Origin of the sequence: Geomonas subterranea (assembly GCF_019063845.1) — a bacterium.
GTDB lineage: Bacteria > Desulfobacterota > Desulfuromonadia > Geobacterales > Geobacteraceae > Geomonas > Geomonas subterranea.
On record NZ_CP077683.1, the window covers coordinates 2,897,843 to 2,955,513 of the forward strand.

Annotated in this window: 45 protein-coding genes (2 of these 45 running past the window's edge); 22 read left to right on the top strand and 23 right to left on the bottom strand. The window is 63.3% G+C overall.

Annotation, left to right across the window (positions count from 1 at the left end; genetic code table 11):
• Both KP001_RS12595 and KP001_RS12600 read left to right on the top strand, forming a co-directional pair.
• On the top strand, window positions 1-114 hold the end of the coding sequence (locus tag KP001_RS12595) for a chemotaxis protein CheV (RefSeq protein WP_217285984.1). It extends 828 nt beyond the left edge of the window; 114 of the gene's 942 nt are visible here — the last part of the coding sequence; its start codon lies off the left edge, out of view; it ends in the stop codon at window positions 112-114.
• The gene (locus tag KP001_RS12600) at window positions 104-1,162 is read left to right on the top strand and encodes a TIGR04283 family arsenosugar biosynthesis glycosyltransferase (RefSeq protein ID WP_217285985.1); all 1,059 of its coding nucleotides are present in this window, start codon (window positions 104-106) and stop codon (window positions 1,160-1,162) included. The genes KP001_RS12595 and KP001_RS12600 overlap by 11 nt, the downstream gene beginning before the upstream one ends.
• On the opposite strand, the gene KP001_RS12605 is transcribed toward KP001_RS12600, so the two are convergent.
• From KP001_RS12605 to KP001_RS12655, 11 genes are all read right to left on the bottom strand, one after another.
• Window positions 1,159-1,866: a response regulator gene (locus tag KP001_RS12605; RefSeq protein WP_217285986.1), complete on the bottom strand. Its 708-nt coding sequence runs from the start codon at window positions 1,864-1,866 to the stop codon at window positions 1,159-1,161. The genes KP001_RS12600 and KP001_RS12605 overlap by 4 nt on opposite strands.
• 116 nt (window positions 1,867-1,982) lie before the next feature.
• Window positions 1,983-2,852 carry a diacylglycerol/lipid kinase family protein gene (locus tag KP001_RS12610; RefSeq protein ID WP_217285987.1) on the bottom strand — a complete coding sequence of 290 codons (870 nt, stop codon included), beginning with the start codon at window positions 2,850-2,852 and terminating at the stop codon, window positions 1,983-1,985.
• A 196-nt stretch (window positions 2,853-3,048) separates the two neighbouring features.
• Window positions 3,049-5,493, bottom strand: a complete 2,445-nt coding sequence (locus tag KP001_RS12615) for a Lon protease family protein (protein ID WP_217285988.1) — start codon at window positions 5,491-5,493, stop codon at window positions 3,049-3,051.
• 29 nt (window positions 5,494-5,522) lie between these two features.
• Window positions 5,523-6,140: a lipoyl(octanoyl) transferase LipB gene (gene lipB, locus KP001_RS12620; RefSeq protein WP_217285989.1), complete on the bottom strand. Its 618-nt coding sequence runs from the start codon at window positions 6,138-6,140 to the stop codon at window positions 5,523-5,525.
• 1 nt (window position 6,141) lies between these two features.
• Window positions 6,142-7,548, bottom strand: a complete 1,407-nt coding sequence (lpdA, locus tag KP001_RS12625; RefSeq protein ID WP_217285990.1) for a dihydrolipoyl dehydrogenase — start codon at window positions 7,546-7,548, stop codon at window positions 6,142-6,144.
• A 161-nt stretch (window positions 7,549-7,709) separates the two neighbouring features.
• Window positions 7,710-8,972 (bottom strand): 2-oxoglutarate dehydrogenase complex dihydrolipoyllysine-residue succinyltransferase, encoded by a 1,263-nt coding sequence (gene odhB / locus KP001_RS12630; RefSeq protein WP_217285991.1) that lies wholly within the window; start codon window positions 8,970-8,972, stop codon window positions 7,710-7,712.
• A gap of 202 nt (window positions 8,973-9,174) precedes the next feature.
• On the bottom strand, window positions 9,175-11,862 hold the full coding sequence (locus KP001_RS12635) for a 2-oxoglutarate dehydrogenase E1 component (protein WP_217285992.1): 2,688 nt from the start codon (window positions 11,860-11,862) through the stop codon (window positions 9,175-9,177).
• A gap of 53 nt (window positions 11,863-11,915) precedes the next feature.
• The gene (locus KP001_RS12640; protein ID WP_217285993.1) at window positions 11,916-12,293 is read right to left on the bottom strand and encodes a DUF190 domain-containing protein; all 378 of its coding nucleotides are present in this window, start codon (window positions 12,291-12,293) and stop codon (window positions 11,916-11,918) included.
• A gap of 136 nt (window positions 12,294-12,429) precedes the next feature.
• Complete coding sequence (crcB, locus tag KP001_RS12645; RefSeq protein ID WP_217285994.1) at window positions 12,430-12,804, bottom strand: fluoride efflux transporter CrcB; 375 nt, start codon at window positions 12,802-12,804, stop codon at window positions 12,430-12,432.
• Between the two features lie 41 nt (window positions 12,805-12,845).
• Window positions 12,846-13,607 (bottom strand): hypothetical protein, encoded by a 762-nt coding sequence (locus KP001_RS12650; RefSeq protein ID WP_239027772.1) that lies wholly within the window; start codon window positions 13,605-13,607, stop codon window positions 12,846-12,848.
• A gap of 14 nt (window positions 13,608-13,621) precedes the next feature.
• Window positions 13,622-16,459, bottom strand: a complete 2,838-nt coding sequence (locus KP001_RS12655; RefSeq protein WP_217285995.1) for a ribonuclease E/G — start codon at window positions 16,457-16,459, stop codon at window positions 13,622-13,624.
• A gap of 835 nt (window positions 16,460-17,294) precedes the next feature.
• Between KP001_RS12655 and KP001_RS12660 the strand changes: the two genes are divergently transcribed.
• The 5 genes from KP001_RS12660 (at window position 17,295) to KP001_RS12680 (ending at window position 22,288) form a co-directional block, all read left to right on the top strand.
• Window positions 17,295-17,783: a hypothetical protein gene (locus tag KP001_RS12660; RefSeq protein ID WP_217285996.1), complete on the top strand. Its 489-nt coding sequence runs from the start codon at window positions 17,295-17,297 to the stop codon at window positions 17,781-17,783.
• Window positions 17,784-17,810: 27 nt separating this feature from the next.
• Window positions 17,811-18,275 (top strand): DUF2721 domain-containing protein, encoded by a 465-nt coding sequence (locus KP001_RS12665; protein ID WP_217285997.1) that lies wholly within the window; start codon window positions 17,811-17,813, stop codon window positions 18,273-18,275.
• 14 nt (window positions 18,276-18,289) lie between these two features.
• Window positions 18,290-19,090 (top strand): amidohydrolase family protein, encoded by an 801-nt coding sequence (locus tag KP001_RS12670; RefSeq protein ID WP_217285998.1) that lies wholly within the window; start codon window positions 18,290-18,292, stop codon window positions 19,088-19,090.
• Window positions 19,091-19,223: 133 nt separating this feature from the next.
• Complete coding sequence (locus KP001_RS12675) at window positions 19,224-20,675, top strand: hypothetical protein (RefSeq protein ID WP_217285999.1); 1,452 nt, start codon at window positions 19,224-19,226, stop codon at window positions 20,673-20,675.
• Between the two features lie 83 nt (window positions 20,676-20,758).
• Window positions 20,759-22,288 (top strand): LysM peptidoglycan-binding domain-containing protein, encoded by a 1,530-nt coding sequence (locus KP001_RS12680; protein ID WP_217286000.1) that lies wholly within the window; start codon window positions 20,759-20,761, stop codon window positions 22,286-22,288.
• A 43-nt stretch (window positions 22,289-22,331) separates the two neighbouring features.
• Here the strand turns inward: KP001_RS12680 and KP001_RS12685 are convergent, their stop codons facing one another.
• The 3 genes from KP001_RS12685 to KP001_RS12695 form a co-directional block, all read right to left on the bottom strand.
• A complete protein-coding gene (locus KP001_RS12685; protein ID WP_217286001.1) occupies window positions 22,332-22,814 on the bottom strand; it encodes a rubrerythrin in 483 nt (160 codons plus the stop codon).
• Window positions 22,815-22,997: 183 nt separating this feature from the next.
• Entirely contained in the window at window positions 22,998-23,564 is a 567-nt protein-coding gene (locus KP001_RS12690) for a LysM peptidoglycan-binding domain-containing protein (RefSeq protein ID WP_217286002.1), read from the bottom strand.
• Between the two features lies 1 nt (window position 23,565).
• The gene (locus KP001_RS12695; RefSeq protein ID WP_217289604.1) at window positions 23,566-25,965 is read right to left on the bottom strand and encodes a tetratricopeptide repeat protein; all 2,400 of its coding nucleotides are present in this window, start codon (window positions 25,963-25,965) and stop codon (window positions 23,566-23,568) included.
• Window positions 25,966-26,198: 233 nt separating this feature from the next.
• On the opposite strand from KP001_RS12695, the gene KP001_RS12700 reads away from it, so the two are divergent.
• The 9 genes from KP001_RS12700 (at window position 26,199) to KP001_RS12740 (ending at window position 36,729) form a co-directional block, all read left to right on the top strand.
• On the top strand, window positions 26,199-27,140 hold the full coding sequence (locus KP001_RS12700; protein WP_217286003.1) for a DMT family transporter: 942 nt from the start codon (window positions 26,199-26,201) through the stop codon (window positions 27,138-27,140).
• A 50-nt stretch (window positions 27,141-27,190) separates the two neighbouring features.
• Entirely contained in the window at window positions 27,191-27,691 is a 501-nt protein-coding gene (locus KP001_RS12705) for a MaoC family dehydratase (RefSeq protein ID WP_217286004.1), read from the top strand.
• Between the two features lie 65 nt (window positions 27,692-27,756).
• Window positions 27,757-28,332: an HDIG domain-containing metalloprotein gene (locus KP001_RS12710; protein WP_217286005.1), complete on the top strand. Its 576-nt coding sequence runs from the start codon at window positions 27,757-27,759 to the stop codon at window positions 28,330-28,332.
• Window positions 28,333-28,569: 237 nt separating this feature from the next.
• Window positions 28,570-28,902, top strand: coding sequence for a YajD family HNH nuclease (locus tag KP001_RS12715; protein ID WP_217286006.1), 333 nt, complete (start codon window positions 28,570-28,572; stop codon window positions 28,900-28,902).
• A gap of 214 nt (window positions 28,903-29,116) precedes the next feature.
• Window positions 29,117-31,060, top strand: a complete 1,944-nt coding sequence (locus KP001_RS12720) for an ABC-F family ATP-binding cassette domain-containing protein (protein ID WP_217286007.1) — start codon at window positions 29,117-29,119, stop codon at window positions 31,058-31,060.
• Between the two features lie 85 nt (window positions 31,061-31,145).
• Window positions 31,146-33,464, top strand: coding sequence for an endopeptidase La (lon, locus tag KP001_RS12725; protein ID WP_217286008.1), 2,319 nt, complete (start codon window positions 31,146-31,148; stop codon window positions 33,462-33,464).
• Between the two features lie 143 nt (window positions 33,465-33,607).
• Window positions 33,608-35,104 (top strand): M16 family metallopeptidase, encoded by a 1,497-nt coding sequence (locus tag KP001_RS12730; RefSeq protein WP_217286009.1) that lies wholly within the window; start codon window positions 33,608-33,610, stop codon window positions 35,102-35,104.
• Window positions 35,104-36,609, top strand: coding sequence for a M16 family metallopeptidase (locus KP001_RS12735; protein WP_217286010.1), 1,506 nt, complete (start codon window positions 35,104-35,106; stop codon window positions 36,607-36,609). Before KP001_RS12730 ends, KP001_RS12735 begins: the two co-directional genes overlap by 1 nt.
• A gap of 9 nt (window positions 36,610-36,618) precedes the next feature.
• The gene (locus KP001_RS12740; protein WP_217286011.1) at window positions 36,619-36,729 is read left to right on the top strand and encodes an RCKP-type rubredoxin-like domain-containing protein; all 111 of its coding nucleotides are present in this window, start codon (window positions 36,619-36,621) and stop codon (window positions 36,727-36,729) included.
• Between the two features lie 234 nt (window positions 36,730-36,963).
• On the opposite strand, the gene scpB is transcribed toward KP001_RS12740, so the two are convergent.
• Both scpB and KP001_RS12750 read right to left on the bottom strand, forming a co-directional pair.
• Window positions 36,964-37,743: a methylmalonyl-CoA decarboxylase gene (scpB, locus tag KP001_RS12745; RefSeq protein WP_217286012.1), complete on the bottom strand. Its 780-nt coding sequence runs from the start codon at window positions 37,741-37,743 to the stop codon at window positions 36,964-36,966.
• An 88-nt stretch (window positions 37,744-37,831) separates the two neighbouring features.
• Entirely contained in the window at window positions 37,832-41,230 is a 3,399-nt protein-coding gene (locus tag KP001_RS12750) for an alpha-amylase family glycosyl hydrolase (RefSeq protein WP_217286013.1), read from the bottom strand.
• A gap of 296 nt (window positions 41,231-41,526) precedes the next feature.
• On the opposite strand from KP001_RS12750, the gene mltG reads away from it, so the two are divergent.
• The 6 genes from mltG (at window position 41,527) to KP001_RS12780 (ending at window position 51,573) form a co-directional block, all read left to right on the top strand.
• Entirely contained in the window at window positions 41,527-42,507 is a 981-nt protein-coding gene (mltG, locus tag KP001_RS12755; RefSeq protein ID WP_224961778.1) for an endolytic transglycosylase MltG, read from the top strand.
• Complete coding sequence (locus KP001_RS12760; protein ID WP_217286014.1) at window positions 42,508-44,424, top strand: response regulator; 1,917 nt, start codon at window positions 42,508-42,510, stop codon at window positions 44,422-44,424.
• Between the two features lie 316 nt (window positions 44,425-44,740).
• The gene (locus tag KP001_RS12765; protein ID WP_217286015.1) at window positions 44,741-45,874 is read left to right on the top strand and encodes an ABC transporter substrate-binding protein; all 1,134 of its coding nucleotides are present in this window, start codon (window positions 44,741-44,743) and stop codon (window positions 45,872-45,874) included.
• 87 nt (window positions 45,875-45,961) lie between these two features.
• A complete protein-coding gene (locus KP001_RS12770) occupies window positions 45,962-48,445 on the top strand; it encodes a HAMP domain-containing methyl-accepting chemotaxis protein (RefSeq protein WP_217286016.1) in 2,484 nt (827 codons plus the stop codon).
• A gap of 57 nt (window positions 48,446-48,502) precedes the next feature.
• Window positions 48,503-50,149, top strand: a complete 1,647-nt coding sequence (locus tag KP001_RS12775; RefSeq protein WP_217286017.1) for an aspartate:alanine exchanger family transporter — start codon at window positions 48,503-48,505, stop codon at window positions 50,147-50,149.
• A gap of 431 nt (window positions 50,150-50,580) precedes the next feature.
• Complete coding sequence (locus KP001_RS12780; RefSeq protein ID WP_217286018.1) at window positions 50,581-51,573, top strand: cytochrome c3 family protein; 993 nt, start codon at window positions 50,581-50,583, stop codon at window positions 51,571-51,573.
• A 90-nt stretch (window positions 51,574-51,663) separates the two neighbouring features.
• On the opposite strand, the gene KP001_RS12785 is transcribed toward KP001_RS12780, so the two are convergent.
• The 7 genes from KP001_RS12785 to KP001_RS12815 all read right to left on the bottom strand — a co-directional run.
• Complete coding sequence (locus KP001_RS12785; RefSeq protein WP_217286019.1) at window positions 51,664-52,209, bottom strand: hypothetical protein; 546 nt, start codon at window positions 52,207-52,209, stop codon at window positions 51,664-51,666.
• Between the two features lie 38 nt (window positions 52,210-52,247).
• Window positions 52,248-52,970: a cytochrome b/b6 domain-containing protein gene (locus tag KP001_RS12790; protein WP_217286020.1), complete on the bottom strand. Its 723-nt coding sequence runs from the start codon at window positions 52,968-52,970 to the stop codon at window positions 52,248-52,250.
• Window positions 52,967-54,055: a multiheme c-type cytochrome gene (locus KP001_RS12795; protein WP_224961371.1), complete on the bottom strand. Its 1,089-nt coding sequence runs from the start codon at window positions 54,053-54,055 to the stop codon at window positions 52,967-52,969. The genes KP001_RS12790 and KP001_RS12795 overlap by 4 nt, the downstream gene beginning before the upstream one ends.
• 28 nt (window positions 54,056-54,083) lie before the next feature.
• Entirely contained in the window at window positions 54,084-54,797 is a 714-nt protein-coding gene (locus KP001_RS12800) for a DNA-binding transcriptional response regulator (RefSeq protein ID WP_217286021.1), read from the bottom strand.
• 25 nt (window positions 54,798-54,822) lie between these two features.
• Window positions 54,823-55,092 carry a hypothetical protein gene (locus tag KP001_RS12805; protein ID WP_217286022.1) on the bottom strand — a complete coding sequence of 90 codons (270 nt, stop codon included), beginning with the start codon at window positions 55,090-55,092 and terminating at the stop codon, window positions 54,823-54,825.
• A gap of 311 nt (window positions 55,093-55,403) precedes the next feature.
• Window positions 55,404-56,819, bottom strand: coding sequence for a sigma-54-dependent transcriptional regulator (locus tag KP001_RS12810; protein WP_217286023.1), 1,416 nt, complete (start codon window positions 56,817-56,819; stop codon window positions 55,404-55,406).
• Window positions 56,820-56,825: 6 nt separating this feature from the next.
• On the bottom strand, window positions 56,826-57,671 hold the final stretch of the coding sequence (locus tag KP001_RS12815; RefSeq protein WP_217286024.1) for a hybrid sensor histidine kinase/response regulator. It continues 1,467 nt past the right edge of the window; the window shows 846 of its 2,313 coding nt (coding positions 1,468-2,313); the start codon falls outside the window, past its right edge; its stop codon occupies window positions 56,826-56,828.

A 57,671-nucleotide genomic window follows, 5' to 3' on the forward strand; every position in this document is an offset into this window, starting at 1 on the left:
TCTTTGGCCAGCGACGACAACAAGATGAAGTGGCGCAACCTGGGCGCGAGCGACATCCTCACCAAGCCGGACCTCCCCAACCTGGTGCAAAAGGCGGACACTCTTGCCCTTTGACGTAAGCCCCGAGCTGTCGGTCGTGGTGCCGGTCTACAACGAGGAGGGGAACGTGGCTCCCTTCCTTGCGGCGCTCTCCCGGCAGCAGGGGGTATCCCTGGAGGTGATCCTCTCCGACGGCGCCTCCAGCGACCGCACCGTGCATATCGCCCGGGAAGAATGCGGCAAACTCCCCTTCCCGCTCACGGTCATCGAGGGGGCCAAGGGACGGGGGGGACAGTTGAACCGGGGGGTGGAAGCGGCCCGCGCCGCGACCCTTCTCTTCCTGCACATCGATTCCGCTTTCGAGGACCCGCTTGCCCTGCGCAAAGGGGTGGATGCCCTCGAAGAGGCGCTCCCGGCCGGGGAACGGGTGGCCGGCCGCTTCGCCCTTCGCTTCGGCTTCCCCGGCTCCGCCCCGCTCCCCTACCGCTTCTACGGCGCCAAGGCCGCCCTGGACCGCCCCGGATGCACGCACGGCGACCAGGGCTTTTTGATCCGGCGCGACTTCTTCGCGCAGATCGGCCCCTACGACACGTCGCTGCCGCTCATGGAAGACACCTTCCTGGCCGAGCGGGTGCGGCGCGAGGGACGCTGGCTCCTCCTTCCGGCTTCCATCACCACCTCCCCGCGGCGCTTCCTGGCCGAGGGACTCCTCCCCAGGCAGACGCTGAACGCCATCCTGATGAACCTGGCCCACATCCGGCAGCTTTCCCTGATCCGTGGCCTGCAGGCGAGTTATCGCAGCCAGGACGCCACCGCGAGGCTAAAGCTCAAACCGTTCCTGGTGGCGCTGCATCAGGCCATAGGCGGCCTCGACGCCGGGGAGCGGCGCCGGCTCTGGTGGCGCACCGGCGCCTACGTGAGGGGAAATGCCTGGCAGATCGCTTTCTTTCTGGACGTGGTGACCGGCGGGATACGGGAAGAAGGGAGGGGGGGGAGGGTTCTGCATCTTTACGACCGCTTCCTGGCGCGGCTCATCGACAACAGGGGGGGCGACCTGGCGGCCGCCCTCCTGACCTGGCTCTGGTTCCGGCTGACGCTTCTGGTCGCGCGAGATCGAGGTTAAGGTAGAGGTTGGGCCTCGACATACCTCTTCAGCTCGTCCTTTTGCCACTGCGCGGCGTCGACGAACTCGACCCCGAAGCCGGTAGGCAGGCCGGCGTGCACGCGTTTCCCCTCCTGGTTCACCCAGGCCACCCTCCCCTTCATCTCCAACAACGGCACCTCTCCCGTCTCCAGGAAGAAGGCGATTCTCAGCTCCTCGTTGAGAACGACCTCCTCGCGGCTGGCGAGGAACGCCCCCCCGTCGCCGATGTCGAGGGCATGGGCGCCCACGGGGCTTTGCTGCAGAAGGAACAGTACCGGGATCTGGCAGGGGATGCGAGCCTCGCGCCGGTCCACGGCATCGGTGTACTTGCGTGCCATATCGAGGAAGAGGCGGCGGTCGATGGGCTTGGTCAGGAAGTTGTCGCATCCCGCCTGCTGCGCCCGCACGCGGTCCTGGTCGTTGCCGGCGGTGGTGATCATGACCACGGGGATGCTGCTGAGGAAGGGATCGGACTTGAGCAGGGTGCAGCAGGAGATGCCGTCCATGACCGGCATGTTCAGATCCATGAAGATCAGGTCGGGGGGGTCCTTCCGGACCAGTTCCAGCGCCTCGGCGCCGTTGCCGGCGGTGATGACGTCGACATGGGACATCTTGAGAAAGCTCTTCTCCAGCTCCAGGATGAGTCTGGTATCGTCCACCAACAGGATCTTAGATTTAGCCACGCCACTTCCCCCACTCAGGTAGTAAAAGATGGTTCACGCGGGATGATGCCGAACGGGTCACACCCGCACATTAATCAATATCACCCCAGCTTTGTCAACCGAAAAACTCAGGTACGTCAGACCACCAGCCGGACCAGGTCCGGGACGGTCCGGATGGAAACCGGAGTGGGGCAGACGTAGTCCCCGTCCAGCTGAACCGCCTTGTCGCCGGAGATCTCCAAGGCGGCGGCGCTGAAGGAGTTGACGTGGCTGCTGAAGACGGCGGTGCCGTTCAAAAGGCCCAGGGCGAGCCCAAGGTAGGCCAGCCGCCCGCCGGAGATGCAGAGCACCTGGAAGCCGGGGGCGAAGAGGTCGGCCTCCGGCGCCAGGATGAAATTGCCGCCGTACTTCGAGGCGTTGCAGACGATGACGCCGTGGCAGGAGACGCTCCTCCCCCCTCCCGCCACCGTGAGCCGGGAGGCGTCCCAGTTCCACAGGGTACGCAGCGCGGAGAGGACATAGGCGCCTTTCCCCAGCGTCCTCTTCTCGCAGAGGCGCACGTCGCGCACCACGGCCCCGTCGAAGCCGGCCCCCGCCATGAGCACGAAGCGCCTATGCTCCCCGCCGGCCACGATCTCGCCCACGGATACGGGGCGGGTCTCGCCGCGTGCCAGGCGGTCCAGGGCGTCGTCCACGGAGGCGATTTCAAGCTCGCGCGCGAGCACGTTGGAGGTGCCCAAGGGTACCACGCCCAGGGTGGCCGCCCCGGGAACCAGGCCGTTCAGCACGCCGTTGATGGTGCCGTCCCCCCCGGCCACCACGATGAGCGGATCGCTCTCCTCCGCGCAGATGCGGGCGGCGAAGCGGGCCGGGTCGGCGGCGCTTTGGGTGGGGAGGAGCTCCGGCGCGAGGCCGCGCCCGGTGAGCCCCGCCATGATGCCTGCGACTTTTTGTTGCGAGTAGGTACCCGAGGTCGGGTTCACGATCAGGAAACAGCGTCTGGTCAAGCGGTCACCTCTTTGCTGCGAACTGGAAAAGCGAAATGGCAAGGGCCGCGATCGCGGCCCCCGGAAGGTAGCAAAAAGAGGAGAAGGTTACAAACAGTTTTAGGCGCTGCGGTAAAGGCGCCACTGTGCCAGTTCCATCGCCGCCTCGTCCCCTCCTCCCTCCTCCGGGGGGAGGAGCGGCAACCGGCCGCGCTGGCTACTCCAGGAGCTTCACCGGCTCGTCCTTCCCCTCCTTCCCCTCCTTATCCTGCAACTGCAGCTTGCGCATGTTATCCAGCATGGTCTTGAGCTTCTTCTGCACCAGGAAGTTCACGCTCCCCTCCGGGTAGCGACCATCGTCGCCCACTTTCCCGGCCGGCACTCCGGTGAGGATCTCGATCCCCTCCTCGACCTCGGACACGCTCCAGATGTGGAACATCCCGTCGGAAACCGCCTGCACCACCTCGTCGCTCAGCATCAGGTTGTGCTCGTTGATCTTGGGGATCATCACCCCTTGCTCGCCGGTCAGCCCCTTGGCCTTGCAGACGGCGAAGAACCCCTCGATCTTGTAGTTCACCCCGCCGATGGGCTGGATTTGCCCGTGCTGGTTGACGCTGCCGGTCACGGCGATCCCCTGCCTGACGGGAAGCCCGGAAAAGGCGGAGAGAAGTCCGTAGAGCTCGGCCGAGGAGGCGCTGTCCCCCTCGACCCCCTCGTAGGACTGCTCGAAGCAGATATGGGCGGAGAAGGAGAGCGGCTGCTCCTGCCCGAACTTCCCCGCCAGGTAGCCGGTCAGGATCAGAACCCCCTTGTCGTGGATCGGGCCGGAGAGCTTCACCTCGCGCTCGATGTTGACCATGCCGGCGCGCCCCTGGGAGACGCGAATGGTGAGGCGCGAGGGCCTGCCGAAGGTGTAGTCACCCATGGTGATCACGGAAAGCCCGTTGATCTGCCCCACGACGCTCCCCTTGGTGTCGCACAGGATCACCCCCCGGGCCAGGTACTCGTGGATCCGCTCCTCGATACGGTTGGAACGGTAGGTCTTCTCCTGGATCGCCCTCTTGACCCAGCTGCGGTCCACAATCTGCGCTCCGTCACGCTTGGCCCAGTAGCTCGACTCGCGGATCAGGTCCGAGAGCTCCATGAACTGCGAGGAGAGCCGCTCCTGGTCCTCCACCAGGCGCGAGGCGTGCTCCAGGAGCGCCGCGACGCCGGTGGGGTCGAAGGGGAGCAGCCCCTCCTTGCAGCAATGCGCCGCGACGAAGAGGGCGTAGTCCTGCATCACCGCGGGGGTCCGGTTGACCTGGCTGTCGAAGTCGGCCTTCACCTTGAAGAACTTGCGGTAGTCGGGCTCCAGGTAGTAGAGCAGGTAGTAGATCCAGAGCGAGCCGATCATGATGATCTTGGCGTTGAGCGGGATCGGCTCCGGTTTTAGAGAAACCACCGTCATGAAGCGGTACTGCTCCAGGACGTCCTCGATCTTGATCTCCATGTTCCTGATGCAGCGCTTGAGCGATTCCCACGCGAACGGGTTGATCATCACCTCGCGCGCATCCAGGATGAGATAGCCGCCGTTGGCGCGGTGCAGCGCGCCCGGCTTGATCAGCGTGAAGTTGGTGGTGGCGACGCCACCCATCTGCATGATGTTCTCGATGCGCCCGAAGAGGTTGTTGTAGGTGGGGTTGGACTCGAAGACGATGGGGGCGCCGTTGTCGGGGTTGTTCTCCACGAGGACGTTCACCTCGTAACGCTCGAAGGTCGGCTCCTGCTTGGGGATCTTGAGTCCCGGGATCTGCGGCGGGGCGACCTGGGGCTTGAAGTCCTCGAGGTTCAGCAGGAGGTCCTCCTGGACGTCTTCCAGGTACTGCTGGACCTTGGCGAACCCCTGGTATTTCTCCCTGAGCGGGTTCAAGTGGTGCCCTACCGCCGACAGCCCCAGTTCACGGTCCAGCAGCGCCAGCGCGTCCCGGAGCGCCTTCTCGTTCTCGCGCACCTGGCGCAGCGCGTCGTTGAGCTTCTCGGTCAGCTCGCGCCCCACCGTGTCCAGCTTTTCCCGCTCATCCTTCTCGAGCGCCTCGTATTCCTCCTGGGTGAAGTTCCGCCCCTCCTTCTGTGGCACGATAACCAGGCCCGAAACGGTCCGCTGCAGCGCGAATCCCTTCTCACCGGCCTCCTGCTCCAGGTCGGAGAAGATCTCCCCGTTTTTCTCCTGGAACTGCTCGATGATGGTGACGCGATTGGTCTCGTACTCCTTGCTTTCGAGCGCCGTCGGGATGTTGCCGCGCACGTAGTCCAGGAGTTCGCGCATGTCCGCCGCGAACCCCCGCCCCATGCCCGCCGGCAGCGCGATGGCCAGTGGTGCGTCCGGCATCCGGAAGTTGTTGACGTAGCACCAGTCGCTGGGGGGACAGGTGCCCTTGACGAACTTCTTCAACATCTGCCGGATCGTGGAGGTCCGGCCGGTGCCGGATTCGCCGGCCAGGTAGATGTTGAAGCCGTTGTTGGACATTCCGAGACCGAACTCGATGGCGGCGAGGGCCCGGTCCTGCCTGATGTTTCCCTCCAGGCCGGCTATGTCTTCGGTGGTCTTGAAATTGAAGAGGGCGGGATCACAGATCCAGCGGAGCTTGTCAACGGGGACTCGGCAATCGGTTTCGGACATGTGAGCCTCCTTGCGAGCAACAACGAGGGTTAACTGCGCGGCAGGTTCGATTCGAGCAGCGCTTCGAACCGTTGCCCGGCCAAGGCTTTGAGGTCTGGTACGGTGGTCTGCTGACGGCGCTCGAGAGTGAGCGAGGTGATGCGGCACTCTGGCATGCCGCAGGGGTTGATGCTGCCAAAGGGTGACACGTCGGCTGCCGCGTTCATCGAGAATCCGTGCATGGTGACCCAGCTCCTGACGCCGACGCCGATGGCGGCGAGCTTGCCGCGGCAGGTCCAGACGCCGGTCTTCCCCGGGACGGTGAAGCCCTCCACGCCGAGGCAGCCGCAGAGGTCGATCAAAAAGCACTCCAGAAAACGAAGGTAGCGGTGCAGGTCGCGCCCGCGCCGCCCCAGGTCGAGTATCGGGTACCCGACCAGCTGTCCCGGGCCGTGGTAGGTGACGTCGCCGCCGCGGTTGACGCGCACGGCCTCGATGGCCGGGTCGAGCAGGTTGCCGAGGTTACCCCCGGCGCCGATGGTGTACACCGGGTGGTGTTCCAGAAGAAGCAGCGTCTCCGCCCCCCCCTCCCGCACCTGGGCCACCAGGCTCTCCTGCAGCTCAAACGCTTCCTGGTAACCGATCAGGCCGACATCGCGGACGACCATGTCAGCCGTGGATGGCGCGCTTGTCCAGGTCGAGCGCCGCCTCCTTCATCACCTCGGAGAGGGTGGGATGGCCGTGCACGGTGAGGGCAATGTCTTCGCCGCTGCCGCCGAAAGCCATCACGGTGACTGCCTCGGCGATCATGTCAGAGGCGCGCGGCCCGAGGATATGCACACCGAGCAGCCGCCCCCCCTCCGCTTCGGTGAGAAGCTTGACGAACCCCTCGGTCTCGTCCATGCACTTGGCGCGCCCGTTGGCGATGAAGCTGAACTTGCCGACCTTGTAGGCGATTCCCTCTTCCTTGAGCGCCTCCTCGGTCTTACCCACCGAGGCCGCCTCGGGCCAGGTGTAGCAGACACCGGGGATGCAGCCGTAATCGACCTGGCTCGGCTCGCCGTGCATCCTTTCCACGCAGACGGCCCCCTCCTCCATCGCCTTGTGCGCCAGCATGGGGCCCGCGATGAGGTCGCCGAGGGCGTAGATCCCGGGGACGCTGGTGGCGTAGTCGGCGTCGACGCTGATGCGGCTGCCGTCCATGCGGACCCCGATCCCTTCGAGATTTAGCCCCGCGGTGAGCGGCCTGCGCCCCACCGCGACGAGAACCTTGTCGCACGCAATCTCCGCGGTCTCCCCCTCGGCCTCGACGCGCGCCAGGAGCTTGCCGTCCTTCTTTTCCGCCCCGGCGACCTTGGCCCCCAGCATGAAGGTCATCCCCTGCTTTTTCAGGGATCGCAGCAGGGCTTCGGCCACCTGGCCGTCGCTCCCGGCGACCAGCCTGGGGAGCAGTTCCACCACGGTCACCTTCGCGCCCAGCCGGAGCCACACGGACCCCAGCTCGAGGCCGATGTAGCCGCCGCCGACCACCAGGAGGTGCTCGGGGACCGCCGGGAACGAAAGCGCCTCGCGGGCGCTCACCACCGATTCGCCGTCAAACGGAAGCGTCGGGACCTGCACCGCTTCGCTGCCGGTGGCGATGATCACCTTCCTCCCCGTGACCACCCTGGTCTCCTCGCCCTTCACTTCGACCCGGTGCGCGCCGTTCTCAGGCGAGAGCATCGAGGCGGTACCTAAGAAGCTGACGATCTTGTTTTTCTTGAAGAGGAACGCGATGCCGTCGGTGAGCTTCTTGACCACGTCATCCTTGCGGGCCATCATCTGCCCGAGGTTGAGGGTCGGGGGCTGCACCTCGATGCCGTGGACGGCGAAGCGGTCCCTGGCGAGGTGGTACAGTTCGCTGGAGTCGAGAAGCGCCTTGCTGGGGATGCATCCCTCGTTCAGGCAGACGCCACCCATGGAGCCGCGTTTTTCCACCACGGCCACCTTCATGCCGAGTTGGGCGCCCCTGATGGCGGCGACGTATCCGCCGGGGCCGGCGCCGATGACTATGAGATCGAAAATTTCTTCGGACATGTTTCCCTCCACAGCAATTGGTGCAGCGTTAACGTCGCTAAAGCGTCCCCCCTCCCGGCCTCCCCCTCCGGGGGGAGGAGAAAGTGCTCCCACCGGAAGAGGAGAGAGTGCTCCCGCCCCCGGAGGGGGAGGGTTGGGGAGGGGGAACCGGTGCCGCCACTTCAACATTCCAGCAGCATCTCCTCCGGATCCTCGATGTATTCCTTGACCCGCTTCAGAAAGCCGACGGCCCCTTTGCCGTCCACGATGCGGTGGTCGTAGGAGAGCGCCAGGTACATCATGGGACGGACCACGACCTGCCCATCCACCACCACCGCGCGCTCCTGGATGTTGTGCATGCCGAGCACCCCGGACTGGGGCGGGTTCAGAATCGGGGTGGAGAGCATGGAGCCGTAGATGCCGCCGTTGGAGATGGTGAACGTCCCCCCCTCGAGGTCGGAGAGGGCGATCCGGTTGCCGCGCACCTTCTCAGCGAACTCCGCGATGCCCTGCTCGATCTGCGCGAGGCTCAGCTTTTCCGCGCCCCGCAATACCGGCACCACCAGGCCGCGCTCGCTCCCCACCGCGATGCCGATGTCACAGTAGTTGTGGTAGACGATGTCGCCCCCGTCGATGCTGCCGTTCACGTCCGGGAACTCCTGCAACGCGGCGCAGCAGGCCCTCACGAAGAGGGACATGAAGCCGAGCTTCACGCCGTGGCGCTTCTGGAAGTGCTCGCCGTGCTTTTTCCTGAGTTTGAGGACCTCGCTCATGTCCACCTCGTTGAAGGTGGTGAGCATGGCGGTGTTCTGGCGGACGGAGACCAGGCGTTCGGCGATGCGTTTTCTTATCTGCGACATGGGCTTGCGCAGCACACGTCCCTCCAGGTCTGCCGGGGTGGCGGATTTGGGGGACGCGGCGGGTGCGGCCGATGGAACCGGTGCCGTCGGGGGAACTGGTGCCGCCGGAGCTTTCGGGGGGGGCTCGGCGACCTCGGCCTCGGCCTTTGTCCCCTGCGCCTTCATGAGGTCGGCGTTGGTGATGCGGCCGCCGCGCCCGCTTCCCTGGACGTCTCCGGGCTCGACGCCAAGTTCGCGCGCCAGCTTTCTTCCCGAGGGTGACATGGGAGCGGCCGTTACCGGCTTCGCCTCCGGACTGGCGGCGGGCTTGCCGGCGGCTACGGTCCCGGCACCTTCCTTGGCCTCAGCACCGGGGCCGCGCGCGTCGATGCTGCCGATGACGGCACCGATCTTGACGGTCTCGCCCTCAGCCGCGGTGATGCTCAGGACGCCGTCCGCCTCGGAGGTGACCTCGAGGGTAATCTTGTCGGTCTCTATCTCACACAGCGGCTCGTCCTTCGCGACGACATCCCCCGTCTTCTTGAGCCACCTGGCGATGACCGCTTCGTAGACCGACTCGCCAACCGCCGGAACCTTGATATCCATTCGCTTCTCCCCTTAACTGCTGTTCTGCGTTCTACGTTCCTAACTGCTATTCTACGTTCTATGTTCTACGTTAACGGCCTTCACACTACTCGTTCCACGCGTTCTGTCTCTACGTTGACGGGAATGCTGCGTTTCGAAGCAATTATCGTAAGGGGCTTGCGGGGTGAACGTAGAACGTAGAACACAGGCCGTAGACCCTGTTTCAGATTTTCAGCGCTTCATCAACGATGCGCTCTTGCTCCACGCGGTCCAGGCGGTGCGAGCCGGAGGCGGGTGCTGCGGCATCGGGACGGCCGACGTACCTCGGCACGCCCCCCAAAAGCTCGATGAGAGACTCGTGAATGAAGCGCCACGCCCCCATGTTGCGCGGCTCCTCCTGCACCCAGGTGAAACGGGCGCCGGCAGGATAACGCTGCAACTCGTCCCGCAACTGCTCGACCGGAAGCGGGTAGAGCTGCTCGATACGCAACAGCGCATGTCCCTGCAACTGGTCCTTCCTGATGCGCCCCAGGAGATCGTAGTAGATCTTGCCGCTGCAGATCAGTACCTGGCGCACCGACTCCCCCACGGCGGGCTCCGCGATCACTTCGCGGAAACTGCCGGAGCTGAGCTCCTCCAGCCGGGAGACGCAGTCCGGATGGCGCAGCAGGCTCTTCGGCGTGAAAAGGATCAGCGGCTTGCGGAAGGGTTGCAGCATCTGGCGCCGCAGCACGTGGAAGAGCTGGGCCGGGGTGGTGGGATAGACCGCCTGGATGTTTCCCGCAGCGGCAAGTTCCAGGAAACGCTCGATGCGGGCGCTGGAGTGTTCCGCCCCCTGCCCCTCGTACCCGTGCGGCAGCATCAGCACCAGGCCGCTTGAGCGTTCCCACTTCGCCTCGCCACTCACAAGGAACTGGTCGATGATGACCTGCGCGCCGTTGACGAAATCGCCGTACTGGGCTTCCCAGATGGTGAGCGCGTCCGGGGCCTCGAGTGAATAGCCGTACTCGAAGCCGAGCACCGAGAACTCCGCCAGCATGCTGTCAAAGGCGCAAAAGCGCGCACCCTTGTCCAGCACGCTGCAATGCGGCAGGTAGGTCTCGCCGGTCTGCTGATCGAAAAGCGTGGAGTGCCGATGGCTGAAGGTGCCCCGGCGGACGTCCTGGCCGGAAAGCCGGACCGAAACGCCCGAGGAAAGGAGCGAGGCATAGGCGAGGCTCTCAACGTTTCCCCAGTCCAGCGGTCCCCCCTTGGTGATGGCGTCGTGGCGCTTTTGAAGCACCCCGACCACCTTGGGGTGCGGCTGGAATCCCTCGGGAATGCGGGACAGTCGCCCGGAGAGGTCGAGCAGAGTGTCGGCGGCGACCGAGGTGGGTACCGCGACCTTGGCCACACCGGGTTTCATGCCGCTCCAGCGTGCCAGGAAAGCGGATTCCACCGGTGCGGCCTGGCGCTCGCCCGCCTGCGACAGGCGCTGCGCGACCTCGTTCTCGATCGCCTTCAGCTCTTCTTCCGGGAATCCTTCACCCAAAAGCTCCATCTCGTAGAGCGAGTGGAGTTGCGGACGAAGCTTGATCTGCTGGTACATGAGGGGCTGGGTGAAGTAAGGCTCGTCACCTTCGTTATGCCCGTGCCTGCGGTAGCAGATCACCTCGACCACCACGTCCTTGCGGTAGCGGTCCCGGTAGGCGACGGCAAGCTCGGTTACGTGGATCACCGCCTCGGCGTCGTCGCCGTAGACGTGGAAGACCGGGGCCTGGACCATCTTGGCGACGTCGGTCGCGTAGTGGCTGGAGCGGGCATCGGCGGCGCTGGTGGTGAAGCCGATCTGGTTGTTGAGCACGATGTGAAGGGTGCCCCCGGTCCGGTAGCCGGCCAGCTGCGACAGGTTCAGCGTCTCGGCGACCACTCCCTGGCCGGAGAAGGCGGCATCCCCGTGGATGAGCAGCGGCAGCACCCGGGTCTCCCCGGCCTCGCCGATCCGGTCCTGCCGGGCGCGGCATTTCCCCTGCACCACCGGGTCGATCGCTTCCAGGTGGCTGGGATTGGAGGTGAGGGTGAGATGCACGGAACCGCCCTCCCCGACGGGAAGGTCGACCGAGAATCCCTTGTGGTACTTCACGTCACCCTCGCCCACCACGCCGTACTCCGCGTTGTCGGCGAACTCGGCGAACATGTTCTCGTAGGGCATCCCGAAGATGTTGCAAAGGACGTTGAGGCGGCCGCGGTGCGGCATCCCGAAGACGACGTCGGTTACGCCGAGCGAGGCGGCCTTGGCGACGGCGGCATCGAGCAGGGGAATGAGGATATCTCCCCCCTCGAGGGAGAACCTGGTCTGCCCGGGGAACCTCTTGTGCAGCTCGCGCTCGAACAGCGCGGCTTCCTTGAGCTTCTTGAGCAGCATAAGGCGCTGCTCCGGCGTGAAGAACCCGCGGTTTCCGCCTGGCTCCATGCGGTCGATGAGCCATTGGCGCTCGTCCGGGTCCTGCAGGTGCATGAACTCGACGCCGACCGAACCGCAGTAGGTGCTGCGCAGCACCTGCAGGATCTCCTTTAGCTTGGCGCTCCTTCTCATGAAGCGCCTGGTGACGAAGGTCTGCTCGAGGTCGGACGGCTCCAGCCCGAAGGCGGAAAGGGAGAGCAGGGGATGCTCTATCTTGCATGGGGAAAGGGGATCGGTGCAGGCGAGGAGGTGCCCGATGTCCCGGTACCGGTAGATGAGTGATTGTACTGCGGATTGTTTAAGTGCCTCGTCTCCCGTGGGGGGCGCGGCGCCGGCGGACCGTGCATCCGCCAGCTCGAAACCGGTGAAGAAGGCACGCCACTCCTCGGAGAGTTGCTGGGGGTTCTGCTTCCAGAGCTCGTACTGGCTCTCGATCCACTGGGGGGTCAGATTTTCTAATATACCCATCTATCCACTCCTTTTCATGAACAGGTGAGAGTGTAGCAGATGGGTTCATCGTTTCAAGCGGAGCGTTTCTTGGCGTAGCGCCACACCTGCACCTTTTCCAGGGTGATCATGCCGCCGTCCATCATCTCCTCCACGGTGGGAAGAACGGCCTCCACCCGCGACCTCTCGTCAACCACCTCGATCACCATGGGGAGGTCGGTGGAGAGCCGCAGCAGGCGGTCGGTGTGGTACATGCTGTGCGCACCGAACCCGGCCACGCCGCGCAGCACGGTGGCGCCGGCGAAGCCCTTGGTGCGGAACAGTTCCACCAGCGCCTCGTACAGCGGGATGTGCTTGTGCTTGTCCCGCTCTCCAATGAAGATCCTGAGCAGCACCTGCTCGCCCAGCATCCCTTTCCTGTCACTCTCCAAGGTCATGTCCCTGTCCTTCATATGTGGCTCCTTCTGGGTAGTTTGCGCCCTCCCAACCTTCCAGCCTCCCACTCCGGGGGGAGGGGGTCACGCGCCCGCGTGAGAATCACGGAGAGCGCGAAAGCGGGATGCATCCGCCACGTCTTTCGGCCTTTGGCTACAGCCAGCGCGCCACCATGATGCCGAGCCAGGTGCAGGCAAGGCAGGAGACGACGCTCAGCATGATGTTGGCGAAGGCGAGCAGCAGCGCCCCCTCCTCGATCAGACGGAAGGTTTCGAGGCTGAAGGTGGAAAAGGTGGTAAGCCCGCCGAGGAAGCCTACGGTGAGGGCGAAGCGCAGTGTGGGGGGGACGAGGGCGCTCCTGATCGAGAACTCCATGATGAGCCCGATCAGGAATGCCCCGATTACGTTGACGGCAAGGGTGCCATAGGGAAACGCGTTGCCGCAGACCCGGTACACGAAACCGGAGAGAAAATAGCGTGACAAGCAGCCGAGGGCGCCCAAGAGGGCTATGTAGATTGCCTGCTCCATCGAAGACCGTTGTGCCGGAAGTTAGAAAGTCCAGCCAAGCCTCATGCCGAAGATGTCGGACGAGGAATCGGGCTGGAAGTACGCGGTCCCTTGGACCATCTTGAGGTCGGAACGCTGGAAACGAAAGCCTTCGTAGTAGACCGACATGGTGAAGGAGCGGTAACTCCCACCCGCCTCCGCGAAGCCGCTCCACCTACCCTTGGGATGGAAGGTGGTCTCGCCGCTGCCGGCGAAGTCGATGGTATTTCCCACATAGAAGGGGAACTTGGCGCCCCCGCGGCAACGAGATTCATCCCCGCCGCAGTGGTTGCGGCGCGGGCGCCCAGGCGGCAGTACCCCACCATCCATTCCTCGGTATAGCCGGAGACCTGGGTGCCGTCGGAGGTGCGGCTATCCTGCAGGTCCCTGAGCCAGTAGCGGTAGCCGATGCCGCCGAACGGCTCTACGACGATGACCGCGGGACGCAGACGGTAGCCAAGGTCGGCTTCCGCCTCGGTGCCGAGGTAGGTGACCCGGGTGTGCACCGGGGCCGGATTCGGCGCCTGCGTTTCGCCCCGGTAACCGACCTCGGAGCCGAACAACTCCGCCTTCCCCCTCACCGTCAGTGACGAATCGGTGACAGCACCCAGGCGGGCGCCCACCGAGAAGAGGGGTCCCTCTTCCTTCAACAGCCTTCTGCCGTCTATGCGCTCCTGCCAGGTGAAGTACTGCGTGGAGAAATACGGCGTCAGCTCTTCCACCCTACCCGCCGAGGCAGGCATGGCACAGCAAAGGACGATGACGACCGCCAGGAGTGTCCTCATTGCGTCCTCTCGTATCAAGCAGGGGTCTCTTCTTTTTTCTTGCGAGGAGCCCGCGGCTTCTTGGGCTTCTCCTCGGCCGCAGCGGGCTCCGCAGCTTTCCTGGCGCGCTTGGCGGGAGCCTTCTCCTTGGCGGGAGCCTTCTCCTTGGCGGGAGCCTTCTCCTTGGCGGGAGCCTTCTCCTTGGCAGGAGCCTTTCCCGTGGCCGGAGCCGCTTCGGCGGGGTGCGCCTCGACAGTACCGGCGCCTGCGCCGGGTGCCTTGGACGCTTTGGCGGTCTTCGCCTGCTTCGGCTCTTTCTCAGCCTTGGCGCCCCTCACGGGCTTCTCTTGCTTAGGCTCCTGAGCGGCCTTGGGCGCTGTATCCCCCTTCGGCTCATTGGCTGCCTGCGCCGCCTTGGGCTCCGCAACTTTTTTGGCTTCCCGGGGCTTTCTGGCTGCCTTGGCGGCCTTGGGCTTGGCAGATGGCGTTTCGGCGGTCGCTGTGGAAGCTGCTGCAGCCTCTTCCGAAGCCGCGGGTTTCGCAGTTCTGCCCCTTTTTGCCTGAGCCGGCTTCTCCTGCGCGGCGGGCTCGGCCGCCAGTGCGGCGGTTGCTGCAGCGGGTGCAGCTGCAGCTTCGACGACATCCTTCGTTTTACGGGGAGCACGTCCCTTCGTACCGGGCTTGGCCGCCTCGGCAGGCTCGGATTCGCCGGCCGGCCGCTGCTCGGCAGGTGTCTCCGCCGGAGCGCTCGCGGAGGCCACGCTTGCGACAACCGCTTCGGGCGCCCCCTCCGCTGTGGCTCCCTTGCCGCGCCCTCTTCTCTTGCGCGCCGGCTTCTTCTCGGCAGGCTCACCGGCCGGGATAGCGGCCTCGGCGACAGGCACGGCCTCCACGGGCAGGGCGCCCCCCGTCAGCGGGACCTCACCCTGCGCCAGCTCTGCCGCCGGGGATGCCTCGTGGCCACCTTTGCCGCGCCGTCTCTTGCGGCGACGCTTCTTCTTCACCTCTTCAGCGGTTTCAGAGTGCGCCTGCTCCGCGGCGTGCGCCGGGGCTTGCTCCACCACCGCGCCCGGCTCGGAAAGCTCGTCGGGAGTTGCGTCGGCGGCCTCGGCGACTCCCCCCTTGCCCCGCTTGCGCTTGCGCCGGCGCTTCTTCTTGTGCTCCTCCGGCTCCGCTTCCGACATCACCACGTGCTCCGCGCCGCTGGGCTCCTCTACCAACGCGACAGGCACCGCCTCGGCGTGCACCGCGGCCTCCGGTTCCTGCGCCTTCTTCCCTCTCTTCTTTTTCTTGCGCCCTTCGGCGGCAGACTCGGCGGACTCCTCCTTGGCGGGGGCCTTGCCGTGAGCCGGCTTTTCCTGCGGCAACTCCTCCTGCGGCAGCTTCTCCCGCTTGACCAGTTCGAGTTCCATCTGGTTCAGCAGGTAGGAGGGCTTCCCTTTCACCGTGACCTCGATGTCGTAATCGAGCTCGATCTGGGAGAGTTCGTGACGCTTGCGGTTCAAAAGGTAATAGGCGACTTCCAGCGGCAGGCTTCCCACCACCTCGCCGACGGTCCCCTTGGCGGCGGCGGCATGCACCTTCCTCAGGAAGGAAAGCGCCATCGCCTCGACCGACTTCACCTTCCCCCTGCCGTCGCAATGGGGGCACTCGAGCGTGCTCGCCTGGTTCAGGGTCTGGCGGATGCGCTGGCGGGACATCTCCAGGAGCCCGAACTCGGAGATACGCGCCACGTTGACCCGCGCCTTGTCCGCCTTGAGCGCGCTTTTGAGGGTCTTCTCCACCTCGGCGTTGTGCTTTCTGTCGCGCATGTCGATGAAGTCGATGACGATAAGCCCGCCCAGGTCGCGCAGCCTCAACTGGCGCGCCGCCTCCTCGGCGGCCTCCAGGTTGGTCTTGAACGCGGTGTCCTCGACCCCCTTCTCGCCGGTGGACTTGCCTGAGTTGACGTCGATGGAGACCAGCGCCTCGGTCGGCTCGATGAAGATGGAGCCCCCGGATTTGAGCGGCACCTTCTTCTCGTAGATCAGGTCGATCTGCTCTTCCAACTGGTAGCGTGAGAAGATGGGGCGCTTCTCCTGGTGCATCTTGACCAGTTTCTCGAAGGCGGGATCTATCTCCTTCAGCGCGTCGCGCACGTCCTTGAAGACGTCCTTGCTGTCGACCAGGACCTCGTCGATGTCAGCGGAGAAGTAGTCGCGGATGGTCCGGATGATCAGCGCGGACTCCTGGTAGACCATGCCGGCCCCCTTAAGCCCCGCCCCTCTCTCCCTGATCCCCTCGTACAGGGCGACCAGGTTGTCCAGGTCCTTCTGCAGTTCATCGCGGGTGCGCCCCATGGCCTCGGTACGGATGATGTAGCCGTACCCTTCGGGAATGGTCATCTCGGCGATGATTTCCTTGAGCTTCTTGCGCTCACCCTCGGCTTCCACCTTGCGGGAGATGCCGGCGGAGTCGCTCCCCGGCATCAACACCATGTAGCGTCCCGGCAGCGATACGTACGTGGTGAGGGCCGACCCCTTGTTGTCGCGCTCCCCCTTCTCCACCTGGACGATCAGCTCCTGCCCCCTTCTCAGTACTTCCTGAATGCGGGGGCGACGGTGACGCTGCTCCTCGGGGATGTCGTCGCGCCACTTCCAGTTCTCCGGGTGCAATTCCCCCATCTGCAGGAATCCGAGTTTCTTGAGACCGATGTCCACGAAGGCGGCCTGCAGCCCGGGCTCAACGCGGACCACCACCCCCTTGTAGACGTTGCCGCGCGTCTGTTCGTTGCCGGCGATCTCGACATCCAGGTCCACCAGGCGGCCGTCCTCGACGATCGCCACGCGCGCCTCTTCAGCGTGCAGTGCGTTAATCAGCATCTTCTTTGACATAAATACGTTGTTCCCTTTCCTTTGAGGGTCGCGGGAGCCGGTCGCATCAGGACCAAGGCACCGTTCGCGCCCAGTTTGTGGTAACTCCGGCAGGGCCGGTCGTTTCTTCTCTATATGCATCCCCAATAAAGATCCGGGGCTGGCAAGATTAATGAAAACCGAGTGATTATAGCAGAGTTTTTTTCTACCGCACCATAAAAAAGCATAGTGACCACGCGACATTGTGCCGCGCCGATCAGTGCCGCTACCTCTTTTGGCTATGACGCCACCTTCCACATGAGTACACGCCAGCGGCAATGCACATGAAAAATGTTGCCAATTCAAGGAGTTATCGTGGCGCGAGCGTTCGGCGCGCCCGCCCGATCGACCACCGGCCGCAGCCGGACATCTGTTCATCACGCGCGCCGTTAAAAACCCGGCCGCATTGATCCCTCCGACACATAGCGTCACATACCTCTCCCCATGGGCGAGATCCCTCGCCTTCCGTGAGACTACTCACCTTCTGGGGAGATACTCGCCTTATAGAGAGGTCTCGCCTTCTGGGGAAATCCTTGCCTCCAGAGAGGTCCTCGCCCGTCCCCCTCCCGCAGGGGGAGGGGGGATCACGTACAAGATTCCCCGGTATTCTCCGGGGGGAGGTGTCACACCTTTCCGTCCAATAGCCTTTATTTACAAACAGGGCTTGGTGGCGCCCCCCCTTCTGAGGCCCGCGCGATCAACCCGTCACTCCTGTTCCCGCACCATACCTGCAATTACCTGTTTATGGCGGTCAAGAATTGTGTTATGGATTCATCTGCCGGCCGCTTCCGGCCGGACCACGCCAGAAGGTGGTGCCATGCAGGGACCCAGAATCGACGTCACAGCACTCAACCCCATCTATCTCGAGATTGGGGCGGCGGTCCAGGACTGCCAGAGGATCGAGCTGTACATATCCTTCATAGTGACGCTCCTCATTGACCTGAGCGACGGCGACCTGACCGAGGACCAGTTCCGGGGATCGATGGAGTCGCTGGGGGCCCAGACCATGGGGCGCCTCATGGAGGAGATCAAGCAGAAGGTGGGCTTCACAGACGAGTCGGTGCACGCGCTCAGGAAGGCGCTCAAGGCCAGGAACTTCCTGATCCACCGTTTCTACAACGAGCGCTCCGACCTGCTTTTGAGCAACGAGGGGCGTGAAAAGGCGCTGCGGGAGATCCGCGCCAAGAGGACAGCGCTCAACACCGCCAACGCCATGCTCGATCCCGTCATGAAGGACCTGATCAGGCTCAAGGGGATCGACATGGACCAGTTCAGGGCCGAACTCGAACAACAGTTTGAGACCTGAAGAGACACACCAAGGAGAAGAGATCAGATGCTGCGCGATACTCAGACCATCGGCACCATGGCCCACGTCATCCAGCTCTCTGTCGCGCCCGTTTTCCTGCTCACCGCGATCGGCACCATGCTGAGCGTGATGACCAACCGGCTCGCCCGCGTCATCGACCGCGCCCGTTACCACGAGGCCAAACTGGAAGGCGCCGGCCCCGACGCGATCCCCCGGCTGCACCTCGCCCTCGCCGTCCTCAAGCGCCGCGCCGATCTCATCGGTCACGCGATCTTCTTGTGCACCGCCACCGCTGTGCTGGTCTGCACCGTCATCGCCATGCTCTTCATCGGCGATTACCTTCGCTACGACATTTCGCTCCCGGTCGCACTGCTGTTCATCTTCGGGATGATCCTGATGGTGTCGGGGCTGGTCTGCTTCCTGCGCGAGATCTTCATCGCCAAGGCGAGCCTCCAGATCGGCCCCAACCAGGACGTCACCCGGCGCCACTGACAAGGAGGCAGCAGATGGACATCCCGGTCTTCGACAGCCACTTCCACATCATCGACCGCCGGTTTCCGCTGGTGGAGAACCAGGGGTTCCTTCCCGACGACTTCACCTGCGAGGACTACCTGCGGCGCACCGCCAACCTGCACCTCGCCGGGGGGGCCATCGTCTCCGGTTCGTTCCAGGCCATGGACCAGTCCTACCTGGAAGACGCCCTCGCGACGCTTGGGCCCTGTTTCGTCGGGGTGACCCAGCTGCCGGCGGGGGTGAGCGACGAAGAGGTGCTGCGCCTGAACGGGGTGGGGGTGCGCGCGGTGCGCTTCAACATCAAGCGGGGGGGCTCGGAAAAGGTTGAGCACCTGGAGCGGATGGCACGCCGGGTCCACGAACTGGCAGGGTGGCACGTCGAGCTCTACGTCGACTCCCGCGAACTCCCCGCGCTCGCCCCCATACTGTCCCGGCTTCCCGCCGTAAGCATCGACCACCTCGGGCTCTCCGGCAGCGGACTTCCCGCCCTGTTGTCGCTCGTGGAGCGCGGTGTCCGCGTGAAGGCCACCGGCTTTGGCAGGGTCGACTTCGACGTGGCCGGCGCGGTCAGGGATATCTGCCGCGCCAACCCGGATGCCCTCATGTTTGGCACCGACCTCCCCTCTACCCGCGCCCCGCGCCCCTACCACGACCGGGACCTGCGCCTCATACTCGACACGCTCGACCTCGACCTCGCGCGCAAGGTACTTTGCCAGAACGCGATTGACTTTTATCGTCCCGCGTCCAGTCAAAGTCACCAAAGTAATGAGGGTTTATTTGCGGTATTAGTTTAAAATAATTTTGACTTTGCAGGATTTTATATTAAAAACAAACAGCATCTTACACTTCAGATACAGACGGCACGACAACATGTAACCTTTTACAGATACTTTCTATATCCCTCATGCAGATGTAATGGTTATTGCGATGGCTGAAATCTTCTTCATAGCCAGTGATGAACGTGCACTCGATCTTATCGAGAGCCTGCGCATTCAGTCTCCGAAAAGCCTCACCTTCGAGACGGACCTCCCCAGTGCCATGAGGCGTCTGCCCAAGGAACACCCGCACTACGTCTTCATCCAAAGCAGCCTCGACGGGGTACCGGGCGAGGAGATCGCCGCCCAGACCAGGGCGCTGGTCGCCGACCCCTCGGTGCAGTTGGTCCTCCTCGCTGACGGGGAGCCGCCGGGAAGCCCGCCTACTGGCTTTGACCGCGCCTTCAACCTCGCCCTCCCCACCTCGCGCCTGAGCGAAGATGTGATGCAACTGCTGACGGCGGAAGCCGTTTTCGGGGTGCAGCCCAGGACTTCGACCGACTTTTCCGACCTCTCCGACCTTGCCGACCTTCCCGACCTCTTCGTAATAGATGAAAAGGCCGAATTCGAGATTCCCGACTTTGACGACGCAGCCTTCGAGCCGCACCTCGCCACGTTGTGGCCGGACCAGCCAGTGCGCGGTCCCGTCATCGAGGCAACAGCGCCCCCCCCGCCAGTGTTCGAAGCAACCGCGCCCGCGGACGAGATCGTTTTTTTAGCATCCGCACCGGAGCCGTCTCCTGTGCCGCCCCCGCCACTCCCGCCGCTGGAGACCGTGCAGGCGGCGCCCACCCCCCCGGCTCCCGAGCCCCAATCCGAAACGGCCGTGCCGCGCGCCGCCAAACCGTCGAGCCCCCGCAAGTCTCTGTACCCGACTCCGGATCAGATCTACCGCAAGCCGCCGGAGCTGTGCGGCGAGGCGCTGGAAGAAGAAGATGAAACGCCCCTATCCTCCGACACGGAGATCAGCAGGAACCCGCGGAGGCTCACCACCGCTCTTGTGGGTCTCGGCATTCTGGTACTTGCGATGGGGGTCGTGGTCTGGCAGCGGTCAAAGCCGGAACCGGCGCCTCCCGCGCCCCGGAGCGCCCTCCCCCCGGTAGCCGTGGCACCCGCTCCTCCCGCGGCGCATCCCGCCCCGGCCGCAGTCCCACCCGCTCCTCCGGCGGCGCAGCCTGCCCCGGCGGCGCGCAAAGCCAAGGCCGCACTCCCCGGTTTCGTCCCGAAGGTACCCGCCGATGCCGCCTACGCAGCGGCCCATCCCGGATGGGAGCTGTACCGGGGAGGCGGTAAGCAGTTCAGGATCTACCGTGAGCAGGGAACGGTCAGAGCGATCCAGGTACTCGCCGACGGGGAAGGTTCACTCGACGAGACCCTTTTAAAGAGCTACTTCAAGGAGGCAACCGGGGCCGACCTTCCCGGCAAAGGGGAGACAAGAGAAGAGAGAGGTCTCACCGTGGAAACCAGAAAAGCCGGTAACGGCGCCGAAATCGCGATCTACCGCGACGCGGCGGACCGGCTTGTCCGGGGGGTCGTGCTGCAGCTTCCCGGGACCGGGCGCTAAGTAAGGCTCCACGGCGACAATCACCTACACGTAGTTTTGTCATGTCATTGCATTTGGCGTAACCATTTCAATCGGGAGTTTGCATGCTGGTTAGTCTCGACAAGAAGCAGCTGGGCCTGGCCCTGATCCTGCTGGCCGCTTTTCCGTTAACCTCGTATTCCATCGACAAGAAGTTCGAAATCGAACCGGCAGCCCTGGCCAAGAAGTACCCCATGCCGGCTCCCGCCCCGAAAACGAAACCGGCCCCGAAGGGCTCCGGGACGGTCACCTACAAGGTGAAACGGGGCGACTTCCTGTACCGTGTGCTGGCCCGGGAGTACGGCATCACCGGGGACCGGGCCGATGCGGTGGCCCTCAGGGTCCAGGCCGCCAATCACCTCGCGGACATCCGCAGGCTGCAGGTGGGAACCACACTGTTGATCCCGATCGACCCGGCCGGTCACAAGCCAAAGACGCGCCGGACCACCAAGATAGCGGCCGCCAAACCGGGCAGGGGCACCAACGAGGCCCAGGGCGCCACCGTCATGTTCTTCAAGGCACCCGCGACGCAACCGGCGGGCCTGCCGGGTCCGGCAAGCAACCCGGAGGCGGTGCAGGACGCGGCGAAGGTCTGGCCCCAGCTCGTTCCCGACGCGCCGTCGAGCAAGGCCCAGCTCGATTACCTCTCCAGCGCCTTCTCCCTGTCGCTCGACCCGCAGCGTTACCCGGTGCTGGCTGGCCAGGACGGCGGCACCATCCTCGTCGACGCCGGCGGCTCGCTTCCGCCGCTGGTGAAGTCGCTGCTCCAGGAGAAAAACCCGCAGTTGAGCGTTGTGTCGGAGCGCCCTGACAATCCCCGCGCCTTTTACCGCGCCCTCTTGAACGCCGCCCGCTTCTATTCCTTCGAAGAGGACTTCCTGGTCGACTTCGGTACCGACTGCAAGGTCATCGTTCAGGCGGACTTCAAGATAGAGAAGAGCCAGGACAGCCTGCTGCGCCAGGACATCACCCTGCTCAAGGTCCCGGGCAAGCGTCCCGCCACCCCGCAGGCGCTGGTCCGTCTCCTTGCGTCACACGGCTTCAAGCTGGTGGAGACGCCGTCCACCGCCCCCATCATCACCGGGAGGCCGGACGACAGCGTGCTGTACCAGATTCCGGAGAAGGATCCCAGGGGGATAGCGGACGCGCTGCTGGAAGCCCTGGGCATCAGGTTCCAGACTGACAAGAGCATCGACCTCTATGCCGACGACAACAACGGGGTGCGGCTGGAAATCCCCGTGTACCGCTACTTCGAGAAGAACGGCAGGCGTTACGTGCTGGCGCGTTTCCAGGGAGACCCCCTGGGCGATTCGCTCACCAACCTGCTGGAAGCCAAGGGGTATCAAGTAATAGCGATACAGGACCACGACGATCTGCAGAGCCTGTCCGACAAGCTGTTTAACCGGCTGGACGTCGCGGGGCGCTACGGCGAGCAGGACCTGTGGTCGCTGTGGGAAAAGGGATACGGTGTGCGGATGGCAGGCGTGATGCTCAACGACGCCAAAGGGGGGAGGATCTTCATCACGGACCGCAAGGTTGATCCGCTGGTGCGGGAGCTGGCAAAATTGAACGGCTACAAGCAGGAAACGCGGTAGCCGTTCGCGCCCTCAAGACTTTATGCAGATCTCAGCGGCCGGGTCAGTCCCGGCCGTGCTGTTTGTAGGCATTCTGCAAAAGCTCCATCTGATCGCGGTTCATGATGGACAGGAACCACTTCTGGTACGATTCGGTGAACTGCACCACCTTCTCTATCGTGATCCGGTCCAGGGTCCGTTCCAGGTCCATGGCAAGCTGGAGAGCCTCCCGGACCTCGGGGGGCTCTTCTTTTACCACGTCCAGCGAGGCGCGGACCTTGGCAAGGACCTCCTCTGCCTCCGCCAACTCCAGATGCACCCCCGCTATCACATCGTCCAGCGCCAGCTTCCCGACCAGGGTCAGGAGCCTGGCCCGGTTCTCACGCTCCAGGGCGCTCTTCAGCCAGATGTAAAAAATCTCACGATCGTCCTTGAACTGGTTGGCGAAGTGATGGTAAAGCTCGGCGCAGGCGAACTCCGCCTTCTCGCACACTCCTAAAACCTGGCTGGCACCTGCAGCTACCTGGAACGCTATCGCTTTTTCCATTCTGGAATCCTCCATTCGAAAAACACAATAATTACATATCATTACACAGCAATTCCTACCATCCCCCCCAGGTCGCACCTCTGACGGCAGGATCTGTACCGGGCAGAGTGCTTCAGCAACAGGTACTCCCGCGGAGGTTGCGGCATCGGTGTGGGTCTGGAGGCGGGCGGAAGAGGCGGTTACTTACTCCCCGGACAGGTGAAGGAAGCAGTCCGCACGGTACAGGGAGGCATCCGCGGCGAACCTGGAACGAGGAAATGCACGTAAAAAATCGTTGAACCTGGCCAGGGCCTCGCGGTAGTCATGGCCCAGATATGCCCGCTGGCCCATCTGAAAAAGATCCTGTTCGCCCGGCTTGGCGGGGGTTGACTCGCCCGGGGTGGCTTGCTTCGCCGCTGTCCGGCGCCCGGCATGGCTGCTGCGGGTTTTCGTCTTGCCCGGCCGCCCCGGAGGCACCGGGACCAGCAGCTTCTCACCGGGGTGAATCAGGTCCGGGTTCTTGATCCTGTTGAAGACGAGCATCTGGGGGAAGTAGTCAGACACCCCAATGTGCTTTCTGGAGAGCTTGGCGAGCGTGTCTCCGCGTTTGACGGTCACCGTCCGGACCAGGACCCCTTCCCTGGGAGACGCCGGTGCGTCCGCGCCGGTGGTCTCTTTGGGCGTATAGAGCAGCATCTCTTCCGCGTGCCCGGCAGTGCCGCAGGCAAGCGAAAGGAGAGTGCCGAGGGTGACGATGCGGCGGTTTGCCATCTCAGTACCTGTTCCCGAGGAGGTCCTGGTAGGTCAGCGAGTTCTTCATCTGTACGCTGGTGCCGACGGCGATACCCGGTTTGACACGATAGGTTACCTTGATGTTGCGCTTCTCGCCAGCGCCGAGTTCGTCGATGCGCCAGACATATATGCCGTTATCGAACCTGCTGAAGGACGGGTCCGCCGCGACCAGTTCGAGCTGGGGCGGAAGGGCGCTCTGCAGGATGACCTGCTTGGCGAGGTTCGAGCCGCGGTTGACGCAGTTGAGCTCCAGCGAAGAGACCTCGCCCGGCTTGAGCTTGCCGCCACGGGCCGCCAGACTCAATTCCAGCACCGGCCGGGAGTAGGCGAGCTGCAGGTGGACGGCGGCGGAGCGGTCGCCCGCGTTTTCCGATTCGAACCGGACCGAGGCGGAAGCCACAGCCCCGTCGGCCGCGCTTGCCGGTGTCTCGATCTCAAGGACGACATACGCCTCTTCCTTGGGGGACAGGGGGCCGACATGGTTGATGATCGGCTCGCTTGCCTGCCGCTTGCCGTCACGGTTCGCGTCCTCGAAGAAGTTGTAGGTGGCTTGGGCCGGGACGCTCGCCTTGATGGAGAAGACCTCCCTGGCGTTGCCGGTGTTGGTCACGATGAGCGGAACGGATACGGTCTGCCCGGGGATGACCACCAGCTTGCCGGCGCCGGTCCTGGCGGTGACACCGCTCACCCGCTGCACGACCGTCGTGGCGGACACGAAGGATTCCTTCTTGTTCAGGCCGCCGTTGAGGAGGTCCGCCCTGACGAACAACTCCTGGTCCGCCAGCGCCTCTTCCTTCAGCCGGAAGGTGACGTTGAGGTCCTGGCTCTCGCCGGACTTGAGCCGCATGCCGTCCATGACCAGTGCGCCCTCTTCCTGCTTGAATCCGGAGGGCAACGCGACGGCTTCATACTGCGGCGGGTAGTTGAGCCGGAAGGTTACGCCGCGAGCCGCCGCACTACCGATGTTGAGCAGGGAAATGCGGTAAGCAACCTTCTCCCCCGGCAACAGCCTGGTCTTATCCGTCTTCACCACGCCCCTGAGCAGCGGAGCGGAAGTTACCAGGGCGATTTCCCTGGTCTGGGAAGCCTCCCGCGCCAAAGAAGAGGTGACCTTCACGGGGTAGCTGTTCTTCTGCCCGTCGATATTGCCGCGCGGGATGGTGCCGACTCCCAGCGCCCGGAACTTCTCCCCTACGGCGAGAGCCGGTGTCTTGCTGATGGCGGCATCAGGATTGGATGCTGCGGCGAAATGGAAACCGTACTCCGACGGGAACCCCGACTCGAGATTGAAGCTGTCGCTACCGTTGCCGGTGTTGACGATGACCATCGGGATAGCGAATGCCTTGCCTGCCTCCAGCGTCTCGGCGGCAGCTCCGATTTCCACATCGAGATCGGCGAACTGGGCCACTTCGATCTCGAAGACCTGGGTCACCTCGCCCGCAGCGCCTGGTGTTCCGGTCCTCCTGACGGCGGGGTATTCGATCCCCATCTGCAGCAGCTTGGCCGATGCGTTGGACGCGGCAGGAGTGCCGGGATAACGGTCGATGACGTCTTTATAAGCCGCGATGGCCTTCTTGCGCAGAGCTGCCGATTTCCCCTTTTCCGCAGCGGGCTTTTTGGCCTTGGCCATCTTCTTTGTCTCAGTCTTCTGGGCTACCTTCTCAGCGGCAGCTTTCTCAGCGGCAGCTTTCTCAGCGGCAGCTTTCTCAGCGGCAGCTTTCTCAGCGGCAGCTTTCTCAGCGGCAGCCTTCTCGGCGGCAGCCTTCTCGGCGGCGGCTTTCGCAGCGGCGGCGCTCTCAGCCGCAGCCTTGTCAGCAGCTGCTTTCGCGACAGCGGCTTTATCGGCGGCAGCTTTCTCGGCGGCAGCTTTCTCGGCAACGGCCTTCTCGGCGGCCTTGTCTGTGACAGGCTGCGCGGCGGCTTTCGACGTTGCGGCGATCGGCTGACCTTTCTGGTACTTGTCAGCAAGTTGGAGCAGTTCACCCTCGACCGTCGCCTTCAGCGGGCTCTCGGGATAGTCGTGGAGAAACTGCGCCATGTACTTGCCGGCCTCGGCGTTGTTGCCGACCTTGTAGTTGGCCCTGGCAAGCCAGAAGAGCGCCATATCCTTGAGCGGCGTGTCCGGGTACTTCTTGAGCAGCCCTGACATGTTGTCGATCGCGGTCTTATAGTCTCTTTTCTGATAGGCGTTGAACCCGGTGATAAAGATCTGTGAATCGTCAGAATCTAGAGAAAAGGCGGGCGCGGGCAGAAGGAGCGCTATGAGCAGCAGGACGGCTGTGATTTTCGGGAATGAGGCACGGAAAATCTTATAAAGATGCACGTGATGAACCTTTCCGGGCATAAGGTATAAAGCGTTGAACGTGTCGGAAAGTATCATCATAGACAACTATTGTCAACGCAGAATGCCCCCGCCCCCAATCCCTGTCAAACCTGTGTTTGCGGTACTTTGTGCCATTTACCGAAGCGATGCGGGCAGGGTGCCGGGAAGGGTGCGCGAGGATGCCGGGGGGGCTATGACGTGCATCGTTTTCACTTTACCTCGATGACGTTTTCCGCTACAGAGACATAGCAAAATCAGCGACAGGGACAACTGACCAAATTCGGGTACTAATGACACGTCTTATTCTCATCGGCATTTGTTCGGCCCTCTTCTTCAGCAGCACCTTTGTCCTCAATCGCGCCATGAGCCTTCAGGGTGGCCACTGGATCTGGACCGCCAGCCTGCGTTACTTCTACATGTTTTTCATGCTGAGCCTTTGGCTGGTGCTGGCGGGCAATTCGCGCCTGCTCCGGGGCGTCTTCGCCGCCTTCCGGGTCAACTGGTGCTTCTGGACCCTGGCTGGCAGCATCGGCTTTGGCGTGTTCTATTCGCTATTGACCTTCAGTTCGTCCTTCGCGCCCGGCTGGGTGGTGGCGACCACCTGGCAGTCCACCATCCTCGCCACGCCGCTGGTGCTGCTCTTGTTCGGCAAGCGGGTGCCGAGGCGCGGCATCGCCTTCACCGCCCTTATCTTCATCGGCATAGTCCTGGTGACGTGCGAACAGGCGTCAGCGGCGTCGATCCGGGAAACGGTGCTCGGCGTGGTGCCGGTGCTGGTGGCCGCGTTGGCCTATCCGCTGGGGAACCAACTGATCTGGGAGGCGCGCCACGGCAAGGTCGTCACGATTACCGACGCCAGCGCAGCCGTCCTCGACGACAGCGTCGCCCGTGTCCTGATCATGGTGCTCGGTTCCATCCCGTTCTGGATCGTGCTCACGCTCTGCGTGCAGCCTCCCGCGCCCTCCGGAGGGCAGTTGATCAACACGGCGGTGGTCGCCGTCTTCTCGGGTGTGATCGCCACCACACTCTTTTACAAGGCGCGCCACCTGGCCAAGACCCCTTTTGAACTCTCCGCCGTCGACGCCACCCAATCCACCGAAGTGATCTTCTCTTTGTTGGGCGAGATCCTTTTCCTTGGTGGAGCATGGCCTGGCGTGACGGGGATGGCCGGCGTAGCGCTTTCCCTGGTCGGTCTGGTACTTTATGTGAGGTCACAGACGGTAACGGATTGAGATGAACCGCGGCGGACGCCGCTCCCACTACAGAGACACCGGAGGTCGAGATGGCAATCAAGGAAGGCTGGCGCGGCAGGTTCTTCGAGGATTTTGAAGTAGGCGACGTCTATCCCCACCCGCTGGGGCGCACCATCACCAAGACCGATAACATCTGGTTCACGCTGCTGACCCAGAACACCGCGCCGGTCCACTTCGACCAGCACTATTCGGAGCAGACCGAGTTCGGCAAGCCGCTCGTTGACTCCACCCTCACCCTGGCCATCGTCACCGGCCAGAGCGTCACCGACGTCTCCCAGAACGTCTTCGCCAATCTCGGCTGGGACGAGGTCACCCTCCCCAACCCGCTCTTCGAGGGGGACACCCTGTACTCCCAGTCCGAAGTCCTCTCCAAGAGGGAATCGAAATCCCGCCCCAATCTCGGCATCGTGACGGTGAAGACCACCGGCTTCACTCAAAACGGCGACATCGTGATCAGCTTCAAGAGGACGCTGATGGTGTACAAGAAGGGGCACGAGCCGAAGATCGCCCGGCTGGAGCCGAAGGGGTAGCTGATTGACATCGTTGGCATTTTTGACTACGATCCAACCGAACTAAACACGAGGGAGGCACGTTTATGAGTAGCAGACCGAACCGGGAGGCGACCTGGAAACTGATCGGGGAATACCTCCCCAGCGACCAGATGAGAAGGCACTCCCTCGCGGTGGAAGCGGTGATGCGCCACATGGCGAAGAAGTACGGTGAGGATGAGGAAATGTGGGGCGTGATCGGCTTGGCGCACGACATCGACTACGAGCGCCACCCCGAAGAGCACTGCCACAAGGCCCCGGAGATCCTGAGAAACGCAGGATGGCCGGAGGAGTACATACGGGCGGTGGTTTCCCACGGCTGGGGGATCTGCACCGACGTCGAGCCGCTCACCCCCCTGGAGAAGACCCTTTTCACCATAGACGAGCTGACCGGGCTCGTGGCGGCCTCCGCGCTGGTGCGCCCGTCGAAGAGCATCCTGGACCTTCCGGTGAAGAGCGTGACCAACAAGTGGAAAGACAAGGCGTTCGCCGCCGGCGCCGACCGTTCCATCATCGAGAAGGGCGCCGCCATGATGGGTGTCGAGTTGAACGAGTTGATCGCCGACACCATCGAGGGGATGCGGGCCGAGGCCGAGGCCATCGGGCTCAAAGGGAATCTGTAGCAACAGCAGGATGCACAGCACCTCTGCCATACGTTCCCGCCCCCGGAGTGGGAAGGACAGGGAGGGGGCCTCGACCGGCACCTGTAGGGGCGAATAATCATTCGCCCACCTTCCCCGCCCCCCGGTGCTCTCGCGTGAACAATCGCCGGGGCCAGTGCGCAGGGCAAATAATTATTTGCCCCTACAGCAACGCAAGGAAAACTGTACCATCTACCGCACCTTAAAGGAGGAGCACCCATGTCTGCATTCCGCCCCCGCGGTCCCCGGAACGTGATGCCCAAAAGCGCCGAGGAGATCGACGAACTGGTGCGCAAGATGCGTGGTGAGCAGCAGCGTCCCGAGAACTACCGTGAGAAATCGCTCAAGCTGCATGGCTGGATCTGCGCCAAGTGCGGGCGCGAGTTCGAGCTCTCCAACCTGCACCTTTTGACCGTGCACCACAAGGACGGCAACCACAACTACAACCCGCCCGACGGCAGCAACTGGGAAAACCTCTGCGTCTACTGCCACGACGACGAGCACAGCCGCACCATCCTGGCGGATTACCTGGAAGGCAAAGACAAGAGATGAACAGGGACAGGGATGAAGGGGATAAAGGGGATTACGTCAAAGGGGATTCAGCAGTCTTTGCCTTTATCCCTTGTATCCCCTTCATCCCTGTTAGCCTGTATCCCGTGCATCCCCTTTATCCCTGTTTGACAAACTCCCGCCGCTAATCCTACAATGCCCCGTTATCCCCGGGGCCATAACCCGCCCCGCATGACCCAAAGGAAGGAAGCTCCCCATGCTGCACCTGAAGAAACTCTCCAAGGATTTTGCGGGCAAACCGCTCTTCACCGAGATCAACTGGCACCTGAAAAAGGGCGAACGCGTAGGCCTCGTCGGCGAGAACGGCGCCGGCAAGTCGACCCTGATGCGCATCATCGCCGGCGAGGTCGAAAGTAGCAGCGGCGAGATCCAGATCACCCGCGGCGGAACGGTCGGCTACCTGCCGCAGGACGGCATCGTCGCCAAGGGACAGCCGCTCTTCGCCGAGGTGATGACGGCTCTGTCGGAGCTGCAGGAGATCGAGCGTGAGATCGCGGAACTGACGGCCCGACTGGAGCGGGAGCCTCACGACGCGCCGGGGCACGACCAGCTCCTGGACCGCTTCGGCCACCTCCAGGAGGAGTTCCGCCTCAAGGGGGGGTACGCCATGGAGAGCGAGGTGGGCAACGTCCTCACCGGCCTCGGCTTCTCTCCGGCTGACTGGGAGAAGGAGTGCGGCGAGTTCTCGGGAGGGTGGCAGATGCGCATCGCACTGGCGAAGCTCCTCCTGAAAAAGCCGAACGTACTCCTTCTGGACGAGCCGACCAACCACCTGGACATAGAGGCGCGCAACTGGCTCGAAAGCTATCTGCAGGGGTACCCCTACTCCGTCATGCTGGTGTCCCACGACCGCTTCTTCCTGGACCAGGTCTGCTCGCGGATCGCCGAGGTCTGGAACCACGCCATCACCGATTACCACTGCAACTACAGCAACTACCTGGTGCAGCGCGAGGAACGGGTTTCCGCCCTGCGCGAGGCCAAGAAGCGCCAGGACGAGGAAGTGGAGAAGATGGAAGATTTCATCTCGCGCTTCCGGTACAAGGCGGACAAGGCCGCCATGGTGCAGTCCCGCATCAAGCAGCTGGAGAAGATAGAGCGCATCCTGCTCCCCCCGGAACGCAAGAAGATCCATTTCCGGTTCCCCACCGCTCCCAAAAGCGGCAAGACCGTGATGGAACTCTCCGGCGTGGTGAAAGCCTACGGGAGCAACGTGGTGCTGAATCAGGTCGATCTGACCGTGGAAAGCGGCGAGAGGATCGCGCTGGTCGGACACAACGGCGCCGGCAAATCGACCTTGATGCGCGTCCTGGCCAACGCCGACGTCACCTCCGGCACGGTGAAGGACGGCCACAACGTCATCAAGGACTACTTCGCCCAGGACCAGGCCCAGGAACTGGACGCCTCCCGCTCGGCGTACGACGAGCTGCTGGCCGACGCCCCTTACGACATGGTGCCGCAGTTGCGCGACATCCTGGGTGCCTTCCTCTTCTCCGGCGACGACATCCACAAGAAGGTCGGCGTCCTCTCCGGCGGCGAGAGAAACCGCCTGGCGCTCGCCAAGCTTTTGCTGCGCCCCGCCAACCTCCTTTTGATGGACGAGCCGACCAACCACCTCGACCTGTTCAGCAAGGATGTGCTCCTCGAGGCCCTCAAGAATTTCGGCGGAACCGTGGTCTTCGTCTCCCACGACCGGCACTTCATCGACGGCCTGGCCACCCGGGTGGTCGAGGTCGGCGGCGGCAAACTGGAGAGCTTCTACGGCGACTACGAGTACTACCTCGAGAAGACCGCCGGAGCGGCCGGAGCCCCCGGGCAGGACGGCCTGGGGCGGCTCACCCCGGGCAAGGGTGAGGAGAAACCGGTCGAGGCGGCAACGGAGCAACCCGACCAGCGCCTTTCCCGCCAGCAGCAGCGCGAACAGGACAAGCAGCGCCAGAAGGAGGAGCGGGCACGGGAGCGCAAGCTGGCGGAGATCGAAGAAAAGATCGGGGTGAAAGAAGGGGAACTCGCCAAACTGGAGGAGGAAATGGCTGCACCCGAATTCTTCGCCAACCACGAGGCGGCCCGCCTCGCCGGCGAACGCCACGCTGAACTCAGCACCGAAATCGCCGCGCTGTACGAAGCGTGGGAGGCCAGCTAAACGGGCAGTTCCAGGTTGACAGGTGGCGCTTATCCAGTAATCTTTTCAAATTCGCGCCCTCAACCAAGTATCTGGAAATACTGCCATGACAGAGAACGTCACCATCAACATGCCGGAGATCGTCCCGCTGTTTCCCCTGCGGGAGATCATTGCCTTCCCCTACATGGTCTTCACCATCTTCCTGAAACAGGAGGATATGCCCCCCTTCGAAGAGGCGGTTCTCTTCAACAACCTGGTGGCCCTGGCGAAGCTTAAACAGGAGCCGACCGGGGAATTGTTCTCGGCGCTGCACGAGATCGGCACACTCTGCAAGGTGGTGCAGATCAACAAGCTCGCCGGCGGCGGCGCCAAGGTCGTCCTCGAGGGCGTGATACGGGTCCGGGTGCTGGCCATCGTACAGCAGACCCCGGTGGCGCTGTCGCGCCTCGAACCGGTGCGCGAGTTCGCGGAGAAATCGATGGTCTCCGAGGCGCTGGTCGGCAGCCTGAACGCTCTCCTCAAAATCGCCCTCTCCTACGGCCGCCCCCTTCCCGACGACGTGATGAAGATGATCGACTTCATCGACAACCCCGCGCGCCTCTCCGACCTGGTGGCGCTCTACCTGAACCTCCCCATCGACGAACTGCAAAAGTTGCTGGAGACCACCGACCCGCTCGAGCGGCTCAAAAAGGTCTACATGCACCTGACCAACGAGGTGCAGCGGCTGCAGATCAAGGGAGAGGTGCAGGCGGAGGTCACCAAGAAGGTCGGCAAGAGCCAGAAGGAATTCCTGCTGCGCGAGCAGATGAAGCAGATTCAGGAGGAGTTGGGCGAGGAGGATTCCCGCCAGGGCGAAACGACGGAGCTCCGGAGCAAGATCGAGAGCGCCAAGATGCCCGAGGACGTCCGCAAGATCGCCGAAAAGGAAATGCGGCGGCTGGAGCGGATCAATCCCGCCTCCCCCGAGTACACGGTCTCCCGCACCTACCTCGACTACCTGACCACCATCCCGTGGCAGACCAGCACCCCGGACAACAAGGACATCAACCAGGCCGAGGCGGTCTTGAACGAGGACCACTACGACCTGAAGAAGGTGAAGGAAAGGATCCTCGAGTACCTGGCGGTACGGGCACTGAAAGACAAGATGAAGGGCCCCATCCTCTGCTTCGTGGGCCCTCCGGGTGTCGGCAAGACCAGCCTGGGCAAGTCCATCGCCAGGACGCTTGGGCGCAAGTTCATACGCATCTCGCTGGGCGGTATGCGCGACGAGGCGGAGATCCGCGGGCACCGGCGCACCTACATCGGCGCGCTCCCCGGCCGCATCATCCAGGAGATCAACCGCGCCGGCTCCAACAACCCGGTCTTCATGCTGGACGAGGTGGACAAGATCGGCGCCGATTTCCGCGGCGACCCGGCGAGCGCCCTTTTGGAGGTGCTGGACCCGGAGCAGAACTTCTCGTTCACCGACCATTACCTCGACGTCCCGTTCGACCTGACCAACGTGATGTTCATCACCACGGCCAACCAGCTCGACCCGATCCCGGCGCCCCTGAAGGACCGCATGGAGGTGATCACCCTTTCCGGCTATACCGACGAGGAGAAGCTGAACATCGCCAAGAAGTACCTGATCGCCCGCGAGGTGGAGGAAAACGGGCTCGCCAACATGGTCCCGGAGTTCACCGACGAGGCGATCTACCGGGTCACCCACGATTACACGCGGGAGGCCGGGGTCAGGAATCTGCAGCGCAACATCGCCTCCATCTGCCGCAAGATCGCCAAGGAGGTGGCCCAGGAGAAGCCGCTGCGCACCCTGGTCGATCCGGACACGGTCTCCGAGCTCCTCGGCCCGCCCAAGTTCTTCGACGAGGTCGCCTCCGAGAAGGACCGCATCGGCGTCGCCACCGGGCTCGCCTGGACCGAGAGCGGCGGGGACATCATCTTCGTGGAAGCCACCAAGATGAAGGGTAAGGAAGACCTGATCCTGACCGGGTCGCTGGGGGAGGTGATGAAGGAATCCGCCCGCGCCGCCCTCTCCTTCGTCAAGGCCAACTGCACCGAACTCGGCATCGAGAAAAAGGCCTTCGACGACACCACGCTGCACATCCACGTTCCCGCCGGAAGCATCCCCAAGGACGGTCCCTCCGCCGGGATCACCATTGCCACCACCATCGTGTCGCTCTTCTCCGGCCGTCCGGCGAAGCGGGACGTCGCCATGACCGGCGAGATGAGCCTCACCGGGCGGGTGCTCGCCATCGGAGGCCTGAAAGAGAAGGTGCTCGCCGCCCGCCGCGCCGGGGTGAAAAAGGTGCTGGCACCGGCCAAGAACAAGAAGGATCTGGAGGATATCCCGGAAAACGTGAAAGAGGAGCTGCAGTTCTTCTTCGTGGAGGACATCCGCGAGGTGTTCGCCCAGGCGTTGAAGTAGGCCCCCCGATTCTTCCTCGCCGCATCCCCAATCCCGCGGGAGCACATCCCGCGGGATTTCTTGTCTCCTACCCCTTGCGCTTCAAAAGGACAAATGTTATCTTTTTTCTCGCTTCACATTAAAACCACTGAGCCGAGGTAGTCATGAAGTCAGTAGCACGATGCGTTGTCGTCCTTTCCATCCTCGTCAACGCCGCCACCTGCTTTGCCCAAGGGCTTGCCGAGCGGGTGCAGGAGCACACCCTGAAAAACGGGATGAAGCTTTTGATGGTCGAGCGGCACAACTCGCCCACGGTCGCGGCCTGGATCCGTTTCAAAGTGGGAAGCGTCGATGAGAGAAGCGACGAGCGCGGCCTCGCCCACCTCCTGGAGCACATGCTCTTCAAGGGGACCAAGACCCTCGGGACCAGGAACTACGCGGCCGAGAAACCGGTCCTCGACAGGATCGAGGCCACCGCTCAGCAGCTGATGGCCGAGAAGATCAAGCGCGAGCAGGCGGATCCCAGGCTGATCGAGAAGCTGACCGCGGAACTGGCCGCACTGGAGAAGGAGGCCGAGCAGTACGTGGTCAAGGAGGAGTTCGCCGACATCTACTCGCGTAACGGCGGCTCCGGCTACAACGCCTTCACCAGCAAGGACGGCACCACCTACCTCATCAACATCCCAGCGAACAAACTGGAGCTGTGGGCGGCCATCGAGTCGGACCGGATGCAGAACGCGGTGCTCAGGGAGTTCTACACGGAGAGATCCGTGGTCATGGAGGAGCGGCGCCGCTCCTATGACGCGGAACCGGAAGGGAAGCTCTGGGAAACGTTCCTCGCCGATGCCTTCAACGCACACCCCAACGGCCAGCCCACCATCGGCTGGATGTCGGATATCGAGAACCTGACCCGGACCAAGGCGGAGAACTTCCTGCACAAGTACTACGCCCCGAACAACGCCATAGTGGCCATCGTCGGCGACATCGACCCGAAGCAGACCATCGCCCTGGTGGAGAAATACTTCGGCGGCATAAAACCTGGGACTCCCGTCCCGCCTGTGGCTGTAACCGAGCCCGAGCAGGCCGGCGAGAAGCGGACCGAGGTGATCGGCGACGCCGAGCCCGAGCTGATGATCGGCTACCACAAGCCGACCCTCCCCGCGCCCGACGACTACGTCTTCGACGTCATCGACATGCTGCTCACCAGCGGCCGCACCTCCAGGCTCTACAAGAAGCTCGTCATCGAGAAGAAGCTGGTCACCTCGGTCTCCTCCTTCGGGGCCCCGGGGAGCCGCTATCCCAACCTCTTCATCATCAACGCGACGCCGCGCGCGCCGCACACGGTGGCGGAGGTCGAGGAAGCGATCTACCAGGAGCTGGAGCGCTTAAAGACCGAGCCGATGAACCACGAGGAGCTGCAGCAGATCCTGAACCAGCTCGAGTTCGAGGAGTCGCGCCAGATGGCCTCCAACGGCGGTCTGGCCCGTAACCTCACCGAGTACGAGGCGATTGCCGGCACCTGGCGCTACCTCATCGAGCACCGCCAGAAGGTGGCGAAGATCACGCCCGAGGACGTGATGCGCGTGGCCAGACAGTACTTCACGCGCCAAAACCGCAACGTCGGCTACCTCACCAAGGCCGAGGGGGGGGAGAGTAAGTAATGATTTCCATAGTTAACCGGTTGTTCAGCGCAGTAAGCCAGTCCCGTTTCGCCGCCTTCGCCCTTCTGCTCGTCTTCAGTTGCGCCGCGTCCGAGGCCGGCGCCGCGAAATCCAGCGCCATGGCGGAAGCCAGGATCGACAATACCGTCAGGACCGAGACGCTCGCCACCCCGCGCAACATGACCTTCCCGCCGCTTAAGTTCCAGCTCCCCAAGAGCGAGCGCGTGCAGCTTAAAAACGGGATGGTGGTGTATCTCCTTCAGGACCGCGAACTTCCGATCGTGAACCTGACCAGCTACCTGAATGTCGGCAGCCTCTACGAGCCGGACGCAAAGGTGGGACTCGCTGCGCTGACCGGCGCCACCCTGAGAAGCGGGGGCACCCTGAAGACCGCCCCCGAAAAGCTGGACCGGGAGCTGGAGTTCATGGCCTCCTCCATCGAATCGGGCATGAACGCGGACAACGCCAGCGTCTCCTTCTCCACGCTCTCCAAAAACCTGGACCGCACCCTCACGCTGTTTGCCGAGGTGGTCAGGGAACCGGCCTTCGATCCCGCACGGTTCGATCTGGCGAAGAGCCACGCCATCGAAGGGATCAGGCGCCAGAACGACGACCCGAAAGCGGTGGCCGGGCGTGAACTGAGCCGCGCCATCTACGCCGGCCATCCGCTGGGGCGCATCCCGACGGTCGCCACCGTGAACGCCATCACCCGCGACGACCTGATCGCCTTCCACAAGCGCTACTTCTACCCGGCCAACATGATCGTAGCGGTCTCCGGCGACTTCGACCGGGCCGAACTACTGAAGAAACTCGAGACCCTCTTCGGCGACTGGCCCAACCAGACCGCGCCCTTCCCGGTCATCCCGAAACCGGGCGAGGAGATGACCCCGGCGGTGCTGCACGTGCAGAAAGAGGTGAACCAGTCCGTGATCCGCATGGGGCACCTCGGCATCGACAAAAACAACCCGGACCTCTACGCCATCAAGGTGATGGATTACATCCTGGGGGGAGGCTTCACCTCGCGGCTCACCCAGGAGATCCGCTCCAACCAGGGGCTCGCCTACAACGTGGACGCCTACTTCGATCCGGGGCGACGCTTCAAGGGGACCTTCATCGCCGAGACCGAGACCAAGGTGGAATCGACGGCGCGCACCATCAGGCTTTTGGAATCCATCATCACCGGGATGACTACGGCCGAGGTCTCCGAGGCCGAGCTGCAACTGGCCAAGGAATCCATCATCAACTCCTTCATCTTCGCCTTCGAGCGGAGCAGCGCCGTCGTCGCGCAGCAGGCACGACTGGAATTCTACGGGTATCCCAAGGGGTACCTGGAGAACTACCGCGACAACATCGCCCGGGTCACCCGTGCCGACGTGCTTCGGGTGGCAAAGCAGTACCTCCGGCCCGACGTGATGAAGCTCGTGGTGGTGGGGGACGAGAAGAAGTTCGACCAGCCGCTTTCCGTCTTCGGAAAGGTGCAGGAAATAAAGCTCAACAACAAATAGGAGGAAGGTATGGCGACGTGGAAATGCAAGAGCTGCGGGTTCACCAAGGAAGGGCGCTGCAAACCGCAGAAGTGCCCGCAGTGCCAGGAAAAGGGGAACTTCGAGAAGGTTGAGGAATAACAGGGGCGGGCGAATGATTTATTCGCCCCAACAGGAGCACGTTGAAAAGCCCGGCCGGGTCAAACGGTCGGGCTTTTTTTCCATCCTCACCTTTATTACCCTCGCCCTCCGGGAGAGGGTGGCCGAAGGCCGGGTGAGGGGCTCGCCACCAAGGGGGATTTCGCCTGCGGCAACGCCCCCCCCGCTCCCTCCCGGGAAGAGGGAGTGACACCGGTCCAGCCTGGATGACGCGGACTATTCCCCCGTGAACACCGGCGGGCGCTTCTCCAGGAAGGCCTTGATCCCTTCAGCGTAATCCTTGCTGTCGTAGACGGTGCGCCTAAGCCCCTGCACCCGCTCGAAGGTGAGCGGCGAGAGGGGGTGGGCGCTGGCCAGAAGCCGGATCTGTTCCTTGATCACCCCGATGGAGAGCGGGCTGTTCCTGGTGATCTTGTGGGCCATGCTGTAGGTGAACTCCTCCAGCTGCTCCGCCTCGACCAGGTGGTTCAAAAGCCCCGCCTTGCTCGCCTGCTCCGCCGAGAGCGGCTCCGCCGTGAAGAACATCTCCTTGGCGAAGTTGACCCCCATGATGTTCATGAAGTGCAGGATCCCGGAGACGTTGTACGGGACGCCGATCTTCGCCGGGGTCATGCAGAACGAGGAAGTGGGACAGCCGATCAGGATGTCGCAGGAAAGGGCCAGGTCGCAGGCGCCCCCCCAGACACTCCCCTCGATCATGGCGATCACCGGGATGGGAAGACTCTGGATGGAACGGAGCACCGTCACCAGCGGATCGTGGTAGGAAAGCGGATCGCGCCCCGGCAGCGGCAGCTCGTGCACGTCGTGCCCGGCCGACCAGACCTTGGACCCCTTGGGGGCCCTGATCACCAGCACCCTCATCCTCCCCTTCTGCAGGGCGCCTATCGACTGCAGCATCTCGTCGATGAGCGCGCCGCTCAGCATGTTGCGGTGCTCGGGGTCGTTGAAGGTGATGGTCCCTACGTTGTCCTGCAGTGCCGTATTGATGACCGCCATTGCTCTCCCCTTTCTTTCATTGGCGATAGATAAGGGCGCTCCGGATGATCAAGCGCCAGCTCTGATTTTAACAGGTAACGCGAAAAAATCAGAAGCCGGCCTGCAAAACATTCATTAGCTGATCGAGCCGGTAGCCGGCGGCCGCCGCGCTCTCCTTCATGAGCGTGGCCAGGGCCTTGGCGGACAGTCCGCTCCCGCGTCCGGCCGGGGCTTTTGCATCCTCCGCGTACGGCTCCACCTCCGCCAGCCAATCCACCAGCAGTTCGAAGCGCTCCTTGTTGAACCACTGCGCGCCTCCGCTTTCATGCAGGAAGAGGAACCGGGCCACCGCAGTATCCGAGAAAAGGGCGGCAGAGCAGCGGGTGACCCCGATGGCGCGGCAGCTGGAGAGGAAGGTCTCGTGCTGCAGCAAAACCCCCAGCAGCTTGCCAAAGCCCCGCGGCGGCAGATCGATCACCTGTTCCGGGTCCGCCGGCGGCAGGGCCTGTAGCGCCTGCACCAGCGGATGAACCAGTCCCAGCTCCTCGAAGAGCTGCGCGCTCTCCACCTCCTTCAAGCCCCCGGTCTTGTGCAGCGCCAGGAAGGCGCACAGAAGAAGCCACTCCGCGGGAAGGAGCTCCCCTTCCCGGACCGGTTGCAGGGCCTGCAGGAACTCCGCGCCGAACTGCCCCAGCAGGTCGCGCTGTTCCTTTTCCGGCGCCTCGGGCGCCAGGGCCTTGTAGAAAGAGGCCAGCAGCGGCTCCAGCGGCGCGATGCGACCCTGCGGCGGGACGCCCGGCTCCTGCAGCACCACGGCCGCCTTGGACAGGAACTTCCTGAACGACTCGTGCAGGGGTGCGTAGCGCACCTTCTTGACCTCGTCCTCCAGGTTCTCGACACCGGCACCGTTCAGACGGTAGCAAAGCGCACCCCAGGTGCCGAAGTCGTCGTCGTAAATCTCGCGGAAGTCGAGGAAGGCGTGGTACTCGTACCCCCCCATCTCCACGTAGAGCCCCTGGTCGCAGAGGTCGCGGCCGTTTCTCAGGTAGCAAAGCCCCGAGGCGCTGTCGCGGAAGCTGTAATAGTGTCGCCCGTCCCCCTTGAAGCCCAGCGCCTCGCCCAGGGTGGTCTGCGCCAGGGTGTTGCCCCCCGAGGGGTTTTTCCTCAACACGGCGCAGGAGGTGCGGATCCACCCGGCGGTGGAAGCGTAGGCGTTGTGGAACAGGATCAGGCCGCGCTCACCGTTGTTGCTGTTGGAATAGGCGAAGACGTTCTCGTTGACGCTGTGGCCGGCGTAGAAGTCGTACAGGGTGAAGTTCTCGCTCCCCGAGAAGATGTGACGCCGGCGCATGAGCGGGAAGATGTCGCTTTCGTGGCGCGCCACCAGGTGCTGATCCACCGGCTCGTCCCAGTAGGCGCGCCGGTACTCCATGCCGTACTTCTCGTGGAACCCCTCGATCTGTCCGTGGCCGACCATGGGGAGGCCCGGCATGGTGACCAGGAGCACGGTGGCGCCGAAGTACTTCCCTTCCTTGCCGAACTGCTCCACCGCGGTGCGCTCGTCCGGGTTGTTCATGAAGTTGACGAAGCGTTTCAGGATCTCCGGCTCGAACTCGAGCACGTTCTTCACCGTCTGCCGGTACTTGGCGTTCTCCTCCATCTTCAGCATGTTCATGAAGGCGGAATTGTAGACGCGGTGCATGCCGAGGGTCCTGACGAAGTACCCTTCCATGAGCCAGAAGGCCTCGGCCAGAAGCAGGGTGTCCGGCGCCTCCACCGCTACCCGGTCCACCACCTCGCGCCAGAATTCGGCGGGGAAGACCTGGTCGAAGCTCGGGCGGTCCATGCCGTGCTCGGCACGCGAGGGGACGCCGGAGCCGTGCCCCGGCAGCGGGTACCACAGGCGCTGGTAGTGCTTCTTCGCGAGGGTCATGGCCGCGTCGAACCGGATGATGGGGAACTGGCGCGCCACGTGGAGGATGGTGCCGATGACCGCCTCGCGCACCTCCGGGATCAGGTAGTTGAGCTGCGCGGTGTCGTTCCAGGGGGTGGAGGTGCCGTCGTTGCCGTGGTAGATGTAGCGCACACGGCCGCTGCCGCGGTCCAGGTGCTTGAAGACGACCGCCGCGTCGCGCTTGTCCCAGTAGCCGTCCTCGATGAAGAGGCCGATCCGCCCGTCGGGGGAGAGGTCGGGGCCGTTGAACTGGTAGTCGGGGTACGGGGGGTAGTCGAGCTGGATGAACCAGTCCGGGTGCTCCACGGTCCACTTGGAGTAGAGGCCGGTGTGGTTGGGGACCATGTCACTCGCGAGACGTATGCCGCGGGCGGCGCAGCGCTGCCGCAGGTTGTCCAGTGCCCAGTCGCCGCCAAGGTCGTGGGCGATGACGTAGTCGTAGAGCGAGTAGGCCGAGGAGATCGCCTCCTGGTTCCCTGCGATCCGCTTTATCTGCTGCGAGGAGGGGGAGCGCTCCCAGATGCCGATCAGCCACAGCGCCGTGAAGCCGTAGCGCGACAGCCGGTCCAGCTCGGCGTCGGGGATCTGGTCCAGCGTCCTCACCTCGGTCTGATAGGTCTTGGCAAGTTGTCCGAGCCACACGTACACCATCTTTGCGATCATGACCACGTTGGCCATCCAGTCCGCGTCCTGGGAGAAGCGTTCGTACTCGGGGTAGTCATCCCCGCCCCGTTCTCCCCGGCCGAAGCGGAGCACCTTGGGCTCGCCGGGGCCGCCGAAGAAGGCGCGTCCCTCCTGGGAGACGATGTCCATCGCGGTGACCAGCTCAGTGAGCAGCTCCGGCGGGAGGATGAAAGCCCAGTGCTCCCTGATGTAGGCGATCTGCCCGGTCAGCGAGTCGGGGGCCGCCTTCATCGGCGCCCGCAGCAACTCCGGCAGGGAAACGCCCAGCGGCTCGAAGGGGGGGGCCTGCGCCAGGCGCCGGTCCAGTTCCGAGGTCACCTTGAGGTAGGGGGAGGACTCGGCGAGCCGGGAGGCGTCGAAGAGGCGGCGGAACTGGTCCAAGGCACGGTTCTCGCCGTTGAGCAGCATGAGGAGGAGTTCGGCGGCAAGCGCCTGGCGGCGTGCCCGCTCCCCGTCGTCGCCGGCCAGGAACCCCTGCGGCGTGTCGCTGCCCAGCACCATCTGCCCCGAAGGGAACAACTCCATGAAACGATCCAGCGTCCTCCCGGCATCACCGGTGAAATCGGGATAACCCGCCTGCGCGATGAGCGCGGCGAGCACGCCGGGCTGCTGTTTCGCGCAGTACTGTCCCATGACGTAGCGGTAGACGCGGCTCAGGATGGAATAAAGGTGCAACAGCCCCGGCATGATCGCCGTCTCGTGCGGCGCAAGCTGCTTGTTCAGCTTCGCTGCCAACCGGCGGGCGTAGATGATGCCGGGCACGTCCCCCAGTTCCTCGAGCATGCCGCGCAGCGCGATGCGGTCGCCGCAGGCGGCGGAAATTTGAATCTGAAACGGGAAATAGTCGGAGTTAATAAACCTCTGCTTCATCAAGCACCTCGTCAGCCCTATTGTAGTGGTGGACCGCTCCGGGCCGGGCGGCACAGTCAGATATGATACATTGGAATGCCGCCACTGTCTTTAAAAAAAATATTATTAAATTACACAAACTCAAATCCATTACCCCGCCCGCTCTGGCATTTGGCCTTGACACTGTTGCCGATTTCACCTAAACCTAGTGCTCAGTTAGCAAAAAGCACCGTTTCGCATAGGATAGTGCCATCTTCGCTTCCAGCCTCAAAGATACGTTCCAGCGGCAGCGCAGACTCTGTATCGCGCTGCTGCTGATAGTCACCCTGGTACCCATCACCCGCTTTTCCCGGTTCCTGCTGTTTCCTCCCGGCAATGGCAAGCGCGTGGAGATCGTCGAGCTAGGCAAGGGGCGCCCGCTGAAAGCACTGGCTGCCGACCTCGAAGCCCGCCGCGTCCTCTCCAGCGCCCGGCTCTTCACGCTCTACGCGCGCCTGAAGGGGGGCGACGCCAAGCTCAAGGCGGGCTACTACCAGTTCGACGACGGCATGCGCCCCGGCCAGATCCTTGCCAAGATGATCAGCGGCGACATCTACCAGCGCATCTTCGCGCTCCCGGAGGGATACTCCAGCTACCAGGTGGCGGAGATGCTGGAGAAACGCGGCATCTTCGGCAGGGACAAATTCCTCGCCGCCTGCCACGACCAGGCCCTGCTGAAGGAAATGGGGATCGACGCCGCGAGCGCCGAGGGATATCTCTTTCCCGGGAGCTACAACATCCTGCCGGGCCAGACGGAGCTCGAAGTGGTGCGCGGGATGGTGCAACGTCAAAAGGCGTACCTGAAGGAGTCGGTGGACGGCCGGGCGAGGGCCAGGGGGGTCCCGGTGCAGAAGCTTTTGACCCTCGCCTCCATGGTGGAGAAGGAGGCCGTGCTCCCCGCGGAGAAGCCGGTCATCGCCGCCGTGTTCCAAAACCGCCTGCAACTCGGCATGCGGCTGCAGAGCGACCCCACCGCCCTCTACGGCGTGCGGGCCTTCGCCGGAAAAGTGAGACGCGAGGACATCCTGAAGCCGACCCCGTACAACACCTACCTGATCCCCGCGCTACCGCCGGGGCCGATCGGCAACCCGGGGAAGGACGCCATCGAGGCGGTGCTCAACCCCGCGGCGGTCCCCTACCTCTACTTCGTGGGGCGCGGCGACGGCAGCCACCAGTTTTCCAAGGATCTCGCGTCTCATAACGAGGCGGTGCGCAAGTACCTCAAGGCACCCGCGACTGCGCCGCAAGGGGGAAGCTAGATGACAGGCAGCATCCTGCTGGTCGAGGACAATGAGCGGCTCACCGAGATGCTGCGCACGGTGCTGGAATCGCGCGGGCACCAGGTGAAGAGCGCCGGCAGCGGAGACGACGCGCTCGCGCAGTTGCAGGGGCAGCGTTTCGACCTGCTGGTGCTCGACCTGAAGCTGCCGGGGATGAACGGCGTGGAGCTGTTGCAGCGGGTGCGCCGCAGCGCGGCTCTGAAGGAGCTCCCGGTGGTGATCATGACCGGGGTGTTCCGCGGCGAGGACTACGCCCGTGCCGCCGCGAAGCTCGGCGTCGAGGCCTACCTCGAGAAGCCCTTCGGCAAGGATGATTTCCTGAAAGCGGTGCAGGGCGCCCTGGAGCGCGGCCCCGCCCGCAAGGAGCTCTCCCGGCTCCTCCTCGACCTGTACAAAAACGGCAAAAACGGCATGATCGAGCTGCGCGGCGGGACCCGCGTCTTCGTGGTCGGCGGGGAGCCGGCCAGCTTCTCCTCGCCCGGCTTCGTTCCGTTTCTCATCTCCGCCAACCACCTGCAGCGCGGCGACCTGGAGCAGTTCCCTCCCTCCCGCCCCGGGCGCCTGCCGCTGGTGGAAGCCGGCCTCATCGGCTATGACGACCTGTTGGAACAATCGCGCCTGTTCCTGTTCCGGGCCCTCGTCGAGGCGCTGCTGCAAAACCAGTCCCCGAGATTCACCCCCGACATCACCGGCGTGGAACTCCCACTCACCCCCCTCTCCCTGCCGCGCCTTTTGCACCAGGCCGCCGGCACCGCCAGTTTCGATCTCGCCCCGTACCTGACCAGCCGCGGCGCCCTCTGTCCGGTGCGCACTCCGGAATACTTCCGGCTCGCGAACCTGCTCAACATGGGTCAGGAGGAGGTCGACCTGCTGCAGCGGCTGGGTCAGGGGAAAACGGTACAGGACATCCTCTCCGACTGCGACACCCCGGCCCGGGGAGCCGCCCTGCTCGACCTGCTGGCGCGCATGGGGATGCTTTCCCTGGCGGCGGCGCCGGCCCAGGACCAGCAGCCTGATTTCCCGCAGAAGGTCCTTTTCAACCGCCCCATCGAGGAGGTCTCCGAGAGGCGCGCCGAGGCGATCAACTTCAACGACCTCGTGGACGAAGTTTCGGAATCGATCGAGCTGGTGGTGGGCAAGAAGGGGATGGCTGCGCCGCTGTCGGCGACGGAGATCGACTTCGAGCAGGAGGTCCAGCGGGATTACGCCGCGATCCAGGACAAGAATTACTACGAGATCTTCGGCATGACCCCGGGCACCTTCAGCTTCGCCACGTTGAAGGACGCCTACTTCGCCAAGACCCGGGAGTATTCGCCGGAAAAGTTCATGCAGCTCTCCGGTGACACCCTTGGCCGCGCCCAGGACGTCCTTTCCCACTACGCCAACGCCTACAACACCCTCTCCAGCGTCATCGCCAAGGAGCGTTACGACGAGATGCTCAACGCCGACACCGTCGGGCTGGGAGGCAAGCGCGAGGACGAGCTGCAGGCACGCATCCAGTTCCAGTCGGGCAAGGTGTTCCTGGAGATGGAGGATTACGGCAACGCCGAGCGCGCCCTGCAGGATGCCTACACCCTCGACCCCAACGACGCCCAGACCAGCGCCTACCTCGCCTGGTCCATCTACAAGAACCCCGGCAACCAGCGTTCGCAGGGAGCCCTGGAGAAGTGCCGCATGCTCCTCTCCAAGAGCCTGCAGGCCGAGCGCAACGCCGACGCCTTCGCCTTCCGCGGCTGGATGCTGCTGGACGAGGGGCGGGACGGACTGGCCGAGGGGGAGTTCCAGAAGTCACTCAAGCTGAACCCGCACCAGTCGCATGCCCAGGGGGGGATGCGCCTGATCAGGGAACGGCGCGAGGCGGAGAAGAAGGGACTCTTCAAACGCATCTTCGGCTGACCGCCGCTTCCGCAACCTTCCCACGACCCGCCAAGGCCTCATCACATGAGGCCTTTTCTTTTTCCTCTTCATGTGTTTGCCCGACAGCTCCCCATCCGCTCCTCCTTTGGATGACCGGGGTAGGAGAACGCCCTGCCGCGTCTAAGAGAGCGGCTTGCCAATCAATCATTAGCCGATATTATGTTTAAGTTTTTCTAATAAGGCCCCGGACAGGGGAACCACTGACGGACGATGCGACAGGTTTGCCGGGTGATGCGCCCCGCCTGCAGTTGGCCGTCTCCCCCCTGCAGGCCCTACCTGAGAAGAGGAGGATGCCATGAAAAAGATGCTGTTCCTGACCGTGGTGCTGATGATGATTGCTCCGACGGCACACGCCGCGGGGCCGGTGGGCGACGTGATCAAGGTCGGCATGGTCAACGACCAGACCGGCGCCAACAAGGGCTCCGGAAGGGGGATGAAGGTGGGGGTGGAGGCCTACTTCAAGGCGGTGAACGCCAAGGGGGGCGTGTACGGCAGAAAGATCGAACTGGTCTCCCTGGACGACCAGATGGTGACCGACAAGACCATCGACTGCCTGCTTAAGCTCGCCGACGAGCAGAAGGTTTTCGCCGTGGTCGGCTCCGTGGGCACCTCCAACTGCGTCGCCAGCCTTCCGGTGGTCAAGGAGTACAAGCTCCCCTACATCAACCCGAGGACCGGGGCTACCGAGTTGCGCACGCCGGTGGTCCGGGAGGTGTTCCACATCAGGGCGAGCTACCAGCAGGAGGTTGACCGCATCGTGGACCAGCTGGTCAAGCAGGGTGCGAAGCGCTTCGCGGTCTTCTACCAGAACGACGGCCTCGGCACCGACATCCTCGCCTCGACCGAAAACGCCGTCAAGCGCCATGGACTGAGCCTCGTCTCCAAGGGCTCCTTCGAGCGGAACACCGTGGCGGTGACCACGGGACTCGCCAGCATCATGACCGGCAAGCCGGACGCCATCATCGTCGGCGCCGTGTACAAGCCGGGAGCGGAGTTCATAAAGCTCGCCCGCAAGGAAGGGGTCAGCGCCTACCTCGCCTCCGGCTCGTTCGCGGGGGGCATGAACCTCGTCAAAGCCGTGGGCCCCGGCGCCTCGGAAGGGGTCATCATGAGCCAGGTGGTGCCGGAACTGGATGACCTGTCGCTTCCGATCACCAAGGAGTGCAAGGAGGCCATCGAAAAGAACCCCGAGGAGGTCGGCTTCAACTCCGTGAGCATGGAGGGGTGCATGGCGGCCAAGTCCATGGTCATGGCCCTTGAGAAAGCGGGCAACCCGCCCACCCAGGCCGCCTTCATCCAGGCCTACGAGAGCATGAAGGGAGCGGACATGGGAGGCATCAAGCTCACCTTCTCGCAGGACAACCACCAGGGGCAGGACAACGTCTACCTGCAGGTGGTGAAGGGCGACAAGCTGGTCTCCCTGAAATAGCGGGGGGCGTGAAGAGCCGGAAACCGGTGCCGTCTCCAGCGCGGCACCGGTTTTATTGGTGCTGCAATCCTTACTCCGGGGGTGGCAATGACCGTCAAAAGCAAGCTTTGGGGCAACATCGCGCTGACCATCGTGGGCATTTCCGTCCTGGCCGGCATCGGGCTCTTTTCCATCGCCAAGGTCAAGTCGAGCATCGAGATCCTGACCGGGAAGTCGACGCCGCTGCACCTGAAGATGCTGGAACTGCAACAGACGGTGGAAAAGGTCTCGGCCGACTTCATGAGGCTGGAGATGACCACGGAGCCCGCGGAGGTGGCCCATCTCTCGCAAGCCATCACCACCCGCATCAAGCGCATGGAGGAACTGAACGACCAGATCGTCCAGGGAGGCGCCGCATCCAGCGGCGTGGACACGGCGGTCCTGCGCGACATAGAGAAGACCGTGGTCCAGGTCGCCTCGCAACGGCTGAAGGACATGACGCTCTTTAAAAATGAGATCGCGACGGTGAACTCGGAACTGCGCAAGGCAGAGGAAAGCGTCGCGGGGCTGCGCAAGCAGATCAGCCAGATGGGAAGCAGCGCCCTCTCCAACATCAACTCCTCGCAGGCCGCCAACCTCCAGGTGAACAGCTCGATCAAGAAGCTTCTCACCCTGCAAAGCCGGCTCAAGGACATCAACATCATCCTGAGCGACCTGGAACTGGTCAAGAACAAGTTCAAGGTGGCCCCCCTGAGGGAGCGCCTGAAGAACACGGTGGAGCTGACCCGCAACATCGAGGTGGACCAGGGGGACAACCCGGCCATCAAGGAGGTCAAGGGGGTCGCCACCGACATCCTGAACCAGATCGGCGCCGAGGAGGGGGGGCTCGTGTCCCTCAAGCTTGAGATGCTCACCAACCCCGAAAAGGCCGATGCGGAGCAGTATGCCGGCAAGGCGCGCGACATCATGAAGCCCCTGGAGGAGAACAGCAAGAAGATCTTCAACACCATCGACACCCTGGAACTGCAGATCGTAAAGGACCGCAACAAGGTGGTATCGTCGCTTGGCTTCCAGAACTCGGCCAACAGCGTGATGGAGGCGGGGAGCAATATCAGCGTCGACGTGAAGGAGCTCAACTCCGGGGTGCGCCAGATCATGCTGAGCTCCACCGATGCCGAGGTGGGAAGGCTCACCGCGACCCTGGCGGAGACCCGCAGGAGGATCGACGGCAACATCGCGCTGGCGCGAAAGGTGCTGCTCGATTCGGGTCAGAAGGAGCTCGCGGAGAGGATCTCCGACGTATCGGCGACGGTGCGCCGCGCGTCCTCGTCGATCCAGAAGATAGAGGCGACCAAGCTCGGGGTGATCAGGAGCAACGGGGCGATGCAGCGGGCTCTTGAGTCCGCCCGCGGCATTTCGCGCGAGCAGGCGCAACGAAGCGAGGAGCAGGTGAAGAGCATAGGGGAGAATCAGCAGCAGATCCTGACCGGCGTGCGCAACGCGGTCGACAACGCCACCCTCCTCTCCTACGTCATGATCGCGGTCTCCGTCGCCGTGGTGCTGATCTCGCTGGTGATCAGCCTGCGCATCATCGCCTCCATCACCAAGCCCCTCTCCCACGCCAAGCTGGTCACCGCCGACATCGCCGGCGGCGACCTCACCAGGCGCATCAGGGGGGGCTCCAACGACGAGATCGGCGACATCTGCGACAGCATCAACAACATCGTCGTGCACTTCCACGAGGTGATCTCGCGGGTGTCCCACAACACCACCCAGGTCGCCTCCACCTCGACCGAGCTATCCTGCGCCGCCGAGCAGATGGCGGCCGGCGCCGCCAGGGTCGCGGAGCAGGCTGCCACCGTGGCGACGGCCAGCGAGGAGATGGCGGCGACCTCCAACGACATAGCGGTCAGCTGCACCCAGGCCGCTGCCGGCTCCAAGCAGGCCAACGACGCCGCCGTCACCGGCGCGGACGTGGTCAAGGGGACGGTCCGGGGCATGAACCAGATCGCCGAGCAGGTGCGCGCCTCTGCGGTCAGCATCGGCGACCTGGGGCAGAAGTCGGAGCAGATCGGCGCCATCGTCAACACCATCAACGACATAGCCGACCAGACCAACCTTTTGGCCCTGAACGCGGCCATCGAGGCGGCGCGCGCGGGAGAGCAGGGGCGCGGCTTTGCCGTCGTGGCCGACGAGGTGCGCGCGCTGGCGCAGAGAACGGCCAGCGCCACCCGCGAGATCGGAGAGATGATCAAGGCGGTGCAGCAGCAGACCAAGGGTGCCATCGGCGTGATGCAGTCGGGGGTCGCCCGGGTGGAGGCGGGCACCGTCGAGGCGGCCCGCTCCGGGGCCGCCCTGGAGGAGATCCTGCAACAGATCGGCTCCGTCACCCTGCAGGTGAACCAGATCGCCACGGCAGCGGAGGAGCAGACCGCCACCACGGTGGAGATCAGCAACAACATCCAGAGCATCAACGAGGTCGTGCAGGACACCGCCAAGAACGCCCAGGAGTCTGCCTCCTCCGCCCTGCTCCTGTCCCGGCTGGCGGAAGAGCAGCAAAAGCTCGTGGGGCAGTTCAAGCTGAGCGAGTAGCGAGTGGGCGTAAGGTTCATCAAGCGGCCGGGCGCCGCAGCGACAGAGGTGGCAATCATGATCAAGATACTCCTCGAGAACCCGTTGATGCTTCTGCTCATGGTCGCGGCACTGGGGTACCCCCTGGGCAAAATCAAGGTCTACGGCATCACCCTTGGCGTCGGCGCCGTCCTCTTCGTCGGGCTCGCGTTCGGGATGCTCCATCCCGACATGAAGGCGCCGGCGATCGTGTACATCATGGGGCAGGCGCTCTTCGTCTACACCGTCGGGCTTTCCGCCGGCCCCTCCTTCATCTCCACCTTCCGCAGAAACGGGGTCATGAACAACGTCCTCGCCGGGGTGGTGCTGTGCGCCTCCGCTGCCCTCTGCGTCGCCATGCAGAGGTACTTCGCCATCCAGCCCGGGATTGCCGCCGGCATCTTCTGCGGCAGCATGACCGCCTCCCCGGCCCTGGGCGGCGCCCTGGAATCGATCCGCCAGACCGCCCCGCCGGACATGCTGGAAGCGCTCCTCGCCGAGCCGGTGGTCGGCTTCTCCGTCGCCTATCCCATCGGCGTCATCGGCCTCATGCTGACCATCAACGTCTGCCAGAAAATCTGGAAGGTGGACTACCAGGCCGAGTTCAAGGTGTTGCGCAAGCCCGAGGACCGCAACTCGCTGGTGCACTGCACCATCAAGGTGCAGCACGTCGAGCCGCCGGACACCACCGTTCAGAGGCTGAACGAGTCGAACAACTGCGATATCATCTTCAGCCGGATCAAACGGGGGGAAGAGTTCTTCTATGCCCGTCCCGAAACGGTGCTGCAGCCGGGGGACTTGGCGATGGTGGCCGGCGCGCCGCATGAGATCGAGAAGATCGCGACGGTGCTGGGGGAAAGAAGGAGCAAGGAGCGCCTGGGGCTGGACCGCACCGAGTACGAGTACCGCAGGATCTTCGTGTCCAGCCCCCAGGCCATCGGGCGCACCATCGGGGAGCTGCACCAGGACCAGCGTTTCGGGGAGGTGATCACGCTGGTGCGCCGCGGCGACAACGAGTTCCTTCCGGAGGCCAAAATGGTCCTGGAACTCGGGGACGTGGTCAGGGTCCTGGCGCACAAGACCTGCATGGACGAGGTGACCGCCTTTTTCGGCAACTCCTACCGCAGGGTGAGCGAGGTGGATGTCATGACCTTCAGCCTGGGGCTGGTGATCGGGCTGATCCTGGGCCTGATCCCCTTCCCCTTCCCCGGCGGCGGGAGCATGCAGCTCGGCTTCGCGGGGGGGCCACTCATCGTGGGGATTCTTTTGGGAACCTTCGGCCGGACCGGCAAGATGGTCTGGAGCCTTCCCTACAGCGCCAGCATGGTCTTGAAGCAGGTGGGACTGGTGCTGTTCCTGGCCGGCATCGGCACCCGCTCCGGCTACAGCCTCCTTACCACCTTGAGCCACGGTGGTGGCGGCAGCATCTTCATCACGGGCGTCCTGGTCACCTGCGTCACGGCCTTTCTGGGCCTGTTCATCGCACACAAGATCATGAAGCTCCCGATGACGCTGGCGGTGGGCATCGTCGCGGGGATGCACACCTCCACCCCGGGCCTTGGCTACATCAAGGAGCAGACCGGAAACGACCTCTCCGACCAGGGCTACGCCTGCGTCTTCCCGTTCGCCACCATAGGGAAGATCATCCTGGTGCACATAATTCTCGTGGCGACGGGGCAGCTGTGACCCCCATCCCCTGAGCACGGGGTGAAGGCCGCAGGCCTAGTGCCTGCGGCCCTTTTCGTGGCCTCCTCCACCCTGCCCTTCACGCAACCCTTCGTATAGGTTTGCTATACAGCACCCTCCCCCGGCGACACAGGCGCCTCACCGTAAAAACAGTTGTTTTACGGCCACTTGCCGCCGCAGCCGTCGGACCGATGTATAGCATCTTTATACAGTCACCACCCCGCACCCTGCCAGCCTCCCGCACAAAAGGCATTGAATCCGGCCACTTACACTCAGAAGAAAAATCAGGCATGGCTAATGCTAAAGAGATCTCGTGCCGGTTTATCCGTGCCAGTCAGAGCATGGCGGCCGTAGCCCCGGCACAGCCAAGAACGCACCTCGCAGAGGCGATCATAAGAAGCCAAACCAATTCAAAGTCAAAGGAGGAAACCATGAGATTCAGACCGGCGTTCATCGTCCTGGCCGCGCTAGCCGTAGGATCTTCCGCTGCATACGCCCTGGAGTTGAAGGACATCACCTACCAGACCGACGGGGGGGGGAAGGTGGTCTTCAGCCACAACAAGCACCTGAAGAAGAAAGCGGAGAAGAGCCCGAACGTGAGCTGCAAGGCGTGCCATGAAAATCCGCGCGCGGCCAAAACCAGGTACACCATGGCCGACATGGAGAAAGGAAAGTCGTGCGGCAAGTGCCATAACGGGAAGAAGGCCTTCAGCGTTGCCAAGTGTACCGCCTGCCATCAGGTCAAGAACATCACCTTCAAGGTGAAAGAAACCGGACCGGTGCTCTTCAGCCACAACAAGCACCTGAAAACCATGCAGTGCAACGCCTGTCATAACACGCTGTACAAGACCGGCCCCAACAAAACGGTGTCGATGGCGGAGATGGAAAAGGGCAAGTCGTGCGGGGCCTGCCACAACGGGAAGAAGGCCTTCAGCGTCGCCAAGTGCGACGGCTGCCATCCTTCTCCCAAGCAGGTCGTCTTTAAGGTGAAAGAAACCGGCCCCACCGTCTTCAGCCACAGCAAGCACGTCGAGATTTACAGTTGCAGTTCCTGCCATACCAGGCTGTTCCCGCTGGGCTCCGGCAGAGCGGTCACCATGGCGGCCATGGAGAAGGGAAAATCCTGCGGTGCCTGCCACAACGCCAAGGAAGCCTTCGCCGTTTCGCAATGCGAGAAGTGCCACCCGGTCCAGGAAATCAGGTTCAAGGTGGCAGACGTAGGTGACGTCAAGTTCAGTCACAGCAACCACCTGGGCATGTACAAGTGCAAGGATTGCCACAGCGGCACCTTCCCCACCAGGCGCGGCGGCAAGCCGGTATCCATGGACGAGATGAAAAAAGCCAAGTCGTGCGGAGCCTGCCATGACGGCAAGGCGGCCTTCACAGTCAACGGAAACTGTGACTCCTGCCATATGCACGGCTAGCCCTCCTCCCGGCCATGCGGCAAACAAAAAACCGGCCACTCGAAATCGAGTGGCCGGTTGTGCATTGGAGGGCCGTTCCTGCACAAACTGTCAATCGCGCAGGCGTTCGAGGCGGGCGGCCTCCTCCTTGATCGCCTTGGCGGTGTAGCAGACGACGAAACCGTGTTCCAACAGCAGCAGGACTAGACCGGCCAGGAAAACCACCGGGAAGTAGCTGCCCGTCGTGTCGCAGAACACGTAGAGCGGGTAGAAGGCGGCGGGGAGACCGACATTGTACCAGCTGTACCCAGGCCTTCCGTCGCTCCCCCTGCGCCCAAGGATCAACACCAGGGCGGAGAGCCATGAGACACCAAGGACGACGTTGAGCACGTCAGCCGACGGCAGCGGACCGATGACCTGCACCAGTTCCGCCTGGGCACCCGACAGGAGGTTTCCCTGGCTGACGACAAGTGCGGCGGCGCTCACCCCCAGGAAGAGCAGCACCCCCCACAGCCCGCGGCGGGAAAGTACGTGCAGTTGCTCGACGTTTTTGGCCACCTGCTCCCGGCTCCAGCAAAGGGGACTTTCCGCCTCGACCTGAGCCGCTCCGCGTACCGGTTTCGCCTTGATATGCTCGATGAGATGATGTCCTGACATGGCCGTTCTCCTTTCCCGGATTCAGCACCCCTGTCCCATCAACTGTGACGCTGCTCCAAAAGCGCCCGCTCGTATTCCGGATAGTGCCGTACCGGCCGGTAGCCGGGTATGACCACCTCCGGTGCCGGCTCAACTTCCTCATGCTCTTCCACGTCCTCCCACCCGATCAGCATCGGCTTGATGTAGTCCCCCAGGGTCGCCAGGTAGACGTGCGTGCAGAGGAAGGCGAGCAGCGAACAGGCCAGGAGGAAATGGAGCGCGACGATGACCTTGATGCCGCCCCACATGAGAACCAGCACACGCAGTGGGGTCACGTTCAGCAGCAGGATACCCGTGAGCCCCACCAGCGGCATGAGTACGAACATGACTGCCAGGTAGGCCGATTTCTGCATCGGGTTGAACTTGTGATCAGGCGTGGCATGATACGGGCTCGGGCGCCCCAGGAAGTACCAGAAGCAGTAATAAAGGAGCTGGCGTACCAGGCCGTGCTTGATGTCCTCCTCGTCCGGGATGTACAACTTGTCCAGCGTGTTCTTCACCATCTTGTAGTAGAAGAACCAGAACGAGAAGGAGATGGCAACGATGATCCCGGCGGTGTTGTGCACCTCGATGGCGCTCTTGTAGCTGCTGAAGATGCTCAGTGTCTCAGGAAAGCGGATCTGGGCGCCGGACAGGATCAGGATGATGATGCCCGAGGCGTTGATCCAGTGCCAGATGCGTATGGGCCAGGGCTGTAGGTAGATCCTCGTTTTCTCGCTCATGACTGATGCTCCTTTTGTTTCCTATTTTTACGGGTCAGGAACCGTACGAACCCGTGTCCCACCGGCATGATGAGACCGCAGCAGATGATGGCGAGCCCGATCTGATTCAGCTTCGCGTTCTTGGTGGACCCCATCATGTAGAAATCCGGAGCGGCGTAGAGGGCATCGAGGACCGCCCCCTTTTCCACCGGCACTCTCAGGAAGGTGCCATCGGCTTCCGGCACGGCTATGAAACTGGTCTGCATCGGCCCGGAGCCCGAGGTATGGCAGAAACTGCAGTTACGCCTGCTGTCGAGAATCTCGAACTTGTGTGAGACCGTCGCGGGGGTCATCATCCCGTACAGATGGAGCGACGTCTGGGTCCGGTTGAAGACGCGCAATTCCTCGAGAGAAACGTAGTTGTCCCGGTTGGTGTCGATGAGGGACACGATGGGGCGGCCACCGGCCATGGTTTTCAGTTCGTCGTACTCGGCGACTTCCCGCTTGCCGAACCGGCTGTCACCCTTGCTCTTGACGATGTACATGCTGATGTAGTAGTCCCGGGCACCGGTATGGCAGGTGATGCACGGCAGCATGCGCAGGTGCAGTTCCGACTGGGGTAGCCATTCGCCATGCTTCGCGGTCATCTCCAAGGAGTTGTGGCAGTTGGAGCAGATCATGTTGATCTCCTGTCCGGAAACGTCCTTGGGGTTCTGCACCAGGTGCGGATTATGGCAGCCATTGCAGGAGGTCTTGGAGGCGTGCAGCCCCCTGGCGTACTCCTCGCTGATGCCGGAGTGGCATTCGCGGCAGTCGGCCTTAGGCACCTTGTTACCGTCGGGGTGGTTGGCGGGGACGGTCGCGTGGCAGGCTTCACACCCGAGGTTGGCGTGGGCGGTCTGTGTGAAGCGTTGCGGGTCGATGTAGGTCCCCTTGGGCACCTCGCCAGTTTTACCATGACAGGACAGGCAGACCTGGTTGTTGGCGGTCTGGTCCCCGTAAGAGAAGCCCCAGGCGTTGGCTTGAGCGATAAGCCCGGCAAGGGCCCAGGCGCACAACGCCAGCTTTGCGAGCAAACTCATCTTTTGTAGGTCGGCTGGTTTCACGTATCCCTCCTTTCAAGGAGCACGTCCTTTAGGATGATTTTTTGTCGGATGAGGCAGCCTGCTCTTTGGCGGCATGCTGCGCCGAGATGCGATGCGGCAACTTGATCCGGAACACCGGGAAGAACTGCGCCACGAGCAAAAGCGCACTGAATCCGAGGAAGAGCCACATCCCCAGATTGCCGCCACGATCGATGCTCTGGGCGGCCGAAAGTGCCAGGAAACTGGTGCCGAAGACGAGAACGGAGAGCGCGATCAGCCAGGAGAAGCGCCTGGGCACACTGGCGGGTTGCTTTTCCACCGACTCCCGCCGATGTGCCCGGCGCCGCATCGCGGCCTCCATGCGCTCCTGCTGCCGGCTGGCGCGGTAGGTCTTGAAGGCGCATTCGACGGCGAGCCCAAGTTCCTCGGTATCACCGTTTTCCACCGGCTTCATGGCCTGGTAGAAGATCCCTTCCTTGCGTACTTGCCTCGCCTGGCTCAGCGGCAGGTCGTCGGAGACCATGATGACGTTCAGATGGCGGTTGCACTTTTTCAGCAGGTGAATCAGGTCGGAAGACGAAACCTTCTGGTCGAAGTCACTTCCCAACAACAACACCGGTGTCTTCTTCTGCAGGATGCTGCAGAGCACGTGGACTGTTGAATCAGTGGTCTCAACCTCATACCCCGCCTTGCGGAAGTATTCGGCTACCTGCCTGCGGAAATCCGCGTCGCGGTCCGCTATGATGATTCCCCGTTCGTCCATAAGCCACCTCGCGTCTCACGAACAGCTACTTTTTGTCATCTTCCAGAGGGACCTTTACCTTCTTGCCGAACAGCCCGTAAAGACCCTTGAGCATCGCGCTGAAGAGCATGATGCCAGGGATGACCTGCACGACGATGATGGCGCCGATAAAGAGAAGGAATATCTTCGCCATCAGCCCGCTCCCCTCGGAGACGTCGGCAATGCCGGAGATGAGCAGCGTCCCGGCCACGACAACCCCGATGATCGACCAACTTGTCACTTTCCCGGACAATGATTCACGCGTTTCTTTTGTCATGGCCCTCTCCTTTTTCCGCATTATTCCCCGAAGGGTTACCCATACTTAGCAACCCTGATGCCGAAACGTGCACACCTCTTGGAAGACGCGCAATACCGGCCACTTACGCCTGGACCCTCCCCAAAAGCGGGGGATTGCAGGCGGACGCCATCCAGGAGAGCTGCCTGCGGGCCCGAAGGAGAAACCATTATGAATACAGACGGTTACAGCACGAATTTAACGTGGCGAGGGGGCAGATGGCTTTCCTGCCGTGCAGGAGCGTTCTTGCGGGACAGGAAAGAAACGGGGGGCAAAGAGGGAAGGTGCGGCGGCTAGGTCGGGCGGTGCAGGTCGTGGATCTTCAAGAGGGCGTAGAGTCGCGATTGCGAGAGCCCGGAGAGGTTGCAGGCGGTGGCGATATCGTTTTGGGAAAGCGACATCAGGTCGCACAGGTAGCGCTTTTCCGCCTGGTTATAGACGTTGTCACGGAAATCGTTCAGCTTGGGGAGTTCGGCGCGAGGTGACGGCTGAGCCGGGGGAGCGGCCGATGTCTCGTGGCGGTTCACCGCGCTTTGGGTGACCTGGACCCGGATCTGCGTAGGGAGGTGCTGGGCGAAAAGGACCGGCTGCTCCCGCGCGGTCAGCACCGTACGCTCGATGGTGTTGATGAATTCACGGACGTTGCCCGGCCAGCTGTACGCCTGCAGCGTCTCCATGAACTCCGGACAGCTCCCCTTGGGTGAGAGACCGTTATGCTCGCAGAATTTGTCCATGTAGTAACGGGCAAGCTCTTTTATGTCGTCGCTTCGGTCGCGCAACGGGGGGAGCTCGATGACGAAGGTGCTCAACCTGAAGATGAGGTCGCTTCGGAACGTCCCGGCTTCCGCCATCTGGTTCAAGTTCCGGTTCGTGGCGGCGACCAGCCTGAAATCACTCTCCAGCTCGCGCTGCCCTCCCACCGGACGATAGCGCCTCTCCTGCAGGACCCTGAGGAAAGCCTTTTGCGTGGCGAAGGGGAGTTCCCCCACCTCGTCCAGAAACAGGGTCCCCCCGTGGGCCTGGCTGATGAGCCCGTCGCGGGCTTTTTCGGCACCGGTGAATGCCCCCTTCTCGTGCCCGAAGAGCAGGCTCTCCACCAGCGTCTCCGGAAGGCTCGCGCAATCCACCACCACGAAGGGCTTGTCGCTGCGCTTACTGTTCTGGTGCACCGCCCTCGCGAAAAGCTCCTTTCCCGACCCCGTTTCCCCCAGGATCAGGACGCCCGCATCGCTCACCGCCGCGCGCGCCACCGCGTCAAGGCACGCGTTCAACGCGGGGCTGTTGCCGATGATGCTTTCCCGCTTCAAGGCGACCACCTCCTGGTGGGCCGAGAGCGAGAGCTTCTGCTTGCGGTACTCCAGGGCCCGCACCAGGGAGAGGGTGATGTCCTTCACGGAGGAGCCCTTCTCGATGTAATCCCAGGCGCCGCTGTTGATGGCAAGCTCCGCGCCCGCCGGGTCGCCGAACCCGGTCATGATGACGATCTCCGGCTTGGAGGGCGCCTGCGCCAGGCGCGGCAGCATCTCCAGTCCGTTGCCGTCGGGAAGCCGCACGTCGAGAAAAACCAGGTCGAAGTCCCCTGCGGAAGCCATCTGGCAACCGGCGGCCAGCGTCCTGGCGCAGCTCGTTTCGTGCCCGGCGCGCTTGCCCACCAGGGACATGGACTCGCAGACGGTCTCCTCGTCGTCGATGATCAGGATCTTCGCCATCCTTCGTTACGCCTCCCCGTCCGGTGTCAGCACCCGTCGTATCATCGCGGTCATCTCCTCGCGGTCCAGCGGCTTGTAGGCTACTTCGCGGACCCCTGCCTGCTCCGCCTCCTCGCGCTGGGCGGTACGGTCCACCCCCGACCCCAAACCGGTGCAGAGAATGACCGGCAGGTCGGAACGCACGGCAACGAGTTCCCGTGACAGTTCGATCCCGGTCATGCGCGGCATGGTCTGGTCCGTGATGACGAGGTCGACGGCGCCGGGGTCCGCGCGGAAGATCTCCAGCGCCTCCACCCCGTCACGACCGGTCACCACCTGGTAGCCAAGGCGCTCGAGCATCTTCTTCCCCGAGAAGACGACGTCCTCCTCGTCATCGACGAAGAGAATCCTGCCCGTCCCGGTCAAAGACGCCGCTTCGGTCTGCAGCAGGGAGTTGTTTTGCACGGCTCCGATCCGGGGGAGAAATACCTCGAAGGTTGCCCCGACGCCGGGCCTGCTGCTCACCGTGATCCCCCCCCCGTGGTTTCTGACGATGCCGTGCACCACGGAAAGTCCCAGCCCGGTCCCCTCGTTGTGCCCCTTGGTGGTGAAGAAGGGATCGAAGATCTGTTCCATGGTTTTTTGGTCCATGCCGTGGCCGGAGTCCTTCACGGTCAGCTTGAGGTATGGACCGGGAGGAAGGTCGGGTGCCCCGAGCGTCTCCGCGTCGAGCGTGACGTCCTCCAGGGCAAGCTCCAGGGTCCCCCCCTTGAGCCTCATGGCGTGGCTCGCGTTGGTGACCAGGTTCATGATGATCTGGTGGATCTGGGTCGGATCGGCCATGATCAGCCCCTGATCCTGTTCCAGGCGAGA

Bases quoted from the DNA above. Each gene is read 5' to 3' on its own strand.
- KP001_RS12615 (WP_217285988.1), bottom strand. From the start codon at position 5,493: ATGTCCGAAACCGATTGCCGAGTCCCCGTTGACAAGCTCCGCTGGATC.
- lipB (WP_217285989.1), bottom strand. From the start codon at position 6,140: ATGGTCGTCCGCGATGTCGGCCTGATCGGTTACCAGGAAGCGTTTGAG.
- lpdA (WP_217285990.1), bottom strand. From the start codon at position 7,548: ATGTCCGAAGAAATTTTCGATCTCATAGTCATCGGCGCCGGCCCCGGC.
- odhB (WP_217285991.1), bottom strand. From the start codon at position 8,972: ATGGATATCAAGGTTCCGGCGGTTGGCGAGTCGGTCTACGAAGCGGTC.
- KP001_RS12635 (WP_217285992.1), bottom strand. From the start codon at position 11,862: ATGGGTATATTAGAAAATCTGACCCCCCAGTGGATCGAGAGCCAGTAC.
- KP001_RS12640 (WP_217285993.1), bottom strand. From the start codon at position 12,293: ATGAAGGACAGGGACATGACCTTGGAGAGTGACAGGAAAGGGATGCTG.
- crcB (WP_217285994.1), bottom strand. From the start codon at position 12,804: ATGGAGCAGGCAATCTACATAGCCCTCTTGGGCGCCCTCGGCTGCTTG.
- KP001_RS12650 (WP_239027772.1), bottom strand. From the start codon at position 13,607: ATGAGGACACTCCTGGCGGTCGTCATCGTCCTTTGCTGTGCCATGCCT.
- KP001_RS12655 (WP_217285995.1), bottom strand. From the start codon at position 16,459: ATGTCAAAGAAGATGCTGATTAACGCACTGCACGCTGAAGAGGCGCGC.
- KP001_RS12660 (WP_217285996.1), top strand. From the start codon at position 17,295: ATGCAGGGACCCAGAATCGACGTCACAGCACTCAACCCCATCTATCTC.
- KP001_RS12665 (WP_217285997.1), top strand. From the start codon at position 17,811: ATGCTGCGCGATACTCAGACCATCGGCACCATGGCCCACGTCATCCAG.
- KP001_RS12670 (WP_217285998.1), top strand. From the start codon at position 18,290: ATGGACATCCCGGTCTTCGACAGCCACTTCCACATCATCGACCGCCGG.
- KP001_RS12675 (WP_217285999.1), top strand. From the start codon at position 19,224: ATGGCTGAAATCTTCTTCATAGCCAGTGATGAACGTGCACTCGATCTT.
- KP001_RS12680 (WP_217286000.1), top strand. From the start codon at position 20,759: ATGCTGGTTAGTCTCGACAAGAAGCAGCTGGGCCTGGCCCTGATCCTG.
- KP001_RS12685 (WP_217286001.1), bottom strand. From the start codon at position 22,814: ATGGAAAAAGCGATAGCGTTCCAGGTAGCTGCAGGTGCCAGCCAGGTT.
- KP001_RS12690 (WP_217286002.1), bottom strand. From the start codon at position 23,564: ATGGCAAACCGCCGCATCGTCACCCTCGGCACTCTCCTTTCGCTTGCC.
- KP001_RS12695 (WP_217289604.1), bottom strand. From the start codon at position 25,965: ATGATACTTTCCGACACGTTCAACGCTTTATACCTTATGCCCGGAAAG.
- KP001_RS12700 (WP_217286003.1), top strand. From the start codon at position 26,199: ATGACACGTCTTATTCTCATCGGCATTTGTTCGGCCCTCTTCTTCAGC.
- KP001_RS12705 (WP_217286004.1), top strand. From the start codon at position 27,191: ATGGCAATCAAGGAAGGCTGGCGCGGCAGGTTCTTCGAGGATTTTGAA.
- KP001_RS12710 (WP_217286005.1), top strand. From the start codon at position 27,757: ATGAGTAGCAGACCGAACCGGGAGGCGACCTGGAAACTGATCGGGGAA.
- KP001_RS12715 (WP_217286006.1), top strand. From the start codon at position 28,570: ATGTCTGCATTCCGCCCCCGCGGTCCCCGGAACGTGATGCCCAAAAGC.
- KP001_RS12720 (WP_217286007.1), top strand. From the start codon at position 29,117: ATGCTGCACCTGAAGAAACTCTCCAAGGATTTTGCGGGCAAACCGCTC.
- lon (WP_217286008.1), top strand. From the start codon at position 31,146: ATGACAGAGAACGTCACCATCAACATGCCGGAGATCGTCCCGCTGTTT.
- KP001_RS12730 (WP_217286009.1), top strand. From the start codon at position 33,608: ATGAAGTCAGTAGCACGATGCGTTGTCGTCCTTTCCATCCTCGTCAAC.
- KP001_RS12735 (WP_217286010.1), top strand. From the start codon at position 35,104: ATGATTTCCATAGTTAACCGGTTGTTCAGCGCAGTAAGCCAGTCCCGT.
- KP001_RS12740 (WP_217286011.1), top strand. From the start codon at position 36,619: ATGGCGACGTGGAAATGCAAGAGCTGCGGGTTCACCAAGGAAGGGCGC.
- scpB (WP_217286012.1), bottom strand. From the start codon at position 37,743: ATGGCGGTCATCAATACGGCACTGCAGGACAACGTAGGGACCATCACC.
- KP001_RS12750 (WP_217286013.1), bottom strand. From the start codon at position 41,230: ATGAAGCAGAGGTTTATTAACTCCGACTATTTCCCGTTTCAGATTCAA.
- KP001_RS12760 (WP_217286014.1), top strand. From the start codon at position 42,508: ATGACAGGCAGCATCCTGCTGGTCGAGGACAATGAGCGGCTCACCGAG.
- KP001_RS12765 (WP_217286015.1), top strand. From the start codon at position 44,741: ATGAAAAAGATGCTGTTCCTGACCGTGGTGCTGATGATGATTGCTCCG.
- KP001_RS12770 (WP_217286016.1), top strand. From the start codon at position 45,962: ATGACCGTCAAAAGCAAGCTTTGGGGCAACATCGCGCTGACCATCGTG.
- KP001_RS12775 (WP_217286017.1), top strand. From the start codon at position 48,503: ATGATCAAGATACTCCTCGAGAACCCGTTGATGCTTCTGCTCATGGTC.
- KP001_RS12780 (WP_217286018.1), top strand. From the start codon at position 50,581: ATGAGATTCAGACCGGCGTTCATCGTCCTGGCCGCGCTAGCCGTAGGA.
- KP001_RS12785 (WP_217286019.1), bottom strand. From the start codon at position 52,209: ATGTCAGGACATCATCTCATCGAGCATATCAAGGCGAAACCGGTACGC.
- KP001_RS12790 (WP_217286020.1), bottom strand. From the start codon at position 52,970: ATGAGCGAGAAAACGAGGATCTACCTACAGCCCTGGCCCATACGCATC.
- KP001_RS12800 (WP_217286021.1), bottom strand. From the start codon at position 54,797: ATGGACGAACGGGGAATCATCATAGCGGACCGCGACGCGGATTTCCGC.
- KP001_RS12805 (WP_217286022.1), bottom strand. From the start codon at position 55,092: ATGACAAAAGAAACGCGTGAATCATTGTCCGGGAAAGTGACAAGTTGG.
- KP001_RS12810 (WP_217286023.1), bottom strand. From the start codon at position 56,819: ATGGCGAAGATCCTGATCATCGACGACGAGGAGACCGTCTGCGAGTCC.